Genomic DNA, 57671 nt, shown 5'->3' with positions numbered 1-57671 from the left:
CCTCGATCACGGTGTTCACGCTCCGGGCGGCCGTGTCGCCAGCCTTCGAAGAGCGCGGTATCGCATTTGGCGGCTATGCGCAGTTCTCGGACTTCGTCGACGAGCTCGGCCTGTTCACATTCGAAACCTATGCGCAGGCCCGTGACGCGGTGATCGTGGAGCAGTCCGACCAACTGCTCGAGCTGTCCACCCCGGTCATCAAGCTGTGGGAGGGCGTGCTCGCCGTGCCGCTGGTCGGCACCCTGGACTCGGCCCGTACCCAGGTGGTGATGGAGACGCTGCTGGAAGCGCTGGTCGACACGGGCTCCCGGCACGCCATCATCGACATCACCGGAGTGCCCGCGGTCGACACCCAGGTCGCGCAGCACCTTCTCAAGACGGTGATGGCGGCCCAGCTGATGGGAGCCGACTGCATCATCTCCGGCATCCGCCCGCAGATCGCGCAGACCGTGGTCAGCCTCGGCATCGAGTTCGGCGAGATCGTCACCAAGGCGACGCTGGCTGAGGCACTCGCGCTGGCGCTGCGCCGGGAGGGCGTCCAGATCCGCCGTCCAGGCACGCCCGGGAGCCGTTGATGGATCGCATCCCGATCCTGAAGATGGGCAACCTGCTGCTCGTCTCGATCCAGGTGGACCTACAGGACCAGCTCGCGCTGGCGCTGCAGGACGACCTGTCCGAGCGCATCGTGGCGACCAGCGCCCGCGGCGTGCTGATCGACATCTCCGCGCTGGAGATCGTCGACAGCTTCATCGGCCGGATGTTGTCCACCATCGCCTCGCTGTCCCGGCTGCTCGACGCCGAGACCGTCGTGGTCGGGATGCGTCCGGCCGTCGCGATCACGCTGGTCGAGCTCGGCCTGCACATGCCCGGCGTACGCACGGCTCTCACCCTCGAGCACGGCCTGGCCCTGCTCGGCGCCGAGGTGCGTGTCCGCCTGCCGGAGGACGAGGCGAACGGCGACCTCGGCGCGGACCCCACCGAGGTCATCGACGTCGCGACCGGCACGGCGGCCGACTCGAGCCGGGTTGGCGGCACCCCGGCACCGAACGGCCGCCAGGCGCTGGCGGAGGGGTCCTGGACCGGGTGAGCACCGCGCGGTGGCCCACGCCGACGGGTGGCGGTGAGCCGACGGTCGAGCAGACCGAACGTCACCCGATCAGCACCGAGGCGGACGTCGTGCGGGTGCGCCAGGTCGTGCGCAACCTCGCCGTGACAGCCAAGATGTCGCTGGTGGACCAGACCAAGATAGTGACCGCGGCGAGCGAGCTGGCGCGCAACACGCTCGTCTACGGCGGCGGTGGCTCGATGACGGTCGACGTGGTCCACAACGGCCGGCGCCGCGGCATCCGGGCGGTCTTCGTCGACAGCGGCCCCGGCATCCCCGACCTGGATCTCGCCCTGACCGACGGCTGGACGAGCGGCGGCGGCCTCGGCCTGGGGCTGTCGGGCAGCCGCAGGCTGGTCGACGACTTCTCGATCGAGAGTCGCCCCGGGGCAGGCACAACCGTCCAAGTCGTGAAATGGTCACGCTGATCACGGCCGCCCACCACCCACTGGCCGAGGACATCGCCTGGTTCCGGGCCGACGGGCCGTCGATGCCCGGCGCCGTCCGGCGCGCCGCCGTCGCGCTCGCTGACCGCCTCGGGCTCACGGCGGACCGGGGCGCCGAGGTCGGCCTCGCGCTCACCGAGGTGGCCGAGAACCTGGTCCGGCATGCGGAGGAGGGTTCGCTACTGCTGCGGGCGCTGCGCTGGCCGGCACCCGACGAGGCCGTCACGGCACCGCGGACGGCGACGGCCATCGAGTTCGTCGCGGTCGACAGCGGACCTGGCCTGGCCGACATTCCGGCGATGATGCGCGACGGCGCGACGTCCGCCGGCACCCTCGGCATCGGCCTGGGGATGATCGAGCGAATCGCGGACCGCTTCGACGCCTACTCGACCCCGGGCGTCGGCACCGTGATGGCCGGCGCGTTCGGGCCGCGCCGGGCCGGCGTCCAGGCCGCGGCCGACCTTCGCGCGGTGCCCCGGGTGGCCGGACTGACCCGGCCGATCACCGGGGAGACCGCCTGCGGAGACGCGTACGCCACCCGCGCGGAGGGCGGCCGGCTCGCGCTGCTGCTGTGCGACGGCCTCGGGCACGGGGAGCTCGCGGCCCGGGCGGCCGACGCCGCGGTGCGGATCTTCCACGCCGCCGGACCGCCCCTCGACCCGGTGGACCTGATGCGGCGCATCCACAACGGGATCTCGCACACCCGTGGCGCGGCCGTCGCGGTGGCCATCCTGGAGCCGTCCGCCGGTACCCTGCGTTTCGCCGGGCTCGGCAACATCAGCGGGGTCATCGTCGGGGGCGCCCGCCGCGTCGGGCTGACCAGCAGGCCGGGCATAGCCGGGCACCAGGCACGCGGCCTGGCCGAGACCCGGTACGAGATCCCGCCAGGCGCACTGGTCGTGCTGCACAGCGACGGGGTCAACCCGCGCTGGGACCTCGCCAACCATCCGGGAATCACCAGCCGTGGCGCGCTGGTGGTGGCCGCCAGCGTCCTGCGGGACGCGGGGCTGCGCCGGGACGACGCGTCCGTGCTGGTCGCGGGTGCGCCGTGGGGCTGACCGGGGACGGGGGACCCGTCGCCGAGCTGCTGCGGGTGCGGCTGGGCCACGAGCCGGACGTCTTCGCCGCGCGCCAACTCGCCCGGGAGATCGGCGCCGCCGCCGGCCTGGACGGCCAGGACCAGGTGCGGCTGGCCACCGCGCTCAGTGAGGTGAGCCGGGACGCGCTGAGCGCTGGTGGAGCGTGGATCGACTTCGCGGTCCGCGCCCCCGCGACGCTCGTGGTGACGGTGACCGCCGACCAGCCACTCCCCCGGTCCGGCAGCGGGCTGGTCGCGGCCGGCCGTCTGGTCGACCTGGAGCACGGAGCGGGCGACGGCGGCTCGGCCTCGCCGGACCGGGTCGTCACGCTGGCCAAGCCGATCCTTCCGGGCCTGTTCTTCGACGACTCCCGCCTCGCCGAGCTGCGGCGATCCCTCGCCGCGATCGCGCCGAACTCGCCGGCCGACGAGCTGCGCGTGCAGAACAGCGACCTCGTGGCGGCGCTGGCGGAGCTGCGGGACAAGCAGGACGAGCTGCTGCGGCTGAACGCCGAGCTGGAGGAGACGAACCGGGGCGTGCTGGCGCTCTACAACCAGCTGTCCACCGAGCTGGAGGAGACGAACCGCGGCGTCGTGGCGCTCTACGCGGAGCTGGACGAGCGTGGCATCGCCCTGACCCGGGCCAACGAGGCGAAGACCCGGTTCCTGCACAGTGTCAGCCACGAGCTGCGGTCGCCGGTGAACTCGGTGCTGGGCCTCGCGCGGCTCCTGCTCGACCCTGCCGGCGACCCGCTCTCCGACGAGCAGCGCCACCAGGTGGAGTTCATCCTGGCCAGCAGCGGTGACCTGCTCACCCTGGTCAACGACCTGCTCGACCTGGCGAAGGCGGAGTCGGGCCGGCTGGAGGTGGTCGTCGACGAGGTCGACGTCGCGGCCCTGCTGCGGTACCTGGACGGGTCGCTGCGCCCGCTCGGGACTCGGCCGGAGGTGTCCTTCGCCGTCGAGACAGACGCCGACGTCGGCCTCCTGCGCACCGACGAGACCCTGCTCGCGCGGGTGCTGCGCAACCTGGTGTCCAACGCGCTGAAGTTCACCGAGCGCGGCGAGGTCCTCCTGACCGCCCGCCGGGGCGGCGCCCACGGCGCCGGCGCGCCGGACGACGGCCCCCGGCCGGGCGTCGGCCACCCCACGGACGGCGACGACCTCGCGGACGAGGACACCGTGGTGTTCTCCGTGCGGGACACAGGGATCGGCGTCGCCCCCGACGACGTGGACCGGATCTTCGAGGAGTTCTACCAGGTGCGCACGCCGCTGCACGCCCGCGTGCGCGGCACCGGCCTGGGCCTGCCCTACGCCCGCCAGGTGATCATGCTGCTCGACGRCCGTCTCGAGGTGATCAGCGAGCCCGGCCGTGGGTCGACGTTCACCGTCACGCTGCCCCGCCGGGGCCCCGTCGGCGCCGGGGCGGGGCGTGAGGACGAGGACTCGGACGAGGGCGCCGACGGCTTCCCGCCGGCCGGTGGACCGCGCTCCGGAGCCGTCGGCCCGGCCGCGGGAATGCAGCCGGCCCACCTGGACTGCGCGCTGGTGGTCGACGACGACCCGGCTTTCCTGGCGACCATGCGCTCGCTGCTGGCCGACCGGGTGGAGCGGGTCGTCGTGGCCGGGGACGGCGAGCAGGCGATCGCGGCGATGCGCGCCGATTCGCCGGATGTGGTCTTCCTCGACCTGATGCTGCCCGGCATGGACGGCGCCGCGGTGCTCTCGGCGATGAGTGATGATCCGAATCTGCGCGACCTTCCGGTCATCATCGTGAGCTGGAGCGACTACGCCTCCGACGTCGTCGACCACCGGGAACGCGGCCGCCGGCGCGAACGCGACCGCGAACGGGTCACGCTCGGGCCCGCCGTCGCGGTCGTGGCGAAGTCGAGGCTGACCGGACGCGCGATCGACGCCGCGCTTGCCCACATACACGACCGCGACCTGCCGTGACAGCGCCCCTCGGGAGGCCTTCCGCCGGAACGCCGGTCAGCCAGGCGACCGTCCTCGTCGTCGACGACTCGGACAGCAAGCGCTACATCATGGCGAGCTGGCTGCGACGCGCCGGCTACGTGGTGATCGAGGCGGCGTCCGGGCGGGAGGCGCTGAGCATCGTCGACGGCGGCGGGCCGGACCTCGCCGTGCTCGACGTCCACCTCCCCGACATGAGCGGTCTGGAGGTCTGCGCCCGGATCAAGCAGGCGCGGGCCACAGCCGGCATGCCGGTGCTGCACGTCTCGGCCACCGCCGTCGACGCCGCCGACCGCAGCGTCGGCCTGGACACGGGCGCGGACGCCTACCTGGTCGACCCGATCGAGCCGCGCGAGTTCCTGTCCACCGTCGGGGCGCTGGTACGCCAGTCCCGCCGGTTCGCCGAGGAGCACCGGATCGCGCTCACCCTGCAGCGCAGCCTGCTGCCGGCCGAGCCACCGAACCTCCCTGGCCTGCGCATCGCCGCGCGCTACCACGCCTCCGCCGAACAGGCGGAGGTCGGTGGGGACTTCTACGACGCCTTCGAGATGCCCGACGGTGACGGCCTGGTCGTGATCGGCGACGTGCAGGGCCACTCGCTCGCGGCAGCGGTGATCATGGCGGAGCTGCGGTACTCGCTGCGGGCGTACGTCTTCGACGGGCACTCGCCGGCGGCGGCCGTCGAGCGGCTCAACCGGCTGATCCAGGTCACCCATCCCGAGTCCACGGCGACCCTCTGCCTGCTGACCTTCCCGCCGGACCGGTCCACGGTGACCGTGGTCAACGCCGGCCACCTGCCGCCACTGGTGGTCGGCCCGGCCGGCGCCGAGTTCTGGGAGGGGGGCGCCGGCGTGCTGCTGGGGGTGCCAGCTCCGGCGCCGACCGCGGACACCGTCGACCTCGCCGTCGGCACCCGGCTCCTGCTGTACACGGACGGGCTCGTCGAACGGCGGGACCGGCCCCTCGACGAGACGATGACCGAGTTCGCCGCCCGGGTGGCGGCGAGGCACGGTGTCGCCCGCCTCGACACCGTCCACACCGGGGCCGCTGAGGGCGCCCGCGCGCCCGGGCTCGGCCGACGCACGCCCGACCGGCCGCGCGTCACGCTCGACCAGCTCGCCGACTCGCTGATCGACTCCGCGCGCGGGGCCGACGACGATGTCGCGCTCGTCGTCCTCGAGCGGGTGCCCGAGGACGGGCCGCTCCACGACGCCGCAGGCCAGCGGTCGTAGCCCGACGCCGTCTCGTAGCCCGACGCCCGTCTCGCCCGGACGGCCGTCGTAACCGTCCCGACGGACTGCACCACCGGCGGTGCTGGCGATCGGGGACGGTTAGGATCGCGAATCATGCCTGGGGGGTCAGAATTGTCCGGGTTTGCCGAGCCGAGCGCCGAAGAACCCGCTCACGCCGCGACGGACGTCACGCCGGTGCCCACCGACCCGCCGCGGTCCTCGGTCCCGCCGCCGCCACCGGTCACGCCGGCGCCGCTCGTCCCGCCGCCTTGGCCGGCGCCAACGCCGCCACTGGTCGCTTCGGCGCCACCGCTGACCCCGCCGCCCTGGCCGGTGCCGGAGCCGGCCGCCACATCGTCGACGGCCTCCCACACCTCCTGGGTGCCGCCGGCGAGCCTGCCGCCAGGTGTGCCCGGCTGGCCGGGAGGTCCCGGCGGTCCCGGCTGGACCGGCGGTCCCGGCTGGACCGGCGGTCCCCCGGCACCCGAGAGCCCGCCGCCGCGCCGGGCCCGCTCGCGGCGCTCGGCGGTCCTCGCGGCCGTCGGCGCCGCTACCGCGCTCGCCCTCGCCCTCGTCACGACCCTGGCCGTCGTGCTGACGAAGGGCGACGGCGGGAACGACGATGCGGACGGAGACACCCAGCCCGCGGCCGCCACCGCGTCACCGGCCCAGGCGACGGCCAGTGCGTCGGGATCCGCCGGGGCGACGGCGAGAACCATCACCATCGGGTTCCAGGGGCCGCTGTCCGGCGCCAACCAGCCGCTGGGCGACAACGCCGTCGGCGGCGTGAAGACCGCGATCGAGGAGGCGAACGCCCGCGGGAACCTGCCCTTCACGCTGCGGCTCGCCACGTCCGACGACCTCGGCGACCCGGGCCTGGCGCCGCCGGCGGCGAACGCACTCGTCGCCAACCCTGACGTGCTCGCCGTCGTCGGGCCGATGTTCTCCGGCGCGACCAAGGCGAGCGAGCCCCTGTACTCCGGCGCGGGCCTGCTGTCGGTGAGCCCGTCGGCGGCGAGCCCGATCCTGACCACGCAGGGTTTCTCGACGTTCTACCGGGTCGTCCCGACGGACGCCGCCCAGGGCCCGGCGGCCGCCGCCTACATCACCCGCGTCCTCAGGTCGGGCAAGGTGTATTCACTGGACGACCGGCTCGACTACGACATCGGCCTGTCCCGCGCCCTCGAGCAGGCGCTGCTCGCCAGCGATACCTCCTTCGTCCACGGCAACGCCGACCCAGCCGGGGACTACTCCGCCGAAGCTGACAAGATCATGGCGGCGCATCCCGACCTGGTCTTCTACTCCGGCTACTACCCGGAGCTCGCGCTGCTGGCGAAGGCCCTGCGAGACAGGGGCTACGCCGGGAAGCTGATGAGCGGCGACGGGAGCCTCGACCCGGCATACATCTCCCTGGCCGGCGCGGCCGCGGATGGTACCTATTTCACCTGCGGCTGCCTGCTGCCCGCGGCCGACCCGACCGCGAAATCCTTCGTCACCTCGTACCGCAAGGTCAACGGGACGGACCCGGGTACCTACTCCGCCGAGGCCTACGACGCCACCAACGCGATCATCAAGACGCTTACCGGACTGGGCGCCGACGCCACCCGCGCGTCGGTCACCACCGCCTTCGCCAAGGTCGACGTCCAGGGCGTGACCAGACACCTCACGTTCCAGCCCAACGGCGAGGTCACCGACGACAAGGTCTTCGTCTACCAGGCCCGCTCCGGCGCCCTGTCCCTGGTCGACTCCGTCTCATAGCCCCGACTCCTTCTCGCAATACCGGCTCGCTCCCAGCCCCGGCTCGATCCCGTAGCCCCGGCTCGATCCCGCGGCCACCGCCAAGCCGCCAGCCCCTGCGCCGATCCCCGTCCGGCCCGTCGCCACCTTGATGATCGCCGCCTCCGTGTCGCCAGGGTCGCGAAACTCGCCAGATCGCGACCACGGCAACACGGAGCTGGCGATCATGGCGGGGGGATGTGGACAGGAGTGAGTTGTCCACAGGTGATGGTCATCGCTCTGGGGCGGGCCGTGTACGGCCAAGACTGCCGCCATGGCTGTGGTGGAGGACAGGCACCGGCCAGCGGCGGACGCGGCACGCGGGACACGGCGGCGCGAGTACCCGGGGCTCGACGTGGCGCTGGCCTTCGCTCGCCGGCAGGACGGTCTGGTGACCTACGAGCAGGCACGCGGCGCAGGCCTCACCGACGGACAGTTACGTCAACTGGTGCGCGACGGGTCATTCTTCCGGCCATTTCGGGGCACCTACCTCGTGACGGGGTCGGATCATCTCTGGGGGCGGGTACGTGCCGCGCTGCACGGCAGGTCCGGCGCCGTCGTCTGCGGGTTGACCGCGGCGCGTCTGCTCGACCTGCGGGCGCTTCCGCTGCCCATCGAGGCGGAACCCGTGCACCTGCTGGTGCCCGACACAGCCCGCCGCGTGTCCCCGCGTGGAGTCGTGCTGCACACCGGAGACCCGAGAGGCGGGCAACTGGTGTCCCTAGGCGGGATGCCCGTGACCTCAGTGCCTCGGACGCTCGCGGATCTCGTGCTCGGCTGGGAACGGTCCGAAGCTGTCGCACTCCTCGACGCGGCGCTGCACGACCACCAGATCCCGAACCTCGACGCAGTGCGCGCGGCGCTCTTCGGCCGGGCGGGCGTGGCCGGCCGCTACCCCTGGCTTGCGCTGGTCGACGGACGGGCCGAGTCCGCGCTGGAGTCGTGGATTCGACTGATCCTCCTCGACGGGAACATCCGGCCCGAGGAGGTTCAGTACCGGGTGCGGGATCCAGCCGGCCGGATCCTCGCCCGCGTCGACCTGGCCTGGCCTTCCCGCAAGATCTACCTGGAGGCCGACGGCGTCGCGTTCCACGGCTCGCCGGCCGACCCCAGGCCGTTGCACGACGATCGTGATCGGCAGAACCGGCTACGCCGCGCCGGTTGGCACCCGGTCCGCTTCACCTGGAAAGACGTGCTGGCTCGCCCGAGCTACATCGTCAGAACGGTCGGCGACGCCCTCGCCGATAGATGATCGTCACCTCCGTGTCGCCAGCGTCGCGAAACTCGCCAAATCGCGACCACGGCAACACGGAGCTGGCGATCATGGCGGGAAGCGGTGGTCGGCTCGGCGTGGAAATGGGTCAGAGCCCGCGCCACAGCCGAAAATCGACCCGCCGTCTTACTACGATCTTTTTGTTATGGATACGACGGAAGTGCGGTCCGTCTGGCAACCTCGTCCCGCCACGGCCCGGCACTGCGACCAGAATGATCGTTGATCGGGCCGCGGTCGCCGCGGCGCTGCCAGGCATCGAGATCGGCGGCCAGGTCGGCGCCGGTGCGTTCGGGCTGGTCCTAGCCGGCCGGCACCGCGCCCTGAACCGAGACGTCGCGGTCAAGGTCCTCCCGGCGAGCTCGGAAGGAAGCCTAGGCCCTGTGCCTGGACCCGGCGCGGCCCCGCAGGCCGGCCCCGTGCGAGTCCCGGCCGGCCGGTCCGGCCTCCAGACCGAGGCCCGGCTGCTCGCCAGCCTGGATCACCCGAACATCGTCCGGGTCTACGACTACGTCGAGACCGACGACCTGTCTCTGATCGTGATGGAGCTGCTGCCAGGCGGAACGCTCGCCCAGCGGCGAGCCGGAATGGCCCCCCAGACCGCATGCGCCGTGGCCCTGGCCGTGGCCGCCGCGCTGTCCTACGCCCACGAGCGCGGGGTGCTGCACCGCGACATCAAGGCCGACAACGTCCTGTTCGACGCCTCGGGAGTCGTCAAGGTCACGGACTTCGGCGTCGCCAAGCTCCTCGACGGGCAGTCCGCGACTGCCAGCGCGCAGGTCGGCACGCCGATGTACATGGCACCTGAGCAGATCGCCGGCGGCCGGCTCAGCCCCGCCACCGACATCTACGCCCTGGGTGTGCTGCTGTACCAGCTGCTCGCCGGGGCGCCTCCCTTCGACGCCAGGCAGCCGACTCCCGCGCTCCTCCATCAGCACCTGACCGTCATCCCACCCCCTCCGGCCGGCGTCCCGACCCCGGTCGCCGCCGTCGTGCTGCGTGCGCTGGCCAAGCGGGCAGCCGACCGCCATCCCTCGGCCCGGGTGTTCGCGCTCGATCTGGCGGCCGCGGGCGCCGCGGCGTACGGCGCCGGCTGGCCCGCCCACGCCGGCCTGCCGCTGCGTCTCGACGACGACATCCGTGAGGCGGCGTACCGCCCGCCCAGCCCGACGTGGCCGACGGCTGAAGCGGCTGGTACCCGGCCCCTGGCTGACGGCGCCCTGGCGAACTGGACGACTCCAACCGCCGGCCACGTCGCCACGGACGCGATCACGTCGCGGCCCGGCCACCCGGGGAACATCCCACCGCCATCGAATGGCGGCCCCCACCCCGGGCAGCCCTCCGGCCGTCCAGGCCGGCACCGCTGGGCGTACGCGGCCGCCGCCGGCGCGGCGACGGCCCTGGTCATGGCCCTGGTCGTGACGCTGCCACGCCTGGGCGGAGACCAAGGGTCACCTGGAGGCGGTACGAACTCCACCACGGCGGCGAATCCCGGCGGGGGTACCGCCACGGCGGTGCCGCCGGCGGCCACGGCGACGTTGACCAAGCAGGCGCCAGGCGCGTCCGCCCCACTCGTGAGCGAGGACTTCTCCACGAGCAGGCTGGGTCCTGAATGGAAGGTCCTGGCCGGTAGTTGGAGGGTCGAGAACGGGGCGCTCGTCGGCCAGGCCGACCAGACGGGGCCCTGGCCGGTGATCGCCCTGAGCCGGGACATCCCGAAGGACAGCGTGGTGTCGTTCCGCGCCAAACTCACCGGCGACGCAAGCCTCGTCGAGCTGATGATGCACCTGACGAACCGCAGGTACGTCCGCGCTTACCTCTATTCGATCGACCAGGCCGCCACGCTCGGTGACGGCACTCTCGACTGGGATCGCTCCTCCTCGGCCGGCGCCAATCCCGGAGGCCCGACAGTCGCGCAGAAGGATTTCTCCATCGCCCACGACAGGTGGTACAGCCTGACCATCACGGCGCGCGGCGGTGCCTACACCGTCGCGGTCGACGGGACGATCGTCGTCGAGTACGACGATCCGACCGGCACGCTAAGCCAGCAGGGCGGGATCGGATTCGTCGGCAACGGCTCGACCGTCCTGTTCGACGACCTCGTGGTCCGGGCACTCCCCACCTGATCAGGCACAGCTGACCACCGGAGCGATGAGCTCCGACCGGCCGACGCAGGCTCGGATCCGGGCTTTCGCCGCGGCCGTTGGCCCCGCTGTACCTCTGTGATCCATGCTGCGCCCCACCCGGGCACATCAACCTCCGTCGTTCACAACGGGGCCAGGCCGCCGTCTGGTTACAGGCGGTCGCCAGGTTCGTTGCGGGATGGCAACGAGGCGGGCATCTCGGTCTTTCAGTCGCTAGTGTCGGAGATCCCCGAAGGCAGACTCCCAGCAAACCTCCCCGGCCTCGCGATCTGGCAGGAATCCCGAGTACCGCGCTCCGGCTGACGTGTCCCCGCGCCAGGGCAGGGCACAGCCCGTGGGTACCGGCGACCGACACCAGACAGGGCGCGCCAGCGCTGGGTGGTGGGTGGCACGTCCACCTCCGGCAGTGCCGGCCGGGCAGCGGGCGCCGTTCGCATCGCGGCCAGCGTGGTCCCGGCGACCAGGCTGGTGGGGGTGGCGGAACTGACGGGGGCAGTCGGCCCTGGGCGCATGGCGAAGGACAGGCCATGCGCCCGCCGGCCGGTCGAGAAGGCAAGGCGGTTAGATCCGGACGACGTAGCCTGAGGTCGAGTCCACACCTCAACGTGGAGGGTTCATGGACAAGCAGCAGGAGTTCGTGCTCAGGACGCTGGAGGAGCGGGACATCCGCTTCGTCCGGCTCTGGTTCACCGACGTGCTGGGCGTGCTGAAGTCCGTGGAGATCGCGCCCGCGGAGGCGGAAGGCGCGCTCCTGGAAGGCATCGGCTTCGACGGCTCCGCGATCGAGGGGTTCGCCCGCCTGCACGAGGCCGACATGCTCGCCCGCCCCGACCCGTCCACCTTCCAGGTGCTGCCGGGACGCGGCGAGGGGATGCTCACGGCGCGGATGTTCTGCGACGTCGTCACCCCCGACGGCCTGCCCGCCGTAGCCGACTCACGCTGGGTGCTGCGCCGGTCGCTCGCCGCCGCCGCCGAGGCCGGGTTCACCTTCTACACCCACCCGGAGATCGAGTTCTTCCTGCTCAAGGAGCCGCCGCGGCGCGGCCAGCCCGCGCCGCAGCCGGTGGACGAGTCCGGGTACTTCGACGTCACCCCCAACGACATCAGCCATGACTTCCGCCAGCAGGTGATCGGCACGTTGGAGCGGCTCGGCATCTCCGTCGAGTTCAGTCATCACGAGGTGGCGCCGGGCCAGCAGGAGATCGACCTGCGGTATGCCGACGCGCTCACGATCGCCGACAACGTCATGACGCTGCGCCAGGTCGTCAAGGAGGTGGCGCTGCGGCAGGGCAGCTACGCGACCTTCATGCCGAAGCCGTTCACCGAGCACGCCGGCTCCGGCATGCACACCCACATGAGCCTGTTCGAAGGTGACCGCAACGCCTTCTACGACCCGACCGACGAGCACCGGCTCTCCAAGGTCGCCAAGGCGTTCATCGCCGGGCTGCTGGCGCACGCGCCCGAGATCACCGCCGTCACCAACCAGTGGGTCAACTCCTACAAGCGGCTCATCAGCGACTCTGCCGAGGGCGAAGGCGCCGAGCTGCTGGAGGCGCCGGCCTACGCCTGCTGGGGGCACAACATCCGCTCCGCCCTGGTCAGGGTGCCGCTCTACAAGCGGAGCAAGGCGAACACGGCCCGGGTGGAGTTCCGACTGCCGGACAGCGCCTGCAACCCGTATCTGACCTTCGCGCTGATGCTGGCCGCCGGGCTGCGCGRCATCCAGGGTGGCTATGAGCTGCCACCACCCGCCGGCGACGAGATCTGGTCGCTCACCGAYGCGCAGCGTCGGGAGCGCGGGATCAGAGCTCTTCCCAGTTCCCTGTCCGAGGCGATCGCGGTGATGGAGACGTCGTCGCTGGTCCAGGAGACGCTGGGCGACGAACTGTTCGGGTTCTTCCTGCGCAGCAAGCGCGCCGAGTGGGCCTCCTACCGCCGCCAGGTCAGCCAGTTCGAGATCAACCGCTACCTGCCACTCCTGTAACGCGCACGCCGTATCTGCAACATGATGGAAACATGATGGGGAGCGTCGGTCGGCCAGGCGCGGCCCGGGCGCAGCGTGCGGCGCGGGCGCGCGCCCAACTGGCACAGCGCGACGGCCCGCCCGCGGAGCACACCTCGTCCTCGGAGCACGAGTCCGCGCAGTGGGCTGTCGCCGACCGGCCGCCGGCGGTCGCGCCCGTCGGGCCGCCCACGCCCGCCCCCGCGTCCGCACCCGGCGGCGGCGCGCACCCGCGGGGCAGCTCCGCCGAGGCCCAGCTCGCCCGGCTGGGTTTCACCGACGTCGACCGGGTCGCGGCCACGCTGCACCGCCTCGGCTTCGGCCCGCCGGACGGGCTGCCGCTCACCGCCAACCCGGTGGTGGCCGAGCTCGCCCACGCCGCCGACCCCGACCGGGCCCTCGCCGGACTGGACCGACTGATCGACACGCTGGACACCCAGGACCTGACGGACGCGCCGGGCCCGACGGGCGTGGCCGGGGCCGCACGCCCGGCGGACCCCACCCGATCGTCCGCCGAGCTACGCGCCGCGTTGGCCACCCGGCCCGGCTCCCGGCGGCGGCTGATCACCGTCCTCGGCGCGAGCCTCGCGCTCGCCGACCACCTCGCGGCGCACCCGGCCGACTGGCGGATCCTCGCCGACGACGAGGCGACCGCCGCGGCGCCGACCGCGGCGACCCACCGTGCCCGGCTGCTCGCCGCGGTCGGCGCGGACCCGGACGACGAGCGGCCGCGTGCACGCGGCGACGGTCCGGACGTACTGGACGCGTTGCGGGTCGCCTACCGGCGAGCGCTGCTGGTGCTCGCCGCCCGCGACCTGACCAACACGGTGACGGTCGAGGACGCGACGGCCGAGCTTGCCGACCTCGCCGCCGCCGCGCTCGACGCGGGCCTCGCCGTCGCGCGCGCGGGCCTCGCGCCGACCGCGCCGCCGGTGCGCCTGGCCGTCATCGGGATGGGCAAATGCGGCGGACGCGAGCTCAACTACGTCAGCGACGTCGACGTCGTCTTCGTCGCGGAGCCGGCCACGGCCTCACTCCCCGACGGCCCGGGCGCCGCCACCACCGCCGCCACCGGGACCGCCGACGCCGCGGAACCGCCCGAGGAGGCCGCGCTGCGGGCCGCGACCCGGCTGGCCGAGGGGCTGGTACGGGCCTGTGGAACGCGCACCAGCGAAGGAGCGCTCTTCCAGGTCGACGTCGGCCTGCGCCCGGAGGGCCGTGACGGGGCACTGGTCCGCACGCTCGCCAGCCATCGCGCCTACTACGGGCGCTGGGCGCGCACCTGGGAGTTCCAGGCGCTGCTCAAGGCCCGGCCGGTCGCCGGCGACCTCGCGCTCGGTGCCGAGTTCTGCTCGATGGTCGAGCCACTGGTCTGGTCGGCGGCGTCCAGGCCCGGCTTCGTCGCGGACATCCGGGCGATGCGCAGGCGGGTGGAGGCGTCGTTGTCGAGCCGGGAGGCGAGCCGCAACATCAAGCTGGGCCCCGGCGGGCTGCGCGACGTCGAGTTCGCCGTCCAGCTGCTGCAGCTCGTGCATGGCCGTACCGACACGAAGCTGCATGCCCGCGCGACCCTGCACGCGATCGACGGACTGGCCCGCGGCGGCTACGTCGGCCGCCGCGACGCGACCAGCCTCGCCGACGCCTACCGGTTCCTGCGCGCCGTCGAGCACCGGCTCCAGCTGCGCCGCCTGCAACGGACCCATGTCCTGCCGCGCGACCCGGACGAGCTGCGCTGGCTGGGCCGCTCGCTGGGGATGCTCGGCGCGGAGGAGTTCGCCGCCGAGCACGCGTACACCGCCAGGTCGGTGCGGCGGCTGCACGAGCAGCTCTTCTACCAGCCGCTGCTGGAGGCCGTCGCCCGACTGTCGGCCGAGCAGGTACGCCTTACTCCCGGCGAGGCCGCCGACCGGCTTGCCGCGCTCGGGTTCGCCTACCCACACCGATCGTTGAAGCACATCGAGGCGCTCACCGCCGGCGTGAGCCGGACGGCGACGATCCAGCGCCACCTGCTGCCGACGATGCTGCCGGCGTTCGCCGACGCTGCCGACCCGGACGCCGGCCTGCTCGCCTACCGGCAGGTCAGCGAGGCGCTCGGCCGGGTCCCCTGGTACCTGCGGCTGCTGCGCGACTCGGCCGGCGCCGCCGACCGGCTGGCCAGGGTGCTGGCGGCCAGCGGCTACGTCGCGGCGCTGATGCGCGCCGCCCCCGAGTCGGTACGGCTGCTGYGCACCGAGGAGGACCTGCGCCCGGTGGGCCGCGGCGAGCTCGCCCGCACCCTGCTCGCCGTCGCCCGGCGCAACCTGGACGCGGACGACGCGGCCGCGCGGGCCCGCGCGATCCGCCGGGTCGAGCTGGTCCGGGTCGCCTGCGCCGACCTGCTCGGCCTGCTCGACGCGACCGCCGTCGGCGAGGCGCTCGCCGCGGCGGCCACCGCGACCATCGAGGCGTCCCTGCTGGTCGCCCGGCGCACCGTGACCCGCCGGCTCGCCGCCGGCCGGCCGGCGGCGGACCGGTTCGCGGCCGTCGGCCAGCCCGCGGACGACCTGGAAGACCAAAGGACATGCGAAAATGATCTTCCTTCGCACGCCCGGCAGGCCTCGTTCTCAGGAGCACTGGCCGGGGAGCCGGCACGGATCGCGGTGGTCGCGATGGGCCGGCTCGGCGGCGGCGAGATGTCCTACGGCAGCGACGCGGACGTGCTGTTCGTCCACGAACCCAGGCCCGGCGTAGGCGCGCGGGCGGCCGGCGAGTACGCCACGGCGGTGGTCGAGGAGCTGGTCCGGCTGCTCGGGCAGCCGGGACCCGACCCGGCGCTGCGCCTGGACCTGGGGCTGCGGCCGGAGGGCCGTAACGGCCCGGTCACCCGCGACCTGGACGGCTACGCGGCCTACTACCGTCGCTGGGCGCTCGGCTGGGAGGCGCAGGCCCTGCTGCGCGCCCGCCCACTGGCCGGTGACGCGGAGCTGGCGGCGCGTTTCCGCGACCTGGCGGACGGGTTCCGCTATCCGGCGCGGCTGCCCGGCGGGGCGATCGCCGAGGTCGAGCGGCTGCGGGACCGGATGGTCGCCGCGCGGGTTCCGCGCGGCGCCGACCGGACCCTGCACGTCAAGTTCGGGCCGGGAGGGCTGACCGACGTCGAATGGACGATCCAGATCCTCCAGCTACGGCATGCCCACGAGATCCCGGCGCTGCGCACGACCGGCACCCTCACCGCGCTGCGTGAGCTCGCCACCGCCGGCCTGCTCGACGGCGCCGAGGCGGCGGTGCTGAGCGCCGCCTGGCTCTCGGCGTCCCGGATCAGGAACGCGATCCTGCTCGCCCGTGGCACGCCCGGCGACCTCATTCCCCGGACCACCCCCGCGCTGGACCGGGTCGCCGGCGTCCTCGGCTACCCCCTCGAGCAGGTCACCGACGTCCTCGACGACCACCGCCGCGCCGCGGCCGCCGCCCGCCACGTCACCGACCGGATCTTCGCCCGCGAACAGGCCTGACCGGTCCCGGACCTGCCGGCGGGTGGTGTCACCGGCGGGTGGTGTCAGCGGACGCCGAGGGCGGAGAAGTCGATCGTGTCGTACGCGGGCTGGTAGTAGACGTTGGTGAGGCCGGAGCTGTAGATGTTCGTGACCCTGTCGCAGGTCAGCGGGATGTAGGCGGCCGTGTCGAGTATCAGCCGCTGGGCGGCCGCCCACCTCGTCGCGGCGGTCCCGGCCGGGTCGGCGGCGCGGGTGCTGTCGGTGATGTCCGCGAGGAAGGCGTCGTCGAGGGCGGTGTTCACCGCGGGGTCGTTGAGCTCGGCGAGGTTCCTGTTGTTCGCGGCGAGGATTCTGCGGCCGTCGGTGAGGCTGGCGAGCAGGCCGGCGGGCGCCGGCCAGCCCGGGTCGTAGCCGACGAGCGCCAGGCCGATGCCCTGGTCACGCATCTTCTGCGGCGTGAAGATCAGGTTGAAGAAGGCGTCCGAGTCGAGCGCCGAGAGCTGGACATCGACGCCGATTCCGGCCAGGGTTTTCTTGATCGCGTTGGCCTCCTGCTGCGACGTGTCGTCGTCGGCGACCGCCAGCTTCACCGGGAAGCCGGCCGGCCGGCCGCATGTCGCCAGCTCCCGCCTCGCCTGGCTGGCGTCGCCATGACCACCAGCACTCGGGTACAGGTCGAGCGTCGAGTGGTACCGCATCGGCGGCGAGACCAGCGTCGTCGCGGCGACGGCCTCGTCCGGGCCGCCATGGGCGGTGACCTGTGCCTGCCGGTCGATCGCCCAGGCGATCGCCTTGCGGCAGTGGACGTTGTCGAAGGGCGCCACCGTCGTGGTGAGGCTCAGGGAACGCACCACGCCGCTGGTGACGGTCAGGCGTTGGTTGGCCCGCATCGCGGAATCCGTCGGAGCCCTGTCCAGGGTGAGCGGCAGGGCACCGGTCTGCCCGGCGAACACGTCCGAGTGGCCGGAGAGGATTTGCTCGTCGATGGTTTGCCGAGGCAGGCGCATGGCCTCCTCGATCCGGTCCGGCAACGCCGTGTTCACCGGATCGGTGGCCGGGTCCCAGGAGAGGTTGCGGACCAGCGTCAGCGACTGGCCTCGCTGGTAGGAGGCGAACTTGTACGGACCGGACGAGAACGGCCGGTCGGCGTACTGGGCTCCGGTGTCCTTCGCCCGAGGCACCGGAGTGGACGCGGGCGAGGCCATCAGGTAGTTCCAGTCTCCGAACGGCGTGGTCAGATGGAAAACGATCGTCTGGTCGTCTGGAGTCTCGATCGACCTGAGACCCAGCTTGTCCGGACTCGGATCCTGGTAAGGCCCCGGATATTTGTTGTTGGGGTCGTCCAGGTACCGGGTGAGTCCCTTCAGCCCGGTGGTCACGAGCTGGGCGTCGAACACCCGCTCGATCCCGTACTTGATGTCCCTGGACGTGATCGAGGTGCCGTCCTCGAACTTCAGGCCGGCGCGCAGGGTGTACCGCCAGGTGACCGCGTCGGTGGAGGTGGGGACGCCGGTGGCGAGGTCGCCGATCAGATCGGTCGTACCCGGCTTGTAGGTCAGCAGCTGCCGGGAGAACCATCGCTGCTGCGCCCAGCACTCGTCGGAGTTGCTGCGCTGCGGGTCCCAGGAGTCGCAGTCGGCGGCGGCGGCCACCCGCAGGGTTCCGCCCTTGCCCGTGGACGGGCGCAGGATGGGCCCCTGGACCGCGAGCCGCGGCGTGGTGCTCTGGGTGGCGGCCGCCGTCGGCTGGCCAGGGCCGGTCCCCGCCTTCGGGCCGTCCTCGCGTGGGATCAGCACCAGGGGAAGGATGATGGCGAGCGCGCCCACGACACCGCCGACCAGCAGCCACCACCGCCGCCGGTGCCTGCCCGCCCTGGGCGCCGCCGGGGCCGGGGTCGGCGCCATCGGGGCCGGGCTCGGGACCTGCGGGACCTGGTGGGGCGCGAAGGGCGTTCCGACCTGGGTCGGCTGCGCGGCGGGGATCCCGGGACCGGCGGAAGCCAGCCTGGCCGGACCAGGCTGGCCGGGCGACGGCGCGGTGGGCAGCGGCGCGGTGGGCGGCGGCGGGACCGGTATGGCCCACGGGTTCGACTGGGGGTGGCCGCCGACCGGGAGGGTCGGGCCGTCGGAGGTGCCCACGGGCTTGCCCGCCGTGGCGGGCAGCCCCGCCGCCGCACCCGGACCCGCCGCCGCGGCCCGGGTGCCGGGGTGCCCCGCCGAGGGCTGGCCGGCGGTGAACCGCGGCCCGGTCGGCGGACCGTCAGCCGCGGCGCGCACGTCGTCGTCGAGCTGGACCTGCAGGTCCGACCGGGTGAGCCAGCCACGGCCCAGCACGGCGGCCGCCGCCGCGGCGAACTCCAGGCCGAACGCCCGCGCGCTGGGATAACGCATCGCCGGGTCGGGGGCGAGGGCGCGCAGCACGACGTTCGCGACCGCCGCCGGCACGCCCGGCGGCCGGGGCGGCGGGGCGGTCAGGCGGCGCTGCCAGAGCTGCTGCACCGGCAGCGACCGGTCGATCGGCGGCGCGCCGGACAACAGCTGGTACAGCACCACGCCCAGGGCATAGATGTCGGTCGCCGGCCCCAGCTGCCCGCTGGTGATCTGCTCGGGCGCCATGTACAACGGGGTGCCGACCTGCGCGCTGGCGGTCGCGACCGTCCCCTCCAGGATCTTCGCGACGCCGAAGTCGGTGACCTTGGCGGTTCCGGCGGCCGTGAACAGCACGTTGTCCGGCTTGACGTCGCGGTGCAGCACGCCCCGGTCATGCGCGTAGCCGAGCGCGGAGGCGACCGCGAGCCCCACCGCGCAGGACGCTTCCGGCCGCATGCCCTCCCGCCGCTGGGACAGCGCGCCGCCGACGAGCTGCTCCATCACGATCAGGCAGAGGTCCGCGGTCTCGACATAGTCGTAGACCCGGACGATGTGGGGGTGGTCCATGCGGCCCAGCAGCTGGCCCTCGGAGGCGATGCCCGGGCGATCGCCCTGCGCCGGCGGGCGGGCCGGCAGCACCTTGATGGCGACGTTGTGCCGCAGGTGCCGATGCTGGCCGGCGAGCACCAGCCCGTAGGCACCCGAGCCCAGCCGCCCGCCGATCTCCAGCCCCGGCAGCGCCGCCGCCACCGACTCCCGGTCGACGATCACGATGCCCGCCCGCGGCCTGCTCGTGCCCCAACAGAAGTTACCGAACCCCCGCGAACCCGACACATGATGTGCCGATCGTAGGCCGACCATCGACGTGCCGTCGGCCGGGCCGCCTCACCGACCGGACGACACGCGTCGACGGCTGGCCACCTTCATCCGGCGGAACCAGCCGGCCTCCGCGGGGATCGAAACTAGGGTGGCGAGACCGACGCCGACGTCAGGGGGTGGGGGCCGGGCTGGGCTTGGGCGAGGCAGGCAAAGCCGCGATCCCACCGGTGACCCGGTGGAGGCCGAGCACCATGGCGCGAGCATCGGCGACGTCGGCGGCGGGAATGCCGTCCTCCACCGCGCTTCGGTCCGGCTCCGCGACCTCCGAGATCGACATGTAGGTGCTATGGACGCTGGAAAGGCCGGCCACGGACACCCCCTGGAAGATGGCCACCCGGCCGTCGTGCACACCGATGTAGTACTGGCTGCGCGTCCACCCCCAGGCGCCGAGCGCGCCCGCGAGAAGCACGACGGCCACGATGGCCCCGACAAGCACCAGCCTGCGGCGGCGCCGGCGTGGGCCCACGCCGCCCACCGGGGTCGGCGGTCCGGCGGTGCCGGCGCCACCCGGTTCGTCGGCCGCCGTCGGATACATCGGCCGGGATGACGGCCCGAAGGCACGGGCCGTGGAATCCGTCCGCGTCGCCACCTCGTCGCGATATCCCTGGTTGTCGGTCCTGGATGGCGCGGCGGGCGCACGGTCCCCGACGGACCGGCGGACCCGTGGCGACGGCTCGATGACCTCCGGGTTCCGGGCGACCGATTCCTGGGACGGCGGTACCGAGCCATACGCTCCGGTTCCGGCCGCCGCGTCGCGGACGTCATCGTCCAGCCGCAGCGGCAGGCCGGCGTGGGCGAGCCAGTCGCGACCGTGGACTCCGACCGCGGCGACGGCCAGGTCACGCGCGGACGCGGACGGCGGCCGGTCGCCCGGCTCCTTGGCCAGCGCCCGCAGCACCACGTCCGCCAGCGGGGCCGGCACCGACGGCGGCACGGACGGTGTCGTCGTCAGCTGCTGGTGCCAGAGCGCCTGCAGTGGCAGCGACGGGTCGAAGGGTGGCCGGCCGACGAGCAACCGGTACATCAGGACGCCGAGCGCGTAGATGTCCGTCGCCGGTCCGAGCCGGCCGCCACGGATCTGCTCCGGCGCCATGTACATCGGCGTGCCCAGTTGGCCGGTCGCCGTCGTCGCCGTGCCCTGGAAGATCTTCGCGATGCCGAAGTCCGTCACCTTGACGGTCGAGGTGGCGTCGAACATGACGTTGTCCGGCTTGATGTCGCGGTGCAGCACACCACGCTCGTGGGCGTAGGCCAGCGCGGTGGCGACCCCCACGCCGACCGCGCACGCGGCCGGCGGCGCGAGACCCGCCAGACGGCGGGTGAGCGTGCCACCGGACAGCTGCTCCATCACGATCAGGCACAGCTCGTCGGTCTCGACGTAGTCGTAGACCCGGACGATGTGCGGATGATCCAGGCTGGCGAGCAGCTGGGCCTCGGCCTCGAATGCCGACCGGCCTTCCTGGCCGGCTGGCAGCACCTTGACGGCGACATCCCGGTTCAGCCGCCGGTGGCGCCCGGCGAGCACCAGTCCGAACGCACCGGCACCAAGCCGGCCCCCGACCTCGATCGCGGGCAGGGCCGCGGCCACCGACTCCCGGTCAACGATCATCTGCCCGCCACCCAGCCGAACCCGGCAGCCCGGGTGCACCGGGCGGCAATCGTCATATACACGCTCCCCGATTCTGGCGTCACGGTCGGTGCCTGACATCCGGGTAAACGCGTAGACGACCGCGGCAAGGTCACGTCCACCTCGGCGAGGCGGCGTTCTCGCCGCCGCCCAGGCCTTCCTCCCTCAGTCCACGGACCCACGACCCCGGCGCAGAGTAAGCGCTTCGAGCGCGCCGCCGACGCAGCCGGCGACGACGGCGGCAGGCACACCCAGCAGGAAGACGCTCCAGAAGACCTTGGACAGGCTCGCGAACCAGAAATCGTCGTGCACCTGCGAGTAGACGAGGCAGGTCGTGAGCGCGGCCACGAGCCAGGCGAGCAGCCAGCCGCCGACACCCGCGAGCAGGCGGACCGGCCGACGGCCGGCACGCGGCCCGGCGAGGACACCCAGCACGCCTGCCGGGGCGATGCCCAGGATGAGGAGGAAGGAATCCACGAGCGGCTCGTTGCTGGTCCGGAGCCATGGCAACGTGGCGGCGGCCTGTCCGATTCCGACGGCCAACGTGGGCCAGATCCAGCGGCCGGAGACGTCCGCATAGCGGCCGAGCATGGCGCGACGCAGCAGCGCGAACACCACACCGCCGACGAACAGCGCCGCGAGGACGGGCGATTCGAACCGAAAACTCTGACCGTAGTAGTGAAATTTAAGGGAGTACGACACCGCGGCCGCCGACAGCAAATAGGCAAACCCAAGCCCGACGGCGTTGGCAGCCAGCCAGGTCTTCCAGGGAAACCCGCTCGCCCCGGGCTCTGACGCGGGCCGGGTGGGAGCCGGCGTCCCCACGGACCGCGCCCCAGCGCCGGCCGGGCCCGCCAAGCCGGCACCCGCGAACTGGGTGACTGCCTGGGTGTCCACCGCGCGGGTCGAGCCCGTGATCACGGTTTCCGGGGCGCCGCCGGACCGGCCCCGCGGGTCGAGCGAGGGGGCACCGTCGGGCGAGTGGCCGATCCGGCCGGCCTGTCCCCCCGAGTGCCCGTCCCCGGCTGGCCCTGGAGCGGCACTCCGTCGGTCCGAGGTCGGCGTCGGCGTAGGTGCCGCAGCGCCGGCGGCCAACGGAGGGAACGTCGGCGGCGGCGGCAGCGCGGCGGCGGCCGCCGCGCGCCGGCTCGCGCCGCCGTCCGTGGCCCGGCCGCCCTGGCTGGCACGCGCGCGCGGGTCGCCCGCGGCCACCGGCCGGGGCAGGCTGTCCGGCTCGACCGGCCGGGGGCCGGGCAGCACGGGCAGCGGGCCGGTGTCCACTCCCCGCTCCGGCCGCGCGTCGTCGGCCCGGGACGCCGCGGGCGGCGGCGTGCGCGGCCCGGTGGCGGCGTCGCGGATCTCGTCGCTGACCAGCAGCGGCACCCCGCCGCGGGTGAGCCAGCCTGAGCCATAGGACGCGGCCGCCGCGGCGGCGAGGTCGAGCGCGAACGCGACCCCGGACGGCTGCCGATCGGCCGGCTCCTTCGCCAGGGCGCGCAGGAGGACGGCCGCGACCGGGCCCGGCACGCCGACCGGCGTGGGCGGCGGCGCGTCGAGCACCTGACGCCACAGTGCCTGCAGCGGCAGGCCCGGGTCGAACGGCGGGCGGCCGACGAGGAGCCGGTAGAGCAGCACGCCGAGGGCGTAGATGTCGGTCGCCGGGCCGATCCGGCCGCCGAGGATCTGTTCGGGCGCCATGTACATCGGCGTGCCAAGCTGCCCGGTCGCCGTCGTCGCCGAGCCGTGGAAGATCTTCGCGATGCCGAAGTCAGTGACCTTCACCGTGCTGGCCGCGTCGAACATGACGTTGTCCAGCTTGATGTCCCGGTGCAGCACACCGCGTCCGTGCGCGTATCCCAGCGCCGACGCCACCCCCAGGCCGACGGCGCACGCCGCCTCCGGCCCGATCCCACGCGCCCGCCGGGTCAGCGTCCCGCCGGCCAGCATCTCCATCACGATCAGGCACAGATCGTCTGCCTCGACGTAGTCATAGACCCGCACGATGTGCGGATGGTCAAGCCCCGCCAGCAGCTGCGCCTCCGCCTCGAAACGCGAACGGTCCTCCGGCGCCGCGGCAAGCACCTTGACAGCCACATCCCGGTTCAGCCGCCGATGCCGCCCCGACAGCACCAACCCGAACGCACCGGACCCCAGCCGCCCGCCCACCTCGATGGCCGGCAACGCCGCCGCCACCGAGTCTCGATCAATGAGCATCACATCGCCACCCTTGCCGAATTCGGCAGTACGGCCCATCGAGAGTGGCCGTCTGTGCACAGTCCTCCCGATGTTGGCACCCCGCCCGACGCCAGACATCAGGGTTATCGCGTACTGGTCCGAAAAGTGGGGTAACAGCGACGCCCGTCGAACAGTGAGCCAGTCGGCCTGGCCGAGGTCGGCGGAGCGGCGTCCGGTCACGGGCCGGGAGAGGCAACGGCACCACGGCGTCCCACGGGCACGGCGTCCTCAGGGGCACGGTTTCTCTAGTTGCACGGTGTCGCTAGTGGCTAGGTGCCTCGCCTTCGGCGAGGACCATGTTTCCGTCCTGTTCGCAGCTCACGGTGACGACCAGCAGGCCCAGTTCGCCGAGGTCGCGCGGCTCATAGCCGCGTCCGGCCGCGAAGTCGCTCTGAGGCGGGTAGATGACGGTGCTGACGGTGGCCGTGCCGTCATCGCAGTCGCTGTCTGCGAGGAGCCGGCGGGCCGTGGACTCGGCCGCCGCCGTCGCCTCGCTCCGAGTGGTGGTCTCGGCGGCCGCGCGGGCCGCCGCGTCGGCGGCATCCCGGACGTCGTCCTCGGCGGCGGAGTATCTGAACAGGCCGATCAGGACCAGGACGACAGCCACCACGATCCACACCGCGACCACGACCGTGGCGATCCTGTCGCCGCGGTCGGACCCACGCCGGTCGGGCGGGATCTCTCCCTCGCCGGGCCGGTCGCTCGCGCGGTGGTCGTCGCCGTCTCCGGCCGCGTCGCCTTGGGCCTCGGTCACCCCGGCTCAGCCGCTTACGCCAAGGGAGACGAAGTCGATCACGTCGCAGTACGGGGAGATGAGAAGGTTCGTCCCAAGCCGGACCATGATGCGGTGATCCTAACGGGACCGGACTTCACGCTGGAAAACCTTGTACAGAAGGCGACGCCCTCAGGGCAGCAGCCCGGTTTCCGGGTCTCGGTCGGTGACGCAGTAGGGCAGGCCGACCGGGTCGCGCAGGACCGTCCAGCGGGGGCCGTGCCCAACGACCGTCGCGCCGAGGGCGACGTGGCGGCCGGTCTCGGCGGCGCGGTCGGTCGTCGCGAGGTCCAGGTGGGCGCGCACCGGCCCGTCCGGCTCGTCGACACGCTGGAGCAGGATCCGCAGCGGCATCCCGGCGGGGCGGACCAGCACGCGGAACTCGGGCCTGCTGCCGTCACGCAGCTCCCAGCCGGTCTGCCCGGCCCAGAACGCGCACTCCTCGTCGAACCGGCCGGCCGGGATGTCCAGCGAGATCTGGTCGACGAGCGACGTATGCCCGCCGGGCCAGGTCACCGGCTTCGGCCGGACGGACTCGCCCTTGTGGACCTCGCAGAACACGAACCCACCCGGAGACCGGCGGATCTCGAAATCCTGGCCCGCGCGATGCACGTCGAGATGCACCCGCGCCSGCCCGTCCCCCACCCGCTGCACTCGCAGGAACGCGTCTCCATCCCCTGGCACCAGCGTCGCGAACTCGCCGGTCTGGCCCCGTGACGGCGACAGTGTCGTCGCCGTCACTGCTTGCCAAAACGCGACGCCCCGCTCGAACCGCTCAGCGGGAAAGTCCAGAAAAGCGGTCAGCCACACTGGGTTCATCTCGGACATCCTAGGGGTCGCCTTTTCATAGCTTGACGACCGTCACCTGTCCTCCACACAACGCCTGCAGGTCTTCGGGATCGGAAGTCAGGATGGTCACCGGCGGTGGGCAGGCAGACGCGACAGCGGCCAAAACCGCGTCAATGCCGTGCTTGTGCCCGTGCAGACCGGCGTCACGCAGAAGGTCCGAGGCAGTCAGYGCCACCGAACTGGTCACAACCCGCTGGTTCGACTCCACCGCGAAGTTGAGCCACCGCGTCAGAGAACGATCGCGACGCACCGCCCGACTCAGTCCCTCGCAGTCCAGCACGACGGTTCCGGACACCTCATCCGGCCGCGGGCTCACCTGGCGCTCCGGTTAGCGGTGCCCTGCTCGACTCGCGCGCGCGCCAGCGTTTCGCGAACGTCCCGCATCTCCTCATCGGTGATTGGGCCATGCTCGGCCTCGGCGGCCTCAACCAGCTCCTGGAGCTGGATGCGCTCCAGCTGCCGCTGCACGGCGGCCAGTACGAAGGCGGACAGCCCACCCGAGCCGCCGTGCTCCCGGGCCGCCTCGGCAACGTCGGACGGAAGCATGATCGAGTACCGTCGCGCCTCACCCGCCATGGCCTCCATGGCCTCCATGGTAGCCGCGACGTCCCACAACGTCATCAGCCTCACCTGTTCCAGCACTGCCATCAGCGCCTCCTTCAGCGAGGGGTCAGATCGCGTTTCACGGTATCCACATTTCGCGCCCAGGCAAGCAACTTTTGCCATCGCGGTATGACACAAATTCCTGAGTTCACGGATTAGCGCTATTCGAGCGATCGACGCTTTTCCATTGGCCGAGAGTRCCATTTCGAGCGCTCGTCGAGCGCTCGACGGAAAGGAATCGAAAAAAAGATGCCGCCGCCCCCAAAACTGGAAGCGGCGGCATCGGAGTGCCGGAGGCGGTCAGATCTGGATGCGGCGGTCCACGGCGTCGACGATCTCGGCGATGGCCTCGTCGACCGGGACGCCATTGCGCTGGGTGCCGTCGCGGTAGCGGAAGGAGACCGCCCCCTTGGCGACGTCGTCGTCGCCCGCGATGAGCATGTACGGGACCTTCTGCTTCTGCGCGTCGCGGATCTTCTTCTGCATCCGGTTGTCGGACGCGTCGACGTCGACCCGGATCCCCTTCGCCGACAGCTTCGCGGCGATGTCCTTCAGGTAGGGGACGTGGTCGTCGGTGATGGGGATGCCGACGGCCTGGACCGGGGCGAGCCACGGTGGCATCGCGCCGGCGTAGTGCTCCAGCAGGATCGCGAAGAACCGTTCGATGGTGCCGAACAGCGCCCGGTGGATCATGAAGGGACGCTGGCGGGTGCCGTCCGCGGCCTGGTACTCCATCTCGAACCGCTGCGGCATCTGGAAGTCGACCTGGATGGTCGACAGCTGCCAGGTCCGCCCGATCGCGTCCTTGGCCTGGACGGAGATCTTCGGGCCGTAGAAGGCGCCGCCGCCCGGGTCCATGACCAGCTCGAGGCCCTGCTTCTCGGCGGCCTCGCGCAGCAGCTGGGTGGCGTCCTCCCACTCCTCGTCGGTGCCGATCGCCTTGCCCTCGGGGCGGGTCGACAGCTCCAGGTAGAAGTCGGTGAGGCCGTAGTCGCGCAGCAGGCCGAGCACGAACTTCAGGGTGTTGTCGAGYTCGTCCGGCAGCTGGTCGCGGGCGCAGAACAGGTGCGCGTCGTCCTKGGTCAGCCCGCGCACCCGGGTGAGACCGTGCACCACCCCGGACTTCTCGTATCGGTAGACGGTGCCGAACTCGAACAGCCGCAGCGGCAGCTCTCGGTACGACCGCCCCCGCGACTTGAAGATCAGGATGTGCATGGGGCAGTTCATCGGCTTGAGGTAGTAGTCCGTGCCGCCGTCGAGCGACATGGGCGGGTACATACCGTCGGCGAACCAGTCGAGGTGACCGGAGATCTCGTACAGGGTCGACTTGGTGATGTGCGGTGTGTTGACGAACTCGTACCCAGCCTCGATGTGCCGGCGGCGCGAGTAGTCCTCCATCACGGTGCGGATCGCGCCGCCCTTGGGGTGGAAGACCGCGAGACCGGGGCCCAGCTCGGTCGGGAAGGAGAACAGGTCCAGCTCGGCGCCCAGGCGCCGGTGGTCGCGCTTCTCCGCCTCGGCCAGCATGTGCTGGTGCTCGGCCAGCGCCTCCTTCGACTCCCAGGCGGTGCCGTAGATGCGCTGCAGCTGCGGGTTCTTCTCGCTGCCCCGCCAGTAGGCCGCGGCGGACCGCTGGACCGCGAAAGCCGGGATGTGCCGGGTGGTCGGCACGTGCGGGCCGCGGCAGAGGTCCTTCCAGCACAGCTCGCCGGACTTGGCGTCCAGGTTGTCGTAGATGGTGAGCTCGCCCTCGCCCACCTCGACCGAGGCATCGGAGGCGTCGGCCCCGTCACCGGCACCGGACTTCAGCCCGATGAGCTCCAGCTTGTAGGGCTCGTCGGCGAGCTCGGCGCGCGCCTCGTCGTCGGTGACGACCCGGCGGGAGAACTTCTGGCCGGCCTTGACGATCTCGCGGGCACGCTTCTCGATCGCCTTGAGATCCTCGGCGGAGAACGGCTTCTCGACGTCGAAGTCGTAGTAGAAGCCGTTCTGGATGGGCGGGCCGATCCCGAGCTTCGCCTTCGGGAACAGGTCCTGCACCGCCTGGGCGACGACATGCGCGGTCGAGTGCCGCACGATTGCCCGGCCGTCCGGTGAGCCGACGGTGATCGGCTCGACGACGTCGCCGTCAGCCAGGACGTAGGCAAGGTCACGCTGCCTGCCGCCGACCCGCGCGGCGATCACAGACCGATCGGCCGCGAACAGGTCCGCCGCCGCCGTCCCCGTGGCGACCACCCGATCATCCCGCTGCTCGGCATGCTGGACGGTCACACGGAGGTCGGACACCGGTTTCTCCTGGTCTGGCGCCCGGGGCCCTTGCCCGGGTCGGCGTGGGTTGGCCGTTCTGGGGAGGGGCGCCGCGACACCCGCCGCGCCAGAGTGTCGCGGCTGTCGCGGGTGCCTGTCACGGCAGTTTCGCCCCGGTCGCCGATGCTACTCCGGCCGGCGCGCCACCCATCGCCGACATGACTACACAGGGTGATACCGCACGCCGTCCGTCGGCGGCCGTGCCGGCGGCGGGCCGCTCAGACGGAGGTGCTCTCCGCCTCGGCGCGGCGGCTCCCGGCCCGGGCGGCACCGTCCGAGGTCTCCCCCGCGCCCGCCACGGCCACCGCGCCCGCGCCGGGGATCTCGGGCGCATCGCCGTCGGCGCCGCAGGCCTCGTCGGCCTCATCGGCGGTGGCGGGCCTGACCCGCGGGCGGGTGAGGATGCCCCCGAGCAGGGTGTCGACGACCTGGGCGATCCGGGTGCCGCTCACCTCGTTGTAGCCGCTGGTGTACTGCCGATAGGCGACCGGGCCGACCAGCATGTCGGTGATCAGGTCGATGTCGAGGTCCGCCGGTAGCTCGCCAGCGGCGACCCCCCTGGCCAGCACCTTCGCGGCCTGTTGGCGGAACGGCTCCATCACCTGCTGGCGGTAGGTCTCGAACAGTTCCGGGTGCGCCTCCCGCTCGGCCAGCAGCCGCGGCATGATCCGGCCGGCCAGCGTCTGCAGGTTGTGCCGGCGCACGGTGTTGAGCCAGGCGACCAGGTCGTCACGCAGCGACCCGGTGTCGACCGGTTCGGCCGTCTCCACCAGCGTCGCCAGCGCGTCGGCCACCAGGGTGTTCTTCGTCGACCAGCGCCGGTACAGGGTTGCCTTGCCCACCTTGGCCCGCGCGGCGACGGCCTCCATCGACAGCCCCGTGAACCCGGCCGTCGCCAGTGTCTGCAGGGTCGCCTCGATGATCGCCCCGTCGGCGCGCGCGTCGCGCGGGCGGCCCGGTGGGCGGACGCCGGAGGGCGGGCGGTCCGGCCGCCCGCGTGGCCCTGGCCGACCCACCTCGGCGGTCGTCACCGGCCGCCCCCCCGTGCTGGACTCGCGGGCACCGCGCCGAGCCAGCCCGCGCGCCCTCGCCCGCTGGATGTCGCTCTCACCGGTCTCCCTCACTCGCCGGCCGCCCCAGCCAACCGTTCACCGCACCCCGGCGAAGCGGCCCTCGCCGCCGAGGAAGAGCGCCCCCCGGCAGATGTGGCGAGCCCTCGGAAAGCCGCCCAGGAGAGCGCTCTCGTGTTGGCAGACACGGTGAACCACCCTCGCTGGCCGCGTCGTGGCCCGACGACCACGCTGTGCGATCGTCCCACACCCCGACACTCCCCATTCTTTCAAGATCGGAGGGTACGGCGAGGCCGCATGAGGCGCATTCGGTTGACTCAGCAACGCGATGGCCATATGCGCAGGTCAGCGACAGGTGCATGCCCAGCTGGCAAGCGGGGCCGGGCGGGCGTGTGATCCACGCACCACTTTCGGCGGACCGGTCAGCAGTGGCAGCATGTCAGCGACGCCGGGACGCGCGACGCGCCCGGACGGACGCAGAGGAGTCTCCATGAGCAACTCCGCTACTCACTGTCGCCCCGCTTCTCCCTCGGCCCCGCGCACGACGCTCGCCCGCTCGGGCGCCCCGGCCACGCCAGACGAGGCGGCGACCCTCTACGGCGCGCCGACCACCGCCCAGGCACCGGCCGAGGCCGCCCGCCAGACGGCCGAGCAGCGGCCCCAGGCCCGCCCGCGCCGGCGCACGACGGTGCGCGACCTCGCGGCCCACAAGGACCGCGGCGAGAAGTGGGYGATGCTCACCGCCTACGACTACACCACCGCGTCGGTCTTCGACGAGGCCGAGGTGCCGGTCCTGCTGGTCGGCGACTCGGCGGCGAACGTCGTCTACGGCTACGACACGACCGTGCCGGTCAGCGTGGACGAGCTGCTCCCGCTGGTGCGCGCGGTCGTCCGCGGCGCGCCGCACGCGATGGTCATCGCTGACCTGCCGTTCGGCTCGTACCAGGCCAGCCCGGCGCAGGCGCTGGAGACGGCCGTGCGGTTCCTCAAGGACGGTGGCGCGCAGGCGGTCAAGCTGGAGGGGGGCGCCCGCGTCGCACCCCAGGTCGAGCTGCTGGTGTCCGCCGGGGTGCCCGTGATGGGCCACCTGGGCCTGACCCCGCAGAGCATCAACACGCTCGGCGGCTACCGGGTGCAGGGCCGCGAGGACGCCGGCGCCGCGCTGCTGGCCGACGCGCTGGCGCTCGAGGCGGCCGGGGCCTTCGCCATCGTGCTGGAGGTCGTGCCCTCCGACGTCGCCGCCCGGATCAGCAAGGCGCTGACGATCCCGACCGTGGGCATCGGCGCCGGTTCCGACTGCGACGCCCAGGTGCTGGTCTGGCAGGACATGGCCGGCCTGTCGGCCGGGCGGGCGCCGCGCTTCGTGCGCCGCTTCGCCGACCTGCGCTCGTCGCTGCTCGACGCCGTCCACACCTACGTCGACGACGTCCGCGACGGCCACTACCCAACCGTCGAGTACTCCTACGACTGATAGCGGGCACCGCCTGGGCGGGTCCCGCGGCCGTAGCCGCGGGACCCGCCCTCAGCGGGCAGCGTCGAGTTGGCCGCGCAGCACGGACGGCGCCTCCGCCAGGGAGGGGCCGTACCAGGTGAGGTGACGGCCCGAGACGCACGCGGCGGGGGCGTCGAAGGACTCCGGGCCGTCCTCGGGGCTGAAGGCGTACGGCTCGTCGGGAAGCACGACCAGGTCGTGCGGCGGAAGGTCGGCGATGGTGATGCGCGGGTAGCGCTCGGCGTGGTCCGCCAGGACGTTGTCGACACCGAGCCTGGCGAGGACGTCGCCGGTGAAGGTGTCGCGGCCGACGGCCATCCAGGGCCGGCGCCAGATAGGGATGACCGCCCGTCGCCGAGGCCAGTCGGCCGCCGMGCGCCGCGGCTCCCGCCAGACCGCCACGGCTTCCGCCAGCCAGGAGGGCCGCGCGAGCCCACAGCCGAGCCGCAGGAGCCGGTCGAGGCTGTCCAGGGCCGCGGGGACGGTCGTAGGGGCCGTCACCCACACGGCGAGCCCGGCGGCGCGCAGCGCGGCCAGGTCCGGCTCGCGGTTCTCCTCGGCGTTGGCGACGACCAGGTCGGGCGCGAGCCCGACGATCGCGTCGAGGTCCGGGTTCTTGGTGCCACGCACCCGGGCGACGTCGAGATCGCCCGGGTGCGAGCACCAGTTCGTCGCGCCCACCAGCAGCCCGGGGGCGCTCGCGGCGATCGACTCGGTGAGGCTCGGCACCAGCGAAACGACCCGCTCGACCGCCGCCGGCACCGCCACCGTCAGGCCCACGTCGTCCAGCACCGTCTCGCCCGCGAATGTCATCACGCCACCTTGAGCCAGGACCGACGGCGGGGCCGGCTAGAGGTGCGGTACGTCGGTGATGCGGATGCCGGCGTGGGCCTTGTACCGGCGGTTCATGGAGATGAGGTTCGCGGTGAACGCCTCGACCTGGCCCGCGTTGCGCAGCTTGCCGGCATAGATGCCGCGCATGCCGGGGATCCGCTCGGCGAGCGCCTGGACCACGTCGGTGGCGGTGCGGTCGTCGCCGAGCACGAGGATGTCGGTGTCGACCTCGGCGATCGACTCGTCGGCCAGCAGCACCGCGGAGACGTGGTGGAAGGCCGCGACGACGGTGCTGTCGGGCAGCAGTGCCGCGGCCTGCTGCGCGGCGCTGCCCTCGGTGACCGGCAGCGGGTAGGCACCGCCCTTGTCGAAACCGAGCGGGTTCACACAGTCGATCACGATCTTGCCGGCGAGCTCCTTGCGCAGGCTCGCGAGCAGGTCGCCGTGGCCCTCCCAGGGCACCGCGACGATCACGATGTCCGTCTGCTCGGCGGTGCCGGCGTTGTCGGTGCCCTCGATCGTCCGGCCAGGCGCGGACAGTTTGGCTGCCGCCTCCTCGCCCCGCTCGGCGGACCGCGAGCCGATGACCACCTTGTGCCCGGCCGCGGCGAACCGGATGGCCAGACCGCCACCCTGCGGCCCGGAACCGCCAAGGATGCCGATGGACAGCGAAGAGACGTCCTGCACGTCTTCGGAAGAGCTCACGAACCCATCGTGCCCGAACCGGCGCGCACGTGCCCCAAGCCCGCTGGCCAGCCAATGTGGACTGTGCCACCGACGCTCAGCGAGCAGCCCAGGCCGCGGACGTCAGCGCTCCGTTACCTGGCGCGTCGTCGCGCATCCGTTCGGCGCAGCCCGGGCCACCGACCACGGCGCGCGCGGCGGCCTCGACCGGCCAACCGACGGACGCGGAGACCCGGCTGCCGGTGGCAAAGTCCGATGAGGGAACATAGCAGGATCAACACAACAGCTACGCCGTTAAACGGCATTCTTTCGCGMATGTCCGGCGGGTTTCGCGGACCTCGCCGGCCGAACAGCCTCACACAAAGGAGTGACAGTCAGTGACGATCACGTTTCCGCCGCCACCCCAGGGGACTCGGCGGGAGCGCGAAGCGATCCAGCCAGGAAGGGCGACTGTCGGCAGCGGAGAGATGACGCTACGTAGCGTGCCGCGGATCGCGCCCAACCCCCCGCGTGCGGCGGGTGAAGATGGGCCGTACCGTTCGGGTTCATATGCACCATCCGGATCTTCGGAATCAGGCGGGAGAGGTCGGGCAATGGCGGACGTGTCGGTTCGCTTCGCGATGACAAACGACAGCGAAGTGGTCCTCAACCTGTCGCTTCCGCAGGCGCTACGCCTGATGGAGGCGATCGCGCGCAAGGTCGGCGAGACCTTGGCCGAGCGCAGTGGCCCGCCGGGGGTGGGTGGCGTCGTTCCTACGCCGCAGTCCGCCAACGGCATGCCGAGTCTCGGCCCGTACTCCCCGTCCTGACGCTCTCCTCGGGCTTCCAGCCCACGCGAGGCTTCGCCACCCGGGCTTCCCGCCCGGTCGGCTACCGGGCTACTGCCAGGTGGCTCGGGCCAGCGGCTCAGACCAGCTGGCCCGGGCTGGCCCCGAGGCGGTGGAGATCGGGCTGGGGCGGCAGCGCTGGCTGCGTGCCCGCCGCGGCGGTCGAGGCCGCGTCACGGCGCGGGCCACGGTCGTCCAGCGCCCGCGGGTGCGCCGCCGCGTACACCTCCCGCAGCCGGTCCACCGTCACCAGCGTGTAGATCTGCGTCGTACGCACCGAGGCGTGGCCGAGCAGCTCCTGCACGACCCGGACGTCCGCGCCGCCGTCGAGCAGGTGCGTCGCGAACGAGTGCCGCAGCACGTGCGGCGAAACCCCCTCGATCCCCGCGGTCACGGCCGCCGCCCGCAGCGCCGACCACGCGCTCTGCCGGGACAGCCGTCCGCCGCGCCGGGACAGGAACACCGCCGCGCCGGACGCCGGCGTCACCAGCGCGGGCCGGCCGCGGACGAGGTACGCCGACAGCGCCGCGACCGCGCACCGGCCAAGCGGCACCACCCTGTCCCGGCCACCCTTGCCGTGCAGCCGCACCGCGGCGGCCACCGGATCCAGGTCGAGGTCGTCGACGTCGAGACCGACGGCCTCCGAGATCCGCGCCCCGGTCCCGTACAGCAGCTCCAGCAGCGCCGTCGAGCGCAGCCGCCGCACCGTCTCCGCGGGATCGCCGCCGTCGCCGATGGCGATCACATCGTCCGGCCCGTCGCCGGCGCCGGCCGCGCGCGCCTGGGCGGACTCCCCTGGGGCCTCCTGGCGGTCGCCGTCGGGGGTGATGACGCCGCCGGCCGCCGCGGCGAGCACGGCCAGCACCTGGTCGACGGTGAGCGCCTTCGGCAGCCGCCGTGGCGGGGCGGGCGGGCGGATCGGCTGCGAGACATCCTCGGCGACGTCGCCCTCGCGCGCCGCGAACCGGTGCAGCGAACGGACGGCGACGAGCATCCGGGCGACCGACGCCGCGGCCAGCGGCGGATGCTCGTCGTCCCCGGTGCGTAGTGCCGCGGCGAACGCGCCCAGCGTCGCCTCGTCGACATCGGTCAGTGAGCACACACCGCGGGCGGTCAGGTACTCGTGGTAACGACGAAGGTCCCGCCGGTAGGCGAGCACGGAGTTGCGGGCGAGGCCGCGCTCTCCCGCCAGGTGGTGGAGGTAGCGGGCGGCCAGCTCACCCGGATCCGCCGGGTAGGTCACGTCCACGGCCGACCGACGGCGCCGAGGCCAACCGCGCTGAGACCGACCATGTGGAAGCCGACCGCGTGGAGACCGGCCACGGCGGAGTCGGCCGTGCGGGAGTCGCGGACCTGGGCCTTCATCATCAACCCGAATAGTAGGACCTACCACCGACAGTTCTTGACAAGCGGAGTCCGCGCAGCGCTCCCCCGGCGTTATTCTGACGGCTTGTGCGGACAGCATTCGTAACGTCACGTTACGCGGCACACGTCCGAATTTCCATGGCGCGCGGCGCGACGCGCACAACCTCCCGGCCGGCCGAGGCGTCTTCCCAGAGCGACGGATCTTCGCCCCTGCCCACGAGGGCTCCCGCTGCCCGCCATGCCCGGTCGGCGGGGCACGTGGTCGCCCGACAAGGCGGCTCAATCATGATCGCCGTACGCCGATCGGCCCTCGCGCCGGCTGACACGTCAGCCGACACACCAGCCGACACGCCGGCCGCGGGTCGCGGGCCCTCCCGGAACCCGGCGCCCCGCGTGGTGACCGGCCTCACCCTGGGCCTCGCGCTCGCGTTGGTCGGCTGCGGCTCCCACGACGAACCGGCCGGCGCCGCGGCGCCGGCCAGAGGCGAGCCGGCCGCCTCGGGTTCCGCCCAGGCGGCGGGCTCGGCCAGCGCACCTGGCCAACCCGCGACCTCCGCACCCGGCGGCGGCTCGGCCAGGCCGGCGAACGACTCACCGTCGGCCGCCGCCGGCGTCGTCACCGCGTACTTCGCGGAGATCAACAGCGCCAGCCGGGCCGGCCGGGTCGCCGACGTGGCCGGGACGGCGCTGCCCGGCTGCCAGGCTTGCGCCCTCGACGTCGGCGTCACCCGCGGCTTCCAGCAGCGCGGCCTGCGCACGGACGCCGACCCCTACGAGATCACCGAGGTCGGTGCCCAGCCACGGCAGGGCGTCGTGATCACGGTGACGTTCACCGCCACGGCGAGGACCGTCGGGCTGCTGGACCCGGCGGGCCGCCGGGTCGACGCGGCGGCCGGCGTGCCAGCGCGGGCCGGCACCGCCGAGCTCGCCCTGACCGGTGCCGGCTGGCTCATCCAGACGATCCGCTACACGCGGAGGTAGCCATGACGCGCTCGGGGCGACCGCCTCGGCCACGCCGCCGGCCCGCCAGCGGGCGGACCGGCCGTCACCTGCTGGTGACGGCCTCCCTGGTGGTCTGCTGGCTGGCGACGGGCTGGCTGGTCACCGCGGGCGGCGCGCAGGGCACACCCACGCCACCATCGGTGACGGTCCCGTGCGGCGACGTGGTGTGGGCCAGCTGTGACACCCGGGCGACCGACGGCGGCTACCAGTACCGCTACCGCGGCGGCCAGCTCATCCCGGTCCCCATCGGGGGCGCGGGGCAGGGCCGCGCCGGTTGCGGGGCGACCTGCCCACCCGACCCAGCGGCGGTCTGTGACCTGCTGCTCGCCGTCGGCCCGAGCCCGGACATGACCGCGCAGGAGCTGACGGACTACAACCAGGCGGTCGCGAACTGCCAGACCTGGCTCGCCGACCCGAACGGCATCCCGCTCGCCACCGTGCGCGCCCAGCTCGCCGACTACCTGCGCGAACAGCTGCTGCCGAAGCCGCGCCTGACCGTCCAGCCGAGCGGGCACAGCATCGCCGGGCTCGCGACGATCGTCTACACCCCCGTCCCGCCGGCGTTCACCTTCAACGTCGACCAGCCGGTCATCGCGACGATCAGCGCGGTACCGACCTACCACTGGGACTTCGGCGACGGCGGGACCGGGCCGAACGCGCCGGGCCGGCCCTACGACTCGGCGATCTCGCCCCGTGACCATCCGGACGCCTACGTCACGCACGAGTACCGCCGCCCCGGCACCTACCAGATCACGCTGACGGTCACCTGGGACGGCACGTTCACCGTCCCAGGCGTGGCGCAGGCGTTCCCCCTGGACGCGGTGACGCTGACGGCCACAGCTCCAGTGACCGTCGAGGAGGCCGCGGGCGTCCTCACCGGCAACGACTGAGTCTCTGGTTCGCTCCGTCCGGGCGCGGCGCTCCGGCCCCTTCCCTTGCTTCGCGGCGGGAAGGGACCTCCGCGCCGCGTCCTCCTCCGCTCACGGGCGCTACGGCGACCTCCGCTGCGGCCCAACCCACTTCGCTTCGCTCGTGGGCCGGGCCTCCGCGCAGGCGCGCCTCCGAGCCCGCACGGTTGCGTGCCGCTCGATGTCACCAACGCGAGGTGAGGCGCATACGGGCGACTTACCCCTGGTTTCCGGGGCGGGCGGGCCAGGAGGCGTCGGGCGAGCGCAGCGCGGCGAAGCCGATGTCGCGGGCCCGCGCGGCCGCGAGGATCCCGACGACGGCCATCGCGTTGGTGATGTCGCCCTCGAGCACCCTGGTCACCGCCTCGTCCAGCGGCACCCGGGCGACCGACATCTCGGCCTCCTCGTGCACGCCGGCGTACCGCTCGGCGGCGGGGATCTCCGACAGGCCCCTGGCGAGGAACACCCGGTAGGCCTCGTCGGTCATGCCCGGCGACGACCAGACGTCGGCGAGCACCGCCCACTGCCCGGCCCGCAGCGCCGCCTCCTCGGCGAGCTCCCGCGCCGCGGCGGCCGAGGCGGGCTCGCCGGGCAGGTCGAGAATCCCGGCGGGCAGCTCCCACAGCGGGCCGCGCACCGGGTGCCGGTACTGGCGGACCATCACGACCCGCTCGGCGTCGTCGAGCGCGACGACGCCGACGGCGCCCGGGTGGACCACGACGTCCCGCTGGGAGACGTCGCCGTCGGGCATCCGCACCAGGTCGCGGCGGATCGCGATGATCCGCCCCTGATAGGCGGTACCGCTCTCGACGACCTCGTAGCGGTGCGCGCCCGTACCGGCGGCGCCCGTCTCGTGCGTCGTGCCCTGCGCCGGGTCTCCCGCGGGGCCCGCGGCGCCCGTCCGGGGCGGCCGGGTCACGAGGTCACCAGCGCGGCGCCGTCGCCACGGCCGCCGGGGCCGGCGGGAGCGGGAGCCGCGGCGGGGGCGTCCGGCCTGGCGGCGAGGTCCACCGGCAGCACGCCACGGCGGCGGTCGGCGTAGGCGACGGCGGCCGAGGCGAGCCCGCGGAACAGCGGGTGCGCCCTGGTCGGCCGGGAGCGGAACTCGGGATGCGCCTGGGTACCGACGTAGAACGGGTGCACGTCGGGGCGCAGCTCGACGACCTCGACCAGCCGGCCGTCCGGTGAGGTGCCGGAGAACACCAGCCCGGCGGCGTCCAGCCGGTCCCGGTAGTCGTTGTTGACCTCGTACCGGTGACGGTGCCGCTCGGGGACCTCGGCGACGCCGTACTCCCGGCGCGCGATGGTGCCGGGCGCGAGCTTGCACGGGTAGAGACCGAGCCGCATCGTGCCGCCCATGTCGCGCTTGCCGGCGACGACGTCGCGCTGGTCGGCCATGGTGGAGATCACGGGGTACGGCGTGGCGGCATCGAACTCGGTGGAGTTCGCCCCGTCCAGGCCGGCGAGGCCGCGAGCCGCCTCGATCACCATGCACTGCAGGCCCAGGCAGATCCCCAGCGCCGGGATGCCGTGCTCGCGGGCGTGCCGCAGCGCGTTGATCTTCCCTTCGATGCCGCGGACACCGAACCCGCCCGGAATGATCATCCCGTCGATGCCGTCGAGCAGCGCGGCGGTGACCTCCGGTGACGAGCACTCGTCGGAGGCGACCCAGCGGACGTCGACCCCGGCGTCCACCGCGAACCCGCCCGCGCGCAGCGCCTCGGTGACCGACAGGTAGGCGTCCGGCAGGTCGATGTACTTGCCGACCATCGCGACCGTGATCCGGTGGGTGGGCTGGTTCACCCGGCGCAGCAGGGTGTCCCACTCGGTCCAGTCGACGTCCCGGAACGACAGGCCGAGCCGGCGCACGACGTACGCGTCCAGGCCCTCCTGGTGCAGCACCTTCGGGATCATGTAGATCGACGACGCGTCCGGCGCCCCCACGACGGCCTCGTCGTCGACGTCGCACATCAGCGCGATCTTCCGCTTCAGCGACTCCGGCAGCGGCCGGTCGGACCGGCAGACCAGCGCGTCCGGCTGCAGGCCGATGCTGCGCAGCGCGGCGACGGAGTGCTGCGTCGGCTTCGTCTTCAGCTCGCCCGACGGGGCCAGATAAGGCACCAGGCTGACGTGGACGGTCAGCGCGTTGTCCCGGCCGACCTCGTGGCGTACCTGGCGGATCGCCTCCAGGTACGGCAGCGACTCGATGTCGCCGACCGTGCCGCCGACCTCGGTGATGACGACGTCGACGTCCGGCGTCGCGAGCCGGCGGATCCGGTCCTTGATCTCGTCGGTGATGTGCGGGACGACCTGCACGGTCTGGCCCAGGTAGTCGCCGCGCCGCTCGCGGGCGATGACGGCCGAGTACACCTGCCCGGTCGTGACGTTGGCGCTGCCGTCGAGGTCGACGTCGAGGAAACGCTCGTAGTGACCGACGTCCAGGTCGGTCTCGGCCCCGTCGTCGGTGACGAAGACCTCACCGTGCTGGAACGGGTCCATCGTGCCGGGGTCGACATTGAGGTACGGGTCCAGCTTCTGCATGGTCACCCGCAGACCCCGGGCCTTGAGCAGCCGCCCAAGGCTGGAGGCCGTCAACCCCTTGCCCAGGCTGGACGCCACCCCACCGGTGACGAAGATGTGTTTGCTGCTGCGTACCTGCGCCACGCACGCTCCCGTGGTTGGGGTCCTGGGTCCCTTTTGCGGTGACCGTTATGGACCATGTCCAGCCGGCATTTCCAGGCCGGTCCACGGGACTTCACGGTAACACGCCAGCTCACCCGCCCGGTTCCTCCCACACCGTGGGCTTGCTTCTGGTTCGCTCCGTCCGGGCGGCACACAACCGGCGGGACCTACAAGCCCCGGGTCGGACGGGAAGGTTGTTGCTGGTTCGCTCCGTGCGGGCGGCGCGCTCCGGCGACCTCGCTGCGGCCCGGCCCACTTCGCTGCGCTCGTGGGTCGGGCCTCCGCGAGGTGCGCCTTCGCGCCCGTACGGTCGCCTGCCGCTGTACGTCACCAACCCGGGGCGGGCCTGTCCGTGGGGCCACTTCGCTGCGCTTGTGGGGTGGTGATCGGGGTGGAGGTCTCAGGGGGTGGCTTTGTCCGCGGCGGCGGCGGCTAGGAGCTCCTCGGCGTGGCCGCGGGCCAGGGTCGAGTCCTCCTGGCCGGCGAGCATGCGGGACAGCTCGCGGACCCGGCCGGCGTCGTCGAGGGCGGCGACGCCGCTGCGGGTCACCGAGCCGTCGGACGACTTGCTGACCACCAGGTGCCGGTCGGCGAACGCGGCGACCTGCGGCAGGTGGGTGATGCAGATGACCTGGTTGGTCCGGGCGAGTTTCGCGAGCCGACGGCCGATCTCGACCGCCGCCCGCCCGCCGACGCCGGCGTCCACCTCGTCGAACACCATCGTCACCCCGGCGTCGTCCGCCGCGAGCACGACCTCGATCGCGAGCATCACCCGCGACAGCTCACCGCCCGACGCGCCCTTGTGCACCGGCCGGGCGGGCGCGCCGGGATGCGGAACCAGGCGCAGCTCGACATCGTCTACGCCGCCGGGACCGAAGGCGATCTTCCGGCCGAACATCGGCAGCCCGTTCGGGTCGTCGCGCTGGGAGACGACCGCCACGACGCGGGCACGCGGCATGGCGAGGCCCGCGAGCTCGGCGGCGACCTTCTCGCCGAACTCGTGCGCGGCTCGGGAACGGGCGGCCGACGCCTGGCCGGCGAGGTCGGCGAGCTCGTCGAGCAGGGCGTCGCGCTCGGCGGTGAGCGCCTCGGCCGAGTCGGCGCCGCCGTCGAGCTCCAGCAGCCGGCGGCCGGCCTGCTCGGCCCAGGCCAGCACGCCGTCGACGTCGGTGCCGTGCGCGCGGGTGAGGGCGGCGAGGTCGGCGCGGCGCTCCTGCGCGGTGGCGAGGCGCGCCGGGTCGGCGTCGATGCCGGCGGCGTAGGAGGCGAGGTCGGCGGCGACGTCGGCGAGCAGCACCGCGGCCTCGCGGATCCGGCCGCCGAGCTCGGCGAGCTCCGGGTCGAGGTCGGATTCGGCGGTGACGGCCCGACGAGCCGCGGAGACCAGGTCGACCGCGCCAGGCGAGCCGTCGCCGGCGGCCGGGTCGGCGACGAGCGCCGAGTGTGCGGTCTCGGCGGCGCGGACAAGCGCCTCGGCGTGCTCCAGGCGGCGCAGCTCGGCGTCCAGCGCCGCGTCCTCGCCGGGAGCCGGGGCGACCCGCTCGACGTCGGCGAGCCGGGAGCGCAGTGACTCGGCCTCGGCGGCCCGCTCGCGCGAGCGCTCGGTGATGTCGGCGAGCTTCGCGCGCACGGCGGCCAGGCGCGTGTACCGCTCGCCATAGCGGGCGAGCGGTTTCGCGACCGCCTCGCCGGCGAACCGGTCGAGCGCGGCGCGCTGGGCGGAGGTCTTGAGCAGCCGCTGCGCCTCGGACTGGCCATGCACCGCGACGAGATCCTCGGCGAGGTCCGCGAGCAGGCTCGCCGGGGCGGACCGACCGCCGACCTGGACGCGGGAACGGCCGTCGGCGATCAGCGTCCGGCCGATGACGAGGACACCGCCCTCGTCCAGCTCGCCGCCCGCGTCGCGCACGCGCGCGGCCGTGGACGAGTCCAGCGGGATGGTCAGGCGACCCTCGACGAAGGCCCGGTCATAGCCCGGCCGGATCAGGCCGTAGTCGGCCCGGCCGCCGGTGAGCAGCCCAAGGCCCTGGACGATCATCGTCTTGCCGGCGCCGGTCTCGCCGGTGACCACCGTGAGGCCCGGCGCGAGGTCGAGGACGGCGTCGTCGATGACCCCGAGGCCACGCAGCCGAATCTCCTCGAACACGCCCCGAACTCTAGGGCATCAGTCGGCGAATCGGCACGAAGGGCGCTACGGGAAAAGTGTCAGTCGTCGAGGGTGAAGTCGTCGACGGGCTCGAGGAAGCCATTCTCGCGGGCGGCTCGGCCGCGCCAGCCCTCGACGGGCAGGTGGAACTTCGCCACCAGCCGGTCGGTGAACGGCCGGGTGTGCACGACCGCGAGCCGGACCGGCCGGCGCCCCCGCACGACCTCGACCCGGGAGTGCGGCGCCACCTCCACCGAGCGGCGCCCGTCGCAGTAGATCACTCCCGGCACGGGTGGCAGCACCTCGATCGCCACCGTCGACGTCGGGGAGAGCACCAAGGGCCGGGCGAACAGCGCGTGCGCACTGATCGGGGCCACCAGCAGCGCGTCCACGCCCGGCCACATCACCGGGCCGCCGACCGAGAACGCGTAGGCGGTGGAGCCGGTCGGCGTCGAACAGATCACCCCGTCGCAGCCCCAGCGCGACAGCGGCCGGCCGTCGATGCCGAGCACGCACTCCAGCATCTTGGCCCGCTCGGCCTTCTCCAGGGACATCTCGTTGAGCGCCCAGCCGGAGTAGACGACCTCGCCGCGGTGGCGGACGGTGACGTCCACCGTCATCCGCTCGTCGACGCGGTAGTCCTTGCGGATGACGGCGTCGACGGTGGTCTCGAGGGCGTCGGGCTCAGCCTCCGCGAGGAAGCCGACGTGGCCGAGGTTGACGCCGAGCAGCGGGATGTCGGCCTCCCGGGCGAGCTCGGCGCCGCGCAGCAGCGTGCCGTCGCCGCCGAGCACGAGCACGAGCTCGACACCGACCGCCGCGCTCTCGTCGCGGGGCACCGTGCTCGGCTCGGTCAGGCCCAGGATCTCCGCCTCGTCGGCGAGCATCCGGGGCGCGATCCCGGCGGCGGAGAGTCGGTCGAGCACCCAGCGGGCGCGACGGGCCATCCCGTCGCGTCGCGGGTGGGTGAGGACGAGGATCTCCCTGCTCATCGCGACGGCCCTCCGCCCACCACGGCCCCGGCCCTGGCGGCCTGGCCAGCCGGACCGGCGGCGATCGCCTCGGCGAGCTCCGCCGGATCCAACGCGGGCGCGCCCGCGGTCAGCCACAGCAGGTACTCGACGTTGCCGGCCGGCCCCGGCAGCGGGCTGGCGACGACCCCCCGCACGCCGAGCCCAAGGCTGCCGGCCGCGTGGGCGATCCCCTCGACGGCCTCGGCGTGCAGCGCGACGTCGCGGACCACCCCGCCGGCGCCGAGCCGCTCGCGGCCCACCTCGAACTGCGGCTTGACGAGCAGGACGAAGTCGGCGTCGCCCGCGGCGCACGCGACGAGCGCGGGCAGCACCAGCCGCAGCGAGATGAACGACAGGTCGCCGACGACCAGGTCGACCGGCGCGCCGATGGTCTCGACGGTCAGGTGCCGGGCGTTGGTCCGGTCGAGCACCTGGACACGCGGGTCGGTACGCAGCCGCCAGTCGAGCTGGCCGTAGCCGACGTCCACGGCGACGACCGACGCCGCCCCGGCGCGCAGCAGCACGTCGGTGAACCCTCCGGTAGACGCGCCGACGTCCATCGCCCGCCGCCCGGCCACGCGCAGCGCCGGCAGTCGATCCGACCCCGGGCCCGGGCCCGGGGCGGCGGCCGGCCTCCGCGGGCCCGCCGGCCCCGTCGGCTCGCCTGGGCCGCCCGGTGCCGCGGAGGTCTCGTGTGCGGTCTCGTCCCGATCGGGCGCCACCGCCGGTCCGGCTGGTGGTGGCGCGGCCGTGTCCGGCCGGCCGGCCGGGTTCCGGGCCGGCTCGTCGAGCGGGGGGACGCCGAAGGCGGCGAAGGCGCCCAGCAGCTTGTGGGCGCCGCGCGAGGCGAAGCCCGGATCGTCGCCGCCGGTGAGGGCGATCGAGGTGGTCGCGTCGACGATGGTCGCCGCCTTGGTCGCGGCCCGCCCGGCGACGAGCACCCGCCCGGCGGCGATCGCCTCGGTGGCCTGCTCCCGCGAGCGGGCGAGGCCGCGGCGGACCAGCTCGCCATCCAGTCGCATCCTGCGCACCACGGCTACCGCTCGCTCATCGCGGGCCGGGGCCGGGCATCGGCGGGCCGGGACGTGGGCGGCCGGCGGCGACGGCCCAGGGCTGGCCGGCTGGCCGCCCCGGCGCACTGGCCGAACCAGCCGGGCCGGGACGCGCCGGCTCGCCTGGGCGCGCGGGGCCGGCGGGACGCGCGGGAGCCGCGCCCCCCTGATCGGCGCCAGCCGTCGCGTCCAGTTCCGCGAGGGTGTCGGCCAGCAGCCGGTTGACCTCCTCGAACACGGCGACGTGCTCGGCGACCGGCAGCCCGGGCAGCGCCGCCAGCCTGGCGGAGGCCGCGCGCACGCTCTCGTCACCGGCTTGCTCGGCCCCGGCCTCGGCTGGCCGCGCCGGGCCTGGACCGGGTGTTCCCGGCTCGGTGGTCACCTGTCCAGCCTCCCGCGGTCGATGTCCGGTCGCGCCACCATGGTCTGGGACGTCCACACGAGGTCCGGCCCGCCGGGCCGCGTCCGGCCGTCACCAAAGCTAGTGTCGCCTACGGCCGCGTGGAACTCGCGATGCCCCGAACGCGCCTGGTGCGTCACCCGAAACACCCCAGATCCCCCGGCCTCCGGGACACGGCGCGCCGAAGAGGTGGCCGCCGCGCCCTCCTGCCGGGCGAGGACGGCCGTGAGCAGGTAGGACGGGGGAAGGCGCGCCTGGCCGGCCGGGCGCCGCCACCGGGATGTCCAGCGGGCTCGAGAGGACGGTCATCGTGGCGGACCGGAAGCAGTGCGAGACCGCGCTGCACGGGCTTGCCGCCCGTCTCGACCAGCTCACCGCCCGCGGCGGCCGTCCGCCGCGGGCGCCCAACCGGACGCTCATGTGCCGGCTGCCCGACCTCGGCACGTCCTACGTCGCCGAGCTGCGGGGCGGCTGCCTGCGCGGCATCGCCGAGGGTGCGCACGCCTCGCAGATCACCTTCACGCTGAGCAGCGACGACCTGATCGCCATCACCGAGGGCCGGCTCTCGGTGACCTCGGCCTGGACCAGCGGCCGGCTGCGGGTCGAGGCCAGCGTCCGCGACCTCCTGCGCGTCCGATCCCTGCTCTGATCCCTTTCCTGACGATCGCCGCCGGCCCGCCCGGCCGGGTCGACGGACCAGGGCGGCGCCGCGCTCGTCAGGCCGGGATCGTGAGGTCCCCGCAGGCACGGGGGCGGTCGCGCGCGACGCGGCGCGGTGGCTGACCGGCGTCGAACGCCGCCCAGGAGGCGAGGCAGGCGGCCCGCAGGGCGTCCAGACCATCGTCCGGGACGCCGGCGTCGCCGCCTTCGCCGCCATCCAGGCCGCCGGACGGGTCAGCGGCCCGCTCATGCCACTGGAGCGTGCCGGCGTCGTCCACATGGCACTCCCAGGCGCCGCAGCGGGCGCGCCCGGCCGGCGTGAGGCGGGCCGGCGGGTGCGGGCGCAGCAGGCCGCGCAGGTCGTCGGCCAGCAGGGTCGGGCGGTGTCTGGGAGCGGCCGCGAGCAGCTCGGACGCGGTCGCCACACCGGTGAGAACCAGCAGCGTCGGCGTGCCGGTGCGGGCGCCGGACTCGATGTCGGTGTCGAGCCGGTCGCCGACGATGACCGGCCGGCGGGCGCCCGAGCGGCGCATCGACTCGGCGTGCATCGCGGGCTCCGGCTTTCCGGTCACCAGCGGCTCCGCGCCGGTCGCCGCCCGGACCATCGCGACCAGTGCCCCGTTCCCCGGCGCCAGGCCACGCTCCGTCGGCACGGTCAGGTCGGCGTTGCTCGCGACCCACAGCGCCCCGGCGCGCACCGCGAGCGCCGCCTCGGCGAGCCGCTGGTAGGTCAGGTCGGGGTCGAAGCCCTGGACGACGGCCAGTGGCTTGTCGTCGGCCGACGTCACGGGGGTGAGCCCCTCGGCCGCGACCGCGGCGCGCAGCCCCTCCCCGCCGACGATCAGCACCGCCGCGCCCGCCGGCAACCGCTGGGCGAGCACATGCGCCGCCGACTGCGCCGAGGTGATGACCTCGTCCGGGCGGGCCGGCACGCCGAACCCGGCGAGCCGGGCCGCGACCGCCTCCGGGGTGCGCAGCGCGTTGTTCGTCACGTAGGCGGAGCGCATCCCGCTTCGCCCGGCGGCCGCGATCGCCTCGGCGGCGTGCGGCACGGCTCCGTCTCCCCGGTTGACCACCCCATCGAGGTCGAGCAGCGCGACGTCGAACCGCTCCGCCGGCGCCGCCGAGCCGTCCAGGGGTGGCCCGTAGCCCGGGTCGACTTCCCCGTCACGGGCGAGCGTCCGCTCATCGGCCACGCTCATCGCGCCGGAACGCACGCCGTCTGCCACCGGGCGACGTCACGGCCGATGGGTCCGCCCGCCAAGCGACCATCCGCACCGGTCACGCGGAGCGGGCCCGGTTCAGGTGGGCGCGGGCACCGCGCAGCTCCCGGCCATAGTGCTGAATGTCCGGACGCATCGCCGCGGCCAGCGCCAGGTGCTCGATCGCGGTKGGCAGGTCGCCGGTGCGGCGAGCGGCCATCCCCAGGCCGAACTGGGCATAGTCGTCGGTGGGGTCCTGGTCGACGATCCAGGCGAACGTCTCCAGGGCCGCCTCGTACTGCCCGGCGTCGAACTGCGCGCGCGCGAGCGCCTCACGCGCGCTGCGTGACGCCGGCTCGGCGGCGCAGGCGTGCGCCAGCAGCTGGACCGCCGCGTTCGCGTCGCCGTGGCCGTGCAGCGCGACACCACGGGTGTACCAGTCGTACACGCTTCCAGCGGGTGAACCCGCCGGGCCCGGCGGTCGCGCGCCGTCGTCGAACTGCTCGGACATCAGCACCTCCCAAGGCCTGCAACGCCAGACCGGCAGACCGTCATCCGTCTCACGGGCGCCGCCGACGGCCGACGGCCACACCCGCCCGCGTCCACCCGTCCGTCAGCTCACCCGGTCCAGTGTCTCCGCTCAGACGCGCCGCGTACGTCCCTTCGCTGCTTCCGTGTCCCGGAACCGTTCTCGTCACCTGTGCCCCGGTCCGTCCAGACCACCCGTGCCCTGCTCGCGACCCGCGGAGCCAGGAGGCACGCAAGGGCGCCAAAACCCGTCTCGGCCGTGTGAGCTGGGTCGCTTCACATCCGCGACGACGACGGTCCACGATCGCGCCACCGCGCGCGGCCCCTACGATGCGGCCATGGTCGACGACGCCACCGCTGCCGCCGCTACCACCGTGCCCACCCCCGCCGGTCTGGTGCTAGCGCCGTTCCGCGCGGCCAGGTACACCGCCGCCGCCGGGGCCGCCGAGAACCTCGCGGCGCTGACGTCCCCGCCGTACGACGTGATCGACGACGCTGGAGTCGCGGCGCTGGAGGCCGCCGACCCGCACAACGCGGTCCGGCTGATCCTGCCCAGGGACCGTTCTGCCGACGAGCCGGGCAGCCGCTACGCCCGCGCGGCCGAGGCCCTCGCCGACTGGCTGGGCTCCGGCGTCCTGGCGCGCGACGAGGCGCCGGGGCTCTACGTCTACGAGGAGGAGCAGGACGGCCACCGCCAGCGCGGGCTGGTCGGCGGCGTCGCGCTCGCCGACCCGGACGCCGGGATCATCCTGCCGCACGAGAACACGATGGCCGGCCCGGTCTCCGACCGGCTGGCGCTGCAGCAGGCGACCCGGGCGAACCTCGAGCCGATCTTCCTGCTCTACGAGGGCGGCGGCGAGACCAGCCGGATCGTCGCCGAGACCGTCGCCACCGAGCCGTTGCTGGCAGCGGTCACCGATGACGGCGTGGCGCACCGGATCTGGGCGCTGACCGACCCGGCGACGCTCGCCACGATCGCCGCCGACCTGCTGCCGCGCCGCGCGGTGATCGCCGACGGTCACCACCGCTACGCGACCTACCGGCACTACCAGGCCGAGCGGCACGCCGCCGGCGACGGCCCCGGCCCGTGGGACTTCGGCCTGACCTTCCTCGTCGACGCCACGGTCTCCGGCCCGCAGGTGCACCCGATTCACCGGGCCGTGCGCGGCCTCCCCGTCACCGAGGCCGCCCGCCGGGCCGAAGGGGCGTTCACCGTACGCCAGCTGGCGACAGCGGGCACCCCGGGCACCGCCGACGTCGCGCGGCTGCTCGACGAGCTGGCCAAGGCCGGCCAGGCCGGGCACGCGTTCGTCATCACGGACGGCCGCGACGCCTACCTGCTGACCGAGCCGGGCGCCGAGGTGCTCGCCCGCAGCCTGCCGGCGGACCGCTCGGCGGCCTTCCGCGGGCTGGACGTGACGGTCGCGCACCTGACGTTGATCAGCGATGTCTGGGGCCAGGAGGACAAGGTCGGCGTCGTCGACTACTTCCACGACGCCCCGGCCGCGATCGCCGCGGCGGCGGACGGTGACGGCACGGCGCTGCTGCTCAACCCCACGCCGGTCGCCGGGGTGACGGCGGTCGCCGGGGCTGGCGAGCGCATGCCGCGCAAGTCGACCCTGTTCACGCCCAAGCCCCGCACCGGCCTGCTCATCCGCCTGCTCGACGAGTCCTGAGCCACGCCACGGCGGTGGCCAGGCCGACTGGCCTGGCCACCGTCCGCGCGTCGGGCGGCGACTAGTCGTCGCCCGGCTCGACCGCCTCGTCATCCGCGTCCGCCGGCTCGTCGGCGGCGGCGAGGTCCTCGGTCGCTGCCAGGGCCGGGTCGGTCTGAGCCAGCGGCAGGCGCTCGGCGGCCGGGATCTCACGCAGGCCCAGGTCGCTGAACAGCACGCTCAGGTCGGGCAGACCACCAGGACGGGCGGCCTGGCGAGGGGCCGGCTCGGGCTCACCGGCGGCCGGCTCGCGGCCGGTACCGAGAAGCGCCAGCGACGAGCTCCCATCGTCGAACAGCACCGGCACGACGACCTTCGCGCCCCCGGTCGCCCCGGGGTCGATCGGGCCCGAGCCGCCCGTCACGGGAACCTCATCACCGCCCGCGGCGCTGTCACCGATCGCCACGTTCGCCTCATCGCTGACCGGGGCCTCGTCGCTCACCGTGGCGTCGTCAACGGCCACCGCGGGCGCCTCATCGGTAGCCGCCGCGCCGTCACCGGCCGCCGCGGGGGTCTCGTCGCCGGATGTCACGTCACCCGAGGTGTCACCCAGGTCGGGCTCGGCGGCCGAGGAGATCCGTGCCTCGGGCGTCGGCGTTCCGACGACGGCCGGCTCCCGCGCGGAGGTGTTGCCCCCGGCGTCGTCGGCCGCGAGCTGGGTCATGAGCTCGTAGGCGCGTTCGCCCGCGTCGGTCTCGTCCTCCTCGTCGATCGCCGCCGCCGCCTCGAACGCCCGCAGCGCGTCCCCCGGCCGGCCCGCGTCGAGCAGCGCCTCGGCATAGGCGTAACGCAGCCGGGCCGTCCACGGCCGCGGCTCGCCAGGCCGGGTCGCCTCGTCCTGGAGCAGGACGACGGCGGCCTCCGGCTGCCCGAGGTCGCGGCGTGCTCCGGAGCCGACGATCAGCAGCTCGGCGTGCCCAGCCGGGTCGAGCGCCTCGATCGACGGGTCGCTGAGGAAGGCGACGGCCCGCTCCGGGCGGCCGAGGCCGCGCTCCGAATCCGCGATCATGGGTAGGTAGCGCGGCGAACCGTCCATCCGGCGGGCCGTGCGCAGCTCGACCAGCGCCGTCGCGTACTCCCCCGCGTGGTAGGCCGCGATGCCGGCAGCCTCCCGGGTGGCGGGCAGCCGGGCCGCGAGGCTCGCGGCCGCGCGACCGTGCGCGAGGGCGAGCGCCGGGTCGTCGTCGAGGAACATCGCTGCGGCGACCAGGTGGCGCGCCACCACCTCGGCGAGACCGGTCGGCAGGCCGCGCAGCTCCTTGCGGACCTCGAGGTCGAGCAGCTCGGGCTGCGCCTCGTCCGGCAGCGGTGGCAGCTCGGCGCGCGCGCGAGTGGTCGGCGCCGGTCCCTGCCGGCGCTCCCCCGGACCAGTCCGGCGATCCGCGACCCGCCCGGCGCGGCGGACCGGCCGGCCCGCCTCGCTCTGGTTCCCGCGCGTCCCGCGCCCGGGGCCACCCGACCGCGTCACGGCGGCGCCGCGTGGTCCTCGGTCACCGGTCGTGGCCGCGCGGGCTACGGGCGCCGCGTTCTCGGCCGGGCCGGCCGCCGGAGCGCCAGGCCCCGCGGTGGCCGCGGGCCGCGCCTCCCACCGCGACGGGCCAACGCCAGCCTGGCCGCCACCCTGGCGGCCGGCCTCGCGGGGCCCCGCGGATTCGGCGGGAGTGCCTGACTCGGCCGGCAGTGCCCAGGACGGCGGACCGGCCGGGCGGCGCTCGCCGCGATCGCGGTCGGAGCCAGGCCCTCGACTGTCGCGATGCCCACCACCGCCGGTTCCGGTGCGGCGGTCGTCTCGATAGCCCCGGTCGGGCCGGGAACCGCGGTCGTCCCGGGGGCCATGGTTGGTCCGGGGGCCATGGTCGGTCCGAGGAGCGTGGTCGGTCCGAGGAGCGTGGTCGGTCCGGGGAGCATGGTCAGTCCGGGGAGCATGGTCAGTCCGGGGACCACTGTCGGTCCGGTAACCGCGGTTCGGCCCGTCCGTCGTCCTGTCCGGACGCCCGCCCGGCCCGTCGTGGCGCTGGCCGTCTCCAGCGCCCTGCTCGGGCCGCCGCGAACGATGTGGTGTCCGGCTGTCCCGGGAGTCGGCCGCCCGGTCGCGGGCGCCGCCGGCGCCACCCGCTCCGTGACCGCCCGCCGGGCGGTCGCCGCCAGACCCGCCCGCGCGATTGCCCTGGTAACCACCGGACCCGCCCGCACGATTGCCCTGGTAACCACCAGGCCCACCTGTGCGGTTGCCCTGATAGCCACCGGACCCGCCCGCACGATCGCCCTGGTAGCCGCTCGGCCTGGCCTCGCGGTTCCCCTGGTAGCCGCTGGACCCAGTCGTACGGTTGCCCTGGTAGCCGCTCGGCCTAGCCTCGCGGTTGCCCTGGTAGCCACCGGACGCGCCTGCGCGGTAGCCGCCGCCGTCCGGTCGCCCGGAGCCGTCCGTCCCTGTTCCCCCGCGGTCCGGCCGGCCGGTGCTCGCGGTCCGGTCCGGGCGCCCGCTCCAGGCGGGGCGGTCGGAACGCTGTCCGCCTCCCCGCTCCCAGCCGCCGGAACCGCCAGGACGGCCGGTGTCGCCGGGGCGTCCGGAACCGCCGCGGTCTGCGGACCCGTCGCGACTGAAGCGGTTCTGTCCGTCTCCGGTACGGCCAGCGGGACGGTGGTCCCGCGCGGCACCCCGCTCGCCACCCCGATCGTCGCGTTCCCGCCACGGACGGCCCGGCCCGGCCGGACGGTCACCACCGCGATCGTCACGCGTCGGGCCAGGACGGTGACCTCGATCGGCCTGCCCGGCCGCCTGCCCGAAGCGGCGCGGGCGGTCCCCCGCCCCGTTCGCGCCGGCGGACCAGCGCCCCGACGGCCGGTCGGTGGAACGCTCGGCGCCACCGTCACCGCCGCTACGGGCCGCTCCGCTCCAACCGGAGCCGGCGCCGGCCGGACGGCCGCTGAACGGCCGGCCACCGGCCGCGTCGTGCCCACCCCGGCGGTCGGTCTGCCCACCACGGGCGGACGGTCCCGCGTCGCCGGTCCGCGCACGCCAGCCGGAACCACCCCGCTCACCGGGCGTGCCAGCACCAGCCGGCCGGCTGCCTCCGCGGAACCCGTCTGTGCCACGCGCGTTGTCGCCGCCGCGGAAACCGTTTCCGCCGCGGGCGTTGTCGCCCCCACGGAAGCCGCCGCCACCGCGGGAGTCGGTCCGGTCGCCGCCACTGCTGCTGCTTGGGTATGACCGACGGCCGCCTCGATCGTCGCCGTCGCGGCGGTACGAGCCGTCACGCGCGCCCGGTGCCCGGTCCGGCCGGGAGCCGCCGTCACCGCCGCGCGGACGCTCACCACCGCCCCAACGGGACGCGGAGCTACCGGCGGTGTGGGGCGGGCCGCCAGCGGTACGGGGCACCCCGCCAGTGGGCCGGTCGCCGCGGTAGCCGTCCCGGCGCCGATCGTCGTCACCGCGTCCGCCAGCCTCGGCGGGCCGTCCTCGCGACCATCCAGTGGACTCGTTGCGCCCGGGCGCGTCGTCGCGCCGGTATCCCCCAGCGCGGTTCGCCCCACCGGCAGACGAGGGCCGATGGGGTCGCTGCGCACCCGCGCCCGCGGCCCCTCGCGCCTGGCCGCCACCGGCCGTCCGCCGGCCGCCGGCGGCGCCACCGGCCCCGTGGGGCCGGCCGCCACCCACACCGCCGCGCGCACCGCCGGCGTGACCAGCGCGGCGCGGGCCGGACGCGGGGCCTCGGGAGGCCGATGGACGTGCTGGCTCCCCACCTGTGGGAGACGGAGGGACTGCAGAGCTCGACATCGTCATCGCTTCCGATCGGCCCACGCCATCGTGGGTTCCACTGTTGACTTCTAGTCACGAACGTCCGGCCAGGTGGGCCAGGCCCGGCAGCCTGGCGGCACCTCACCCACCTGGCGCCGCCAGCCGTGCGTGGCGCGGTGCGACACGGGTTCCGACGCGGCCGCCCGCGCGGTTCCCTCCCGCCGGCCACCGTGGCCGACGGCTGCCCGCCGCGGATCGGCGGGACCTGTGTGTTCCCAGGGGACGGACCCCGGGGAGTCGATCGACGGTCCGGGAGCGGCTCGCGCCGCGCCGGACGAAACTCCGGCGCCGGGACCCGCGTGGCCCCAGCGACCGGCCACCCTCACCGACAGGAAGAATCACCTGGCGGGCGGGTCAGCTGACATGACTCGTCATCGCCGCATGCCCGCACCGGGCAGGTGTGCCTCGGGGCGGGCTGACGATGCACCGCCCTCTACGGTAGTCCTCCGCTCGGGTGCGGCGGGACCGGTGTGCTCCTGAACGCCCGTGGCCCCGGCGTATGTCCGAACGGCGTCTACCGCCGGTCAGTGGCCGGCCGGCGAGCCTGGCGACGGCGCCCGGTCCGGGTCCGGCCCGCTGGCGAGCATGGCACGCATGTCCTCGACCAGCCGGCCGAAGAGTGGTTCGCGCAGCACGCTGTTGTGGTCGCCGACGACGGTGCGGGCTACGGCGTCGCCGGTGAGGATCTCGGCCCATGGGCCCTCGACCGGCCGGAGCCCCGTCTCGGTGTCGCGGGCGTCCCAGAGCAGCGTGCGTCCCAGGTAGGGCCGCGGCTTGTAGGCCATCATCAGGAACCGGGACTGGTTGAAGAAGTTGTCGGTGTGCCGGGTGTCGGGCCACTGGACGACGCCGGTCAGCGGCAGGCGGGCCAACTGGGCGGCCCGGTCGAACATGACGCGCAGCTTCGAGCCCGGGCCGCCGGCGTCAGGCGCCGCGTCGGGCCCGACCTCCGCGACGGGCGCGGATGCGGACCGTGGGGGCGGCGGAGGCGGGGTCTCGCCGTGCGACTCGACGAACGACCCGGACAGCGTGAGCTTCATCTTGGTGGGCGGGAAGCTGTCGACGATCGTGAGCAGGGCCACCTCCTCACCGATCGCGGTGAGGAGGTGGGCCACCTCGAGCGCGATCACACCGCCGAACGAGTGCCCGAGCAGCAGGTAGGGCCCGTGGGGCCGAAGAAGCCGGATCGTGCGCGCGTGCCGACGCGCGATCGCCGCGACCGACCAGTCCGGGACGGCCCGGTGCGACAACCCGTGTGCCTGGATCGCATAGACCGGCCGCTCGCCGGCGAAATGGGTCGCGATCCCCGCCATGACGACGGCGTGGCCGCCCGCGCCCGCGAAGCAGAACAGCGGCGTGCCCGTGCCGTCGGTGCGCAGCGGCAGCACGTCGTGGTGGCGCAACGTGTCGATGTCGATGTTGGCCTTCGATACCTGCCGGGCGAGCTCGGCGACCGTGCCGGCCCGCGCGACGACCGAGGACGGCAGCGGCACCTGAAGCTCGGTCCGAATCCGCGTCGCGACCTCCTCGGCGAGCAGCGCGTCCCCGCCCAGCGCGCGGAAGTCATCGTGGACGCCGACGGTCTGCAGGCCCAGCGCCCGCGCCCACACCCCGGCGACGGCCTCTTCCCAGTCGTCACGCGGCTCGTCACCGGCCAGGGGCGGCGGCGCCGACGGGAGCGCGGCCCGGTCGACCTCGCCGACGACGGTGCGCGGCAGCGCGGGCACGACCACGACGGCCGCCGGAATCGCGGAGTGGGGCAGGCCGGCGGCGAGCAGCGACCGGCGGACGGCGGCAGGCGACGGCTCGCGGCCCGGCGCTGGCACCACGTAGGCGACCAGCCGGGGTGGCTCGGTCGACCGGTCGGTCACCACCACCGCGTCGGCGACGTCGTCGGCGCCGAGCAGCGCCGCCTCGATCTCGACCGGCTCCGCCAGGTAGCCGCGCACCGCTCACCATCCCATCAACCGCCCAGCACCCGAGACGGGTATTAGAGCACCCTTTGCTAGGGGATGTCCGCCCCGGGTCGGCTCGGTTGCCGACCCGGAACGCGGATCCCGGCTCGGGGCGGGCTGGGCGTGGGGGTTCGCGCTACTCGGTTTCGAGGAGACCCTGGATCTGGCCGGCGCGGGACGCGGTTCGCGCACCGACGCCGAGCACCTGCAGGAAGCCCTCGGAGTCCTTGTGGTCGAAGGCGCCGACCCGGCTCATCGAGGCGTCCTCCTCGCTGTAGAGCGAGTGCGGGATGTCCGCCGCGGCGGCGAAGTTGACGGTGCCCTTGTAGAGCTCGAGCGTGATCGAGCCGGTGGCGAGTTGGGCGACCTCGGAGACGACCTTGCGCGCGAGCTGCGAGCCAAGGTCCTCTCCGTAGGCCTGGTACAGCTGCTCGCCGAGGAAGTCCGACGCGAACTCGAAGATCTTCCTGGCGCGGCGGTCCAGGATCGTCTGCAGCAGGTACTCGTAGGCGCTGCCCAACAGCTCCATGCCGGGAGCCTCGTAGACGCCGCGGGACTTCACGCCGACGAAGCGGTTCTCGACGAGGTGCAGGTTGATGCCGACGCTGTTCCGGCCGCCGATCTGGTTGGCGAGCTCGAGGACCTCCGCCGGGTCGGAGACCGGCTGACCGGCGATCGAAACCGGGCGTCCCTTCTCGAACACGACCGTGACCAGCTCCGGCTGGTCAGGGGCGTCGACGGGGCGGACACCCATGATCGGGCTGACGAAGTTGGCGCCGGTACCCAGCGACTCGAGCACGCCGGCCTCGTGGGTGAGGCCCAGCAGGTTGGCGTCGGTCGAGTAGGGCGACTTACGGGTGGCCTGGATCGGCAGACCGTGCTTCTCGCAGTAGTCGATCATCTCCTCGCGGCCACCGAAGGCGTCGAGGAAGGCCTGGTCGCGCCAGGGCGCGTAGACGGAGACGCTGGGCGCCAGCATGTTCGGGACGAGCTGGAACCGCGCCTGGTCGTTGCCTCGTCCAGTCGCGCCGTGACTGAGGATCTTGATGCCGCGCTCGAGGATGTGCGGAAGCATCCCGCGAATCGTCACGTACCGGCCCAGCGGGGTCGTGTTCCAGTACCGGCCCTCATACCGGGTGAGGCCCTGAACGGCCTGGATGCCGGCCTCACCCATCTCTGTGCGGAGCGGGACGATGACGGACTCGACCGCGCCGCAGGCCTTCATCCGCTCGGCGACGACGTCGAGGCCCTCGCGCTCGTCCGGCTGGCCGAGGTCCGCGGTGAAGCAGATGACCTTGACGTCGTGCGAGGTCAGCCAGTGGGTGACCGTACAACTGTCGAGCCCGCCCGACGCGAAGAAGGCGACGCTCTCGCCCTTGAGGTCCTTGATCTCCATGCCGTCCCGCTCCCGTCCGATGGGCCCAGTTGGACCCTTGACCAGCCAGCATCGGGCCCGGCCGCCGTCGGCGGTTCCGGATGCCCAAGTCTTCCGCGCCCCGCCGCGTCACCACGGCGGTTCCCGGCATCACGCCGCTCCGAGACCCTCCCCAGGGCCAAGCGACGGACCACAGCCTGCCTGGTCAGCACCMCATGCACCCGTCTCGGACGCTATGACCTGACCCGCACCTGCACCGCAATTCTATACACGCCTTCGCATGTTCATCCAGCATCGGTCGACCGGCCTCCCGCGACCGGACCGCTCGCGATCGGACCTCCTGCCTGGCGAACCAGCCAACCGCGGCTCCTGGCCTCGGATGCGGCTCAGCTCAGCCTCCGGCGGCGGAGCCGGTTCGGCGCGGGGCCGCCATCAGATCGTGGATGAGCGGCTCGTAGTGCTCGATGGGGTTGGTCGGGTAGTCCGGGTCGAACGAGGTCTGGTCGTACTCGGCGCAGAACTCGGCCGTGAGGTCGAAGCTCGGGTTGTCGCGGTGCCTGTCCCGGATGTTCCGGTCGATCCCGAAGTACTGGAAGTAGTAGTAGCCCTGGAACTCGGCGTGGCGCTCGACCATCCAGTGCAGCTCGGGTGATACGAACGGCTTCACGATGGCGGCGCCGATGTCGGCGTGGTTGTACGGGGCGAGGGTGTCGCCGAGGTCGTGCAGGAGCGCGCAGAGCACGTAGTCGTCGGCGCGGCCCGCCCGCTCCGCCCGGGTCGCCGTCTGCAGGCTGTGGGTGAGCCGGTCCACCGCGAAGCCGCCGTCTTCACCGCCCAACAGCCGCAGGTGGGCGAGCACCCGATCGGGCAGCCCGCGCTCGAGCACCTCGTTGGCCTCGTTGATGATTTGCCAGTCCTGCGCGGTGCCTTCGGTCAGCGCTCGGAAGGACGCCCGCCTCGGCGCGGGCGAACTCTGCGGGCTCTCCGTGGTCGGCTGGTTCGTCGTGGTCAGCTGGCTCATCGTGGTTGGCTGGCTCATCGGTTCCTCCAAGCGGCGGAGACGCTACGACAGTCCTCCCCACCATCCCCCGCCCATTGCCTGCGGGTGCCTGGTTCGGGCGTAATCCCAGCTCCAGGCCCCACGAACAGATCCAGGCCCACGAACACGGAGGCTGACCGCTTCGAACGGCCGAGCTGGCTCAGTGCTGGCTCGGTGCTTCCTCGCTGCTTGCTGGTTGCTTCTTCGCCGCTTGCTCAGCGCCGGCGCTTGCTCAGCGCTAGCCCACACGGATGTACGCCCGGTAGTCGCCCGGATCTGGCCCATCCAGACTGTTTTCGGGTTCGAGCCGGATGAGCGAGATCGGATGGTTGGCAACCGTCCCGCTCGTAGCGAGGTTCGGATGAGTGTGGAGCTCGTGAGTGTGGAGCTCGATCGCCGTCGCCGCCTGGCCCGGAACAGTGGCTGACAGCGCAACGGTCGCGTCGCCTGCCCAGAAGCACTGCAGACGTTCCGAGGCCGGGCACCTGCTGTCCTGCGTCACGCCGACGAAGACGACCGTCAGGCCGCCGTCGGGTGCGCGCCAGGACCCACCCGGCGCCAGCATGAATTCGTCGCCCGCCGTCGCCGTCGCCGTCGACGGCGGCGGAGCGGGCCGACGCGACTGGCCCGGCACGCCAGCAGGCCCCGGCGAGGCCGTCTCCTCGGGACGCCCGGATCCGCTAGGCGGAACGCCGGTAGACGGCACCGTCGCAGGCGACGATGTCCCTGACAGCACCGTGGCAACCGGTGTACCAGGCCCATTCGTCGGCATGGCCGTTGCGTCTCCGGAGCATCCCATCATCAGGACCAACCCGAAGGGCAACCCCGCGACGAATGCCGCCATACGCCGGCCTCGGGAGCTCGCCATCGGCCCACCTCCCACCCGTCTCCCCGATCTCCCCGCCTTGGACGGGCGAACCGCCATGACGGTTCCCCAAGAGGCACAAAGCGTCGGGGTGCAGGACACGCGGCCAGCCACCACCGACGTCAGCCCAAGCCGGCGTCCATCCTCCGCTCGACCCCATCGGACGCCGATTCCGATACCTCGTTGGTAATCACCCCGCCTCCGGGAGGGTTGATTCGTCCGGGTGTACCGCACCTAAGCGTCGGGATCATCCCAGGTCGGCGATCTTCGAGGTGGCGGGCTTCGAGGTGCCTGGTGGGACGGCCCACTGACGGTTGATTGGCAGGTGGATGTCGGTCAGTGAGGTCCGGAAAATCCCACCCGATCGTGGTCTGGTTCATGATCTGGTGGGATTTTCGGAGTCCGGACTCCGAAAATCCCACCAGATCATCGGGGTACTCCCGCGCCGCGGTCGTCGGGGTGTTGCGTCGCCGTGGGGCCCGGCCCAGGCCGACACCGGCCGGGTAAATCAGCCGAGCCCTCGCTGGTCRTTGCCGTGCCGCGCCTGGCGAGGTCGGCCATATTCCGTCGGAGGCATGATCGTGGCTTCGGCCCTCTGATGGTTGTGAGCGCTATCGATCCACGACCACCCGAGGGCGCAATCGGCGATCATGTCGACGGGATGGGGTCGGCGGTCGCGGTACCAAGTTCCGTCCAGGACAACCACCACAGACCACCCACCACACAGCCCACCGGAAGGGTTCGCTTTCGTGGTGTAGACCCGCCCCGCCCTACCCCGCCCGGCCGGCCCAACCCCGCCGCGTCTGGGTGGCGTGGCATAGCGTGGGAACGCGGAGATCACGAGCGCGCCGCGGAACGCGGAGATCACGAGCGCGCCGCGGAACGCGGAGATCACGAGCGCGCCGCGGAACGCGGAGATC

General features: G+C 73.4%; 41 protein-coding genes (1 of these 41 running past the window's edge). 17 read left to right on the top strand and 24 right to left on the bottom strand.

Annotated elements, in window-relative coordinates:
* The 11 genes from BCD49_RS36795 to BCD49_RS36735 form a co-directional block, all read left to right on the top strand.
* Positions 1-575, top strand: the 3' portion of a protein-coding gene (locus tag BCD49_RS36795) for an STAS domain-containing protein (protein WP_007516888.1). Its footprint begins 274 nt before the window's first position; 575 of the gene's 849 nt are visible here — the last part of the coding sequence; the start codon falls outside the window, past its left edge; the stop codon is at positions 573-575.
* On the top strand, positions 575-1087 hold the full coding sequence (locus tag BCD49_RS36790; RefSeq protein ID WP_007516887.1) for an STAS domain-containing protein: 513 nt from the start codon (positions 575-577) through the stop codon (positions 1085-1087). The genes BCD49_RS36795 and BCD49_RS36790 overlap by 1 nt, the downstream gene beginning before the upstream one ends.
* Complete coding sequence (locus BCD49_RS36785) at positions 1084-1533, top strand: anti-sigma regulatory factor (protein WP_007516886.1); 450 nt, start codon at positions 1084-1086, stop codon at positions 1531-1533. The genes BCD49_RS36790 and BCD49_RS36785 overlap by 4 nt, the downstream gene beginning before the upstream one ends.
* Positions 1521-2609, top strand: a complete 1089-nt coding sequence (locus BCD49_RS36780; protein WP_007516885.1) for an ATP-binding protein — start codon at positions 1521-1523, stop codon at positions 2607-2609. Before BCD49_RS36785 ends, BCD49_RS36780 begins: the two co-directional genes overlap by 13 nt.
* Positions 2600-4582 carry an ATP-binding response regulator gene (locus tag BCD49_RS36775; protein ID WP_083401920.1) on the top strand — a complete coding sequence of 661 codons (1983 nt, stop codon included), beginning with the start codon at positions 2600-2602 and terminating at the stop codon, positions 4580-4582. Before BCD49_RS36780 ends, BCD49_RS36775 begins: the two co-directional genes overlap by 10 nt.
* Complete coding sequence (locus BCD49_RS36770) at positions 4579-5832, top strand: PP2C family protein-serine/threonine phosphatase (protein WP_007516881.1); 1254 nt, start codon at positions 4579-4581, stop codon at positions 5830-5832. Before BCD49_RS36775 ends, BCD49_RS36770 begins: the two co-directional genes overlap by 4 nt.
* A gap of 114 nt (positions 5833-5946) precedes the next feature.
* A complete protein-coding gene (locus BCD49_RS36760; RefSeq protein ID WP_007516879.1) occupies positions 5947-7590 on the top strand; it encodes a branched-chain amino acid ABC transporter substrate-binding protein in 1644 nt (547 codons plus the stop codon).
* Positions 7591-7882: 292 nt separating this feature from the next.
* Positions 7883-8860 (top strand): type IV toxin-antitoxin system AbiEi family antitoxin domain-containing protein, encoded by a 978-nt coding sequence (locus BCD49_RS36750; RefSeq protein ID WP_007516877.1) that lies wholly within the window; start codon positions 7883-7885, stop codon positions 8858-8860.
* 233 nt (positions 8861-9093) lie between these two features.
* A complete protein-coding gene (locus tag BCD49_RS36745; protein WP_051467469.1) occupies positions 9094-11004 on the top strand; it encodes a protein kinase domain-containing protein in 1911 nt (636 codons plus the stop codon).
* Positions 11005-11638: 634 nt separating this feature from the next.
* Positions 11639-13006 (top strand): glutamine synthetase family protein, encoded by a 1368-nt coding sequence (locus BCD49_RS36740; RefSeq protein ID WP_071042435.1) that lies wholly within the window; start codon positions 11639-11641, stop codon positions 13004-13006.
* Positions 13007-13041: 35 nt separating this feature from the next.
* The gene (locus BCD49_RS36735; RefSeq protein ID WP_083401919.1) at positions 13042-16515 is read left to right on the top strand and encodes a bifunctional [glutamine synthetase] adenylyltransferase/[glutamine synthetase]-adenylyl-L-tyrosine phosphorylase; all 3474 of its coding nucleotides are present in this window, start codon (positions 13042-13044) and stop codon (positions 16513-16515) included.
* A 44-nt stretch (positions 16516-16559) separates the two neighbouring features.
* Here the strand turns inward: BCD49_RS36735 and BCD49_RS41555 are convergent, their stop codons facing one another.
* From BCD49_RS41555 to BCD49_RS36695, 9 genes are all read right to left on the bottom strand, one after another.
* The gene (locus tag BCD49_RS41555; RefSeq protein WP_007516870.1) at positions 16560-19637 is read right to left on the bottom strand and encodes an ABC transporter substrate-binding protein; all 3078 of its coding nucleotides are present in this window, start codon (positions 19635-19637) and stop codon (positions 16560-16562) included.
* 217 nt (positions 19638-19854) lie between these two features.
* The gene (locus BCD49_RS46240; protein ID WP_007516869.1) at positions 19855-21354 is read right to left on the bottom strand and encodes a serine/threonine-protein kinase; all 1500 of its coding nucleotides are present in this window, start codon (positions 21352-21354) and stop codon (positions 19855-19857) included.
* Between the two features lie 183 nt (positions 21355-21537).
* On the bottom strand, positions 21538-23586 hold the full coding sequence (locus tag BCD49_RS36720; protein ID WP_083401924.1) for a serine/threonine-protein kinase: 2049 nt from the start codon (positions 23584-23586) through the stop codon (positions 21538-21540).
* A 283-nt stretch (positions 23587-23869) separates the two neighbouring features.
* On the bottom strand, positions 23870-24361 hold the full coding sequence (locus BCD49_RS36715; protein WP_007518953.1) for a hypothetical protein: 492 nt from the start codon (positions 24359-24361) through the stop codon (positions 23870-23872).
* Between the two features lie 150 nt (positions 24362-24511).
* Positions 24512-25198 (bottom strand): VOC family protein, encoded by a 687-nt coding sequence (locus BCD49_RS36710; protein ID WP_071042438.1) that lies wholly within the window; start codon positions 25196-25198, stop codon positions 24512-24514.
* A gap of 25 nt (positions 25199-25223) precedes the next feature.
* Positions 25224-25544: a hypothetical protein gene (locus tag BCD49_RS41545; protein WP_007518950.1), complete on the bottom strand. Its 321-nt coding sequence runs from the start codon at positions 25542-25544 to the stop codon at positions 25224-25226.
* Entirely contained in the window at positions 25541-25876 is a 336-nt protein-coding gene (locus BCD49_RS36705; protein ID WP_007518949.1) for a hypothetical protein, read from the bottom strand. The genes BCD49_RS41545 and BCD49_RS36705 overlap by 4 nt, the downstream gene beginning before the upstream one ends.
* A gap of 255 nt (positions 25877-26131) precedes the next feature.
* Entirely contained in the window at positions 26132-28117 is a 1986-nt protein-coding gene (gene thrS, locus BCD49_RS36700) for a threonine--tRNA ligase (protein WP_071042433.1), read from the bottom strand.
* Between the two features lie 239 nt (positions 28118-28356).
* Complete coding sequence (locus BCD49_RS36695; protein ID WP_083401923.1) at positions 28357-29169, bottom strand: TetR/AcrR family transcriptional regulator; 813 nt, start codon at positions 29167-29169, stop codon at positions 28357-28359.
* 529 nt (positions 29170-29698) lie between these two features.
* On the opposite strand from BCD49_RS36695, the gene panB reads away from it, so the two are divergent.
* Positions 29699-30679 (top strand): 3-methyl-2-oxobutanoate hydroxymethyltransferase, encoded by a 981-nt coding sequence (gene panB, locus BCD49_RS36690; RefSeq protein WP_071042432.1) that lies wholly within the window; start codon positions 29699-29701, stop codon positions 30677-30679.
* Positions 30680-30730: 51 nt separating this feature from the next.
* Here the strand turns inward: panB and BCD49_RS36685 are convergent, their stop codons facing one another.
* On the bottom strand, positions 30731-31513 hold the full coding sequence (locus tag BCD49_RS36685) for a helical backbone metal receptor (RefSeq protein ID WP_071042431.1): 783 nt from the start codon (positions 31511-31513) through the stop codon (positions 30731-30733).
* A 36-nt stretch (positions 31514-31549) separates the two neighbouring features.
* Positions 31550-32239 carry an NADPH-dependent F420 reductase gene (gene npdG / locus BCD49_RS36680; protein ID WP_051467471.1) on the bottom strand — a complete coding sequence of 230 codons (690 nt, stop codon included), beginning with the start codon at positions 32237-32239 and terminating at the stop codon, positions 31550-31552.
* 572 nt (positions 32240-32811) lie between these two features.
* On the opposite strand from npdG, the gene BCD49_RS36675 reads away from it, so the two are divergent.
* On the top strand, positions 32812-33027 hold the full coding sequence (locus tag BCD49_RS36675) for a hypothetical protein (RefSeq protein ID WP_007518939.1): 216 nt from the start codon (positions 32812-32814) through the stop codon (positions 33025-33027).
* A 97-nt stretch (positions 33028-33124) separates the two neighbouring features.
* Here the strand turns inward: BCD49_RS36675 and BCD49_RS36670 are convergent, their stop codons facing one another.
* Complete coding sequence (locus tag BCD49_RS36670; protein ID WP_051467655.1) at positions 33125-34288, bottom strand: tyrosine recombinase; 1164 nt, start codon at positions 34286-34288, stop codon at positions 33125-33127.
* Between the two features lie 407 nt (positions 34289-34695).
* Here BCD49_RS36670 and BCD49_RS36665 point away from each other — a divergent pair, with 407 nt between their 5' ends.
* Both BCD49_RS36665 and BCD49_RS36660 read left to right on the top strand, forming a co-directional pair.
* The gene (locus tag BCD49_RS36665) at positions 34696-35391 is read left to right on the top strand and encodes a hypothetical protein (RefSeq protein WP_007518937.1); all 696 of its coding nucleotides are present in this window, start codon (positions 34696-34698) and stop codon (positions 35389-35391) included.
* Between the two features lie 2 nt (positions 35392-35393).
* Positions 35394-36302 carry a PKD domain-containing protein gene (locus tag BCD49_RS36660; protein WP_007518936.1) on the top strand — a complete coding sequence of 303 codons (909 nt, stop codon included), beginning with the start codon at positions 35394-35396 and terminating at the stop codon, positions 36300-36302.
* Positions 36303-36537: 235 nt separating this feature from the next.
* On the opposite strand, the gene BCD49_RS36655 is transcribed toward BCD49_RS36660, so the two are convergent.
* The 6 genes from BCD49_RS36655 to BCD49_RS36630 all read right to left on the bottom strand — a co-directional run bounded on the left by BCD49_RS36655 (position 36538) and on the right by BCD49_RS36630 (position 43595).
* Complete coding sequence (locus BCD49_RS36655) at positions 36538-37101, bottom strand: NUDIX domain-containing protein (protein ID WP_051467657.1); 564 nt, start codon at positions 37099-37101, stop codon at positions 36538-36540.
* Between the two features lie 134 nt (positions 37102-37235).
* Positions 37236-38984 carry a CTP synthase gene (locus BCD49_RS36650; RefSeq protein WP_007518934.1) on the bottom strand — a complete coding sequence of 583 codons (1749 nt, stop codon included), beginning with the start codon at positions 38982-38984 and terminating at the stop codon, positions 37236-37238.
* Positions 38985-39402: 418 nt separating this feature from the next.
* Positions 39403-41148 carry a DNA repair protein RecN gene (recN, locus tag BCD49_RS36645; protein ID WP_007518933.1) on the bottom strand — a complete coding sequence of 582 codons (1746 nt, stop codon included), beginning with the start codon at positions 41146-41148 and terminating at the stop codon, positions 39403-39405.
* 59 nt (positions 41149-41207) lie between these two features.
* Positions 41208-42140: an NAD kinase gene (locus BCD49_RS36640; RefSeq protein WP_007518932.1), complete on the bottom strand. Its 933-nt coding sequence runs from the start codon at positions 42138-42140 to the stop codon at positions 41208-41210.
* Positions 42137-43195: a TlyA family RNA methyltransferase gene (locus BCD49_RS36635; protein ID WP_007518931.1), complete on the bottom strand. Its 1059-nt coding sequence runs from the start codon at positions 43193-43195 to the stop codon at positions 42137-42139. The genes BCD49_RS36640 and BCD49_RS36635 overlap by 4 nt, the downstream gene beginning before the upstream one ends.
* 13 nt (positions 43196-43208) lie before the next feature.
* Complete coding sequence (locus BCD49_RS36630; protein WP_071042430.1) at positions 43209-43595, bottom strand: hypothetical protein; 387 nt, start codon at positions 43593-43595, stop codon at positions 43209-43211.
* A 328-nt stretch (positions 43596-43923) separates the two neighbouring features.
* Here BCD49_RS36630 and BCD49_RS36625 point away from each other — a divergent pair, with 328 nt between their 5' ends.
* Positions 43924-44262, top strand: a complete 339-nt coding sequence (locus BCD49_RS36625; protein ID WP_027141340.1) for an SCP2 sterol-binding domain-containing protein — start codon at positions 43924-43926, stop codon at positions 44260-44262.
* Between the two features lie 67 nt (positions 44263-44329).
* Here the strand turns inward: BCD49_RS36625 and BCD49_RS36620 are convergent, their stop codons facing one another.
* Together BCD49_RS36620 and BCD49_RS36615 are read right to left on the bottom strand one after the other, a co-directional pair.
* Positions 44330-45475 carry an HAD-IIA family hydrolase gene (locus tag BCD49_RS36620; protein ID WP_083401922.1) on the bottom strand — a complete coding sequence of 382 codons (1146 nt, stop codon included), beginning with the start codon at positions 45473-45475 and terminating at the stop codon, positions 44330-44332.
* 79 nt (positions 45476-45554) lie between these two features.
* The gene (locus BCD49_RS36615) at positions 45555-45986 is read right to left on the bottom strand and encodes a tetratricopeptide repeat protein (RefSeq protein ID WP_007519558.1); all 432 of its coding nucleotides are present in this window, start codon (positions 45984-45986) and stop codon (positions 45555-45557) included.
* A 355-nt stretch (positions 45987-46341) separates the two neighbouring features.
* Between BCD49_RS36615 and BCD49_RS36610 the strand changes: the two genes are divergently transcribed.
* Complete coding sequence (locus BCD49_RS36610) at positions 46342-47679, top strand: DUF1015 family protein (protein ID WP_007519560.1); 1338 nt, start codon at positions 46342-46344, stop codon at positions 47677-47679.
* Between the two features lie 61 nt (positions 47680-47740).
* Here the strand turns inward: BCD49_RS36610 and BCD49_RS36605 are convergent, their stop codons facing one another.
* From BCD49_RS36605 to BCD49_RS36585, 4 genes are all read right to left on the bottom strand, one after another.
* Positions 47741-49186, bottom strand: a complete 1446-nt coding sequence (locus BCD49_RS36605) for a hypothetical protein (protein ID WP_007519562.1) — start codon at positions 49184-49186, stop codon at positions 47741-47743.
* A 2855-nt stretch (positions 49187-52041) separates the two neighbouring features.
* Entirely contained in the window at positions 52042-53466 is a 1425-nt protein-coding gene (locus BCD49_RS36595) for an alpha/beta fold hydrolase (RefSeq protein ID WP_007519566.1), read from the bottom strand.
* A gap of 142 nt (positions 53467-53608) precedes the next feature.
* The gene (gene argG, locus BCD49_RS36590) at positions 53609-54868 is read right to left on the bottom strand and encodes an argininosuccinate synthase (RefSeq protein ID WP_007519567.1); all 1260 of its coding nucleotides are present in this window, start codon (positions 54866-54868) and stop codon (positions 53609-53611) included.
* Positions 54869-55238: 370 nt separating this feature from the next.
* On the bottom strand, positions 55239-55886 hold the full coding sequence (locus BCD49_RS36585) for an HD domain-containing protein (RefSeq protein ID WP_007519568.1): 648 nt from the start codon (positions 55884-55886) through the stop codon (positions 55239-55241).
* Positions 55887-57671: the final 1785 nt, after the last annotated feature.

This window comes from Pseudofrankia sp. EUN1h, assembly GCF_001854645.1.
Classification (GTDB): domain Bacteria; phylum Actinomycetota; class Actinomycetes; order Frankiales; family Frankiaceae; genus Pseudofrankia; species Pseudofrankia saprophytica.
This window is presented reverse-complemented; position numbering and strand designations above follow the sequence as displayed.

Excerpts from the sequence above, each read along its gene's own strand:
- BCD49_RS36790 (WP_007516887.1), top strand. The coding sequence starts at position 575 with ATGGATCGCATCCCGATCCTGAAGATGGGCAACCTGCTGCTCGTCTCG.
- BCD49_RS36780 (WP_007516885.1), top strand. The coding sequence starts at position 1,521 with ATGGTCACGCTGATCACGGCCGCCCACCACCCACTGGCCGAGGACATC.
- BCD49_RS36760 (WP_007516879.1), top strand. The coding sequence starts at position 5,947 with ATGCCTGGGGGGTCAGAATTGTCCGGGTTTGCCGAGCCGAGCGCCGAA.
- BCD49_RS36750 (WP_007516877.1), top strand. The coding sequence starts at position 7,883 with ATGGCTGTGGTGGAGGACAGGCACCGGCCAGCGGCGGACGCGGCACGC.
- BCD49_RS36745 (WP_051467469.1), top strand. The coding sequence starts at position 9,094 with ATGATCGTTGATCGGGCCGCGGTCGCCGCGGCGCTGCCAGGCATCGAG.
- BCD49_RS46240 (WP_007516869.1), bottom strand. The coding sequence starts at position 21,354 with ATGATCGTTGACCGGGAGTCGGTGGCCGCGGCCCTGCCCGCGATCGAG.
- BCD49_RS36720 (WP_083401924.1), bottom strand. The coding sequence starts at position 23,586 with ATGCTCATTGATCGAGACTCGGTGGCGGCGGCGTTGCCGGCCATCGAG.
- BCD49_RS36705 (WP_007518949.1), bottom strand. The coding sequence starts at position 25,876 with ATGGCAGTGCTGGAACAGGTGAGGCTGATGACGTTGTGGGACGTCGCG.
- BCD49_RS36675 (WP_007518939.1), top strand. The coding sequence starts at position 32,812 with ATGGCGGACGTGTCGGTTCGCTTCGCGATGACAAACGACAGCGAAGTG.
- BCD49_RS36665 (WP_007518937.1), top strand. The coding sequence starts at position 34,696 with ATGATCGCCGTACGCCGATCGGCCCTCGCGCCGGCTGACACGTCAGCC.
- BCD49_RS36660 (WP_007518936.1), top strand. The coding sequence starts at position 35,394 with ATGACGCGCTCGGGGCGACCGCCTCGGCCACGCCGCCGGCCCGCCAGC.
- BCD49_RS36640 (WP_007518932.1), bottom strand. The coding sequence starts at position 42,140 with ATGAGCAGGGAGATCCTCGTCCTCACCCACCCGCGACGCGACGGGATG.
- BCD49_RS36620 (WP_083401922.1), bottom strand. The coding sequence starts at position 45,475 with ATGAGCGTGGCCGATGAGCGGACGCTCGCCCGTGACGGGGAAGTCGAC.
- BCD49_RS36610 (WP_007519560.1), top strand. The coding sequence starts at position 46,342 with ATGGTCGACGACGCCACCGCTGCCGCCGCTACCACCGTGCCCACCCCC.
- argG (WP_007519567.1), bottom strand. The coding sequence starts at position 54,868 with ATGGAGATCAAGGACCTCAAGGGCGAGAGCGTCGCCTTCTTCGCGTCG.
- BCD49_RS36585 (WP_007519568.1), bottom strand. The coding sequence starts at position 55,886 with ATGAGCCAGCCAACCACGATGAGCCAGCTGACCACGACGAACCAGCCG.